General features: G+C 73.3%; 43 protein-coding genes, 3 pseudogenes and 1 riboswitch (1 of these 47 running past the window's edge). Of the genes and pseudogenes, 27 read left to right on the top strand and 19 right to left on the bottom strand.

Features of this window, described 5'->3' with window-relative positions; translation table 11 throughout:
* Positions 1-381, top strand: the 3' portion of a protein-coding gene (locus tag ACIPK4_RS31895; protein WP_402319151.1) for a trypsin-like serine peptidase. The gene continues 666 nt to the left of window position 1, outside the view; only the last 381 of its 1,047 coding nucleotides appear in the window; its start codon lies off the left edge, out of view; it ends in the stop codon at positions 379-381.
* 2 nt (positions 382-383) lie between these two features.
* On the opposite strand, the gene ACIPK4_RS31890 is transcribed toward ACIPK4_RS31895, so the two are convergent.
* Together ACIPK4_RS31890 and ACIPK4_RS31885 are read right to left on the bottom strand one after the other, a co-directional pair.
* Positions 384-1,799, bottom strand: a complete 1,416-nt coding sequence (locus ACIPK4_RS31890; RefSeq protein WP_402319148.1) for an FAD-dependent oxidoreductase — start codon at positions 1,797-1,799, stop codon at positions 384-386.
* A 272-nt stretch (positions 1,800-2,071) separates the two neighbouring features.
* Positions 2,072-3,004, bottom strand: coding sequence for an oxidoreductase (locus ACIPK4_RS31885; RefSeq protein WP_402319145.1), 933 nt, complete (start codon positions 3,002-3,004; stop codon positions 2,072-2,074).
* A 196-nt stretch (positions 3,005-3,200) separates the two neighbouring features.
* Here ACIPK4_RS31885 and cbiE point away from each other — a divergent pair, with 196 nt between their 5' ends.
* The 3 genes from cbiE to ACIPK4_RS31870 are packed head-to-tail and all read left to right on the top strand — an operon-like array spanning position 3,201 to position 6,155.
* A complete protein-coding gene (cbiE, locus tag ACIPK4_RS31880) occupies positions 3,201-4,541 on the top strand; it encodes a precorrin-6y C5,15-methyltransferase (decarboxylating) subunit CbiE (protein ID WP_402319142.1) in 1,341 nt (446 codons plus the stop codon).
* Positions 4,538-5,287 carry a precorrin-4 C(11)-methyltransferase gene (gene cobM / locus ACIPK4_RS31875; protein ID WP_054226372.1) on the top strand — a complete coding sequence of 250 codons (750 nt, stop codon included), beginning with the start codon at positions 4,538-4,540 and terminating at the stop codon, positions 5,285-5,287. The genes cbiE and cobM overlap by 4 nt, the downstream gene beginning before the upstream one ends.
* Positions 5,277-6,155, top strand: coding sequence for a cobalt-precorrin-6A reductase (locus ACIPK4_RS31870; RefSeq protein WP_402319139.1), 879 nt, complete (start codon positions 5,277-5,279; stop codon positions 6,153-6,155). The genes cobM and ACIPK4_RS31870 overlap by 11 nt, the downstream gene beginning before the upstream one ends.
* Before the next feature lie 270 nt (positions 6,156-6,425).
* Here the strand turns inward: ACIPK4_RS31870 and ACIPK4_RS31865 are convergent, their stop codons facing one another.
* Genes ACIPK4_RS31865 through cobG form a run of 3 tightly spaced genes read right to left on the bottom strand, consistent with a single transcriptional unit; the run spans position 6,426 to position 9,882 of the window.
* Positions 6,426-7,925 (bottom strand): precorrin-2 C(20)-methyltransferase, encoded by a 1,500-nt coding sequence (locus ACIPK4_RS31865; protein WP_054226374.1) that lies wholly within the window; start codon positions 7,923-7,925, stop codon positions 6,426-6,428.
* The gene (locus tag ACIPK4_RS31860) at positions 7,922-8,569 is read right to left on the bottom strand and encodes a precorrin-8X methylmutase (RefSeq protein WP_082410948.1); all 648 of its coding nucleotides are present in this window, start codon (positions 8,567-8,569) and stop codon (positions 7,922-7,924) included. Before ACIPK4_RS31860 ends, ACIPK4_RS31865 begins: the two co-directional genes overlap by 4 nt.
* Positions 8,566-9,882 (bottom strand): precorrin-3B synthase, encoded by a 1,317-nt coding sequence (gene cobG, locus ACIPK4_RS31855; RefSeq protein ID WP_402319136.1) that lies wholly within the window; start codon positions 9,880-9,882, stop codon positions 8,566-8,568. Before cobG ends, ACIPK4_RS31860 begins: the two co-directional genes overlap by 4 nt.
* A gap of 346 nt (positions 9,883-10,228) precedes the next feature.
* Positions 10,229-10,366, top strand: a riboswitch (cobalamin riboswitch).
* A gap of 33 nt (positions 10,367-10,399) precedes the next feature.
* Here cobG and cobN point away from each other — a divergent pair.
* Complete coding sequence (gene cobN, locus ACIPK4_RS31850; protein ID WP_402319133.1) at positions 10,400-14,011, top strand: cobaltochelatase subunit CobN; 3,612 nt, start codon at positions 10,400-10,402, stop codon at positions 14,009-14,011.
* Positions 14,012-14,160: 149 nt separating this feature from the next.
* On the opposite strand, the gene ACIPK4_RS31845 is transcribed toward cobN, so the two are convergent.
* Entirely contained in the window at positions 14,161-15,408 is a 1,248-nt protein-coding gene (locus tag ACIPK4_RS31845; RefSeq protein ID WP_402319130.1) for a cytochrome P450, read from the bottom strand.
* The gene (locus tag ACIPK4_RS31840; protein ID WP_402319127.1) at positions 15,401-16,471 is read right to left on the bottom strand and encodes a cytochrome P450; all 1,071 of its coding nucleotides are present in this window, start codon (positions 16,469-16,471) and stop codon (positions 15,401-15,403) included. Before ACIPK4_RS31840 ends, ACIPK4_RS31845 begins: the two co-directional genes overlap by 8 nt.
* Positions 16,472-17,305: 834 nt before the next feature.
* Between ACIPK4_RS31840 and ACIPK4_RS31835 the strand changes: the two genes are divergently transcribed.
* The gene (locus tag ACIPK4_RS31835; RefSeq protein WP_402319124.1) at positions 17,306-17,812 is read left to right on the top strand and encodes a hypothetical protein; all 507 of its coding nucleotides are present in this window, start codon (positions 17,306-17,308) and stop codon (positions 17,810-17,812) included.
* Between the two features lie 240 nt (positions 17,813-18,052).
* Entirely contained in the window at positions 18,053-20,272 is a 2,220-nt protein-coding gene (locus ACIPK4_RS31830) for a germacradienol/geosmin synthase (RefSeq protein WP_402319121.1), read from the top strand.
* 170 nt (positions 20,273-20,442) lie between these two features.
* Here ACIPK4_RS31830 and ACIPK4_RS31825 read toward each other — a convergent pair whose 3' ends face one another.
* From ACIPK4_RS31825 to ACIPK4_RS31800, 6 genes are all read right to left on the bottom strand, one after another.
* Positions 20,443-21,720 (bottom strand): YncE family protein, encoded by a 1,278-nt coding sequence (locus ACIPK4_RS31825; RefSeq protein WP_402319118.1) that lies wholly within the window; start codon positions 21,718-21,720, stop codon positions 20,443-20,445.
* Between the two features lie 161 nt (positions 21,721-21,881).
* On the bottom strand, positions 21,882-23,045 hold the full coding sequence (locus ACIPK4_RS31820; protein WP_402319115.1) for an XdhC family protein: 1,164 nt from the start codon (positions 23,043-23,045) through the stop codon (positions 21,882-21,884).
* Between the two features lie 74 nt (positions 23,046-23,119).
* A complete protein-coding gene (locus ACIPK4_RS31815; protein WP_402319113.1) occupies positions 23,120-24,583 on the bottom strand; it encodes an NCS2 family permease in 1,464 nt (487 codons plus the stop codon).
* 358 nt (positions 24,584-24,941) lie between these two features.
* A complete protein-coding gene (gene pucD, locus ACIPK4_RS31810) occupies positions 24,942-27,341 on the bottom strand; it encodes a xanthine dehydrogenase subunit D (RefSeq protein WP_402319110.1) in 2,400 nt (799 codons plus the stop codon).
* Positions 27,342-27,343: 2 nt separating this feature from the next.
* The gene (locus ACIPK4_RS31805) at positions 27,344-27,949 is read right to left on the bottom strand and encodes a (2Fe-2S)-binding protein (protein ID WP_402319107.1); all 606 of its coding nucleotides are present in this window, start codon (positions 27,947-27,949) and stop codon (positions 27,344-27,346) included.
* Positions 27,950-27,951: 2 nt separating this feature from the next.
* The gene (locus ACIPK4_RS31800; RefSeq protein WP_376202640.1) at positions 27,952-28,845 is read right to left on the bottom strand and encodes an FAD binding domain-containing protein; all 894 of its coding nucleotides are present in this window, start codon (positions 28,843-28,845) and stop codon (positions 27,952-27,954) included.
* Between the two features lie 254 nt (positions 28,846-29,099).
* Between ACIPK4_RS31800 and ACIPK4_RS31795 the strand changes: the two genes are divergently transcribed.
* Positions 29,100-30,782, top strand: a complete 1,683-nt coding sequence (locus ACIPK4_RS31795) for a PucR family transcriptional regulator (RefSeq protein WP_402319104.1) — start codon at positions 29,100-29,102, stop codon at positions 30,780-30,782.
* 170 nt (positions 30,783-30,952) lie between these two features.
* Positions 30,953-31,714, top strand: a complete 762-nt coding sequence (locus tag ACIPK4_RS31790; protein ID WP_376202645.1) for a hypothetical protein — start codon at positions 30,953-30,955, stop codon at positions 31,712-31,714.
* Positions 31,715-31,898: 184 nt separating this feature from the next.
* Here ACIPK4_RS31790 and ACIPK4_RS31785 read toward each other — a convergent pair whose 3' ends face one another.
* Positions 31,899-32,564: a GntR family transcriptional regulator gene (locus ACIPK4_RS31785; protein ID WP_054226387.1), complete on the bottom strand. Its 666-nt coding sequence runs from the start codon at positions 32,562-32,564 to the stop codon at positions 31,899-31,901.
* Positions 32,565-32,704: 140 nt separating this feature from the next.
* Here ACIPK4_RS31785 and ACIPK4_RS31780 point away from each other — a divergent pair, with 140 nt between their 5' ends.
* Both ACIPK4_RS31780 and ACIPK4_RS31775 read left to right on the top strand, forming a co-directional pair.
* The gene (locus ACIPK4_RS31780) at positions 32,705-33,556 is read left to right on the top strand and encodes a (2Fe-2S)-binding protein (RefSeq protein WP_402319100.1); all 852 of its coding nucleotides are present in this window, start codon (positions 32,705-32,707) and stop codon (positions 33,554-33,556) included.
* 205 nt (positions 33,557-33,761) lie between these two features.
* On the top strand, positions 33,762-34,823 hold the full coding sequence (locus ACIPK4_RS31775) for a DUF2637 domain-containing protein (protein WP_402319098.1): 1,062 nt from the start codon (positions 33,762-33,764) through the stop codon (positions 34,821-34,823).
* A gap of 135 nt (positions 34,824-34,958) precedes the next feature.
* Here the strand turns inward: ACIPK4_RS31775 and ACIPK4_RS31770 are convergent.
* The 3 genes and pseudogenes from ACIPK4_RS31770 to ACIPK4_RS31760 all read right to left on the bottom strand — a co-directional run.
* A pseudogene (locus ACIPK4_RS31770) lies at positions 34,959-35,342 on the bottom strand (ATP-binding protein); the annotation flags it as partial.
* 170 nt (positions 35,343-35,512) lie between these two features.
* On the bottom strand, positions 35,513-37,255 hold the full coding sequence (locus tag ACIPK4_RS31765; RefSeq protein ID WP_402319096.1) for a pyruvate dehydrogenase: 1,743 nt from the start codon (positions 37,253-37,255) through the stop codon (positions 35,513-35,515).
* A 61-nt stretch (positions 37,256-37,316) separates the two neighbouring features.
* Positions 37,317-39,209: a protein phosphatase 2C domain-containing protein gene (locus ACIPK4_RS31760; protein ID WP_402319093.1), complete on the bottom strand. Its 1,893-nt coding sequence runs from the start codon at positions 39,207-39,209 to the stop codon at positions 37,317-37,319.
* Between the two features lie 496 nt (positions 39,210-39,705).
* On the opposite strand from ACIPK4_RS31760, the gene ACIPK4_RS31755 reads away from it, so the two are divergent.
* The 3 genes from ACIPK4_RS31755 to ACIPK4_RS31745 all read left to right on the top strand — a co-directional run bounded on the left by ACIPK4_RS31755 (position 39,706) and on the right by ACIPK4_RS31745 (position 41,660).
* Complete coding sequence (locus ACIPK4_RS31755; RefSeq protein WP_054227923.1) at positions 39,706-40,680, top strand: helix-turn-helix domain-containing protein; 975 nt, start codon at positions 39,706-39,708, stop codon at positions 40,678-40,680.
* A 24-nt stretch (positions 40,681-40,704) separates the two neighbouring features.
* On the top strand, positions 40,705-41,187 hold the full coding sequence (locus ACIPK4_RS31750) for a DUF456 domain-containing protein (RefSeq protein WP_402319092.1): 483 nt from the start codon (positions 40,705-40,707) through the stop codon (positions 41,185-41,187).
* Positions 41,188-41,282: 95 nt separating this feature from the next.
* A complete protein-coding gene (locus ACIPK4_RS31745; RefSeq protein ID WP_402319089.1) occupies positions 41,283-41,660 on the top strand; it encodes a PPOX class F420-dependent oxidoreductase in 378 nt (125 codons plus the stop codon).
* Positions 41,661-41,810: 150 nt separating this feature from the next.
* Here ACIPK4_RS31745 and rsgA read toward each other — a convergent pair whose 3' ends face one another.
* Entirely contained in the window at positions 41,811-42,917 is a 1,107-nt protein-coding gene (gene rsgA, locus ACIPK4_RS31740; protein WP_402319086.1) for a ribosome small subunit-dependent GTPase A, read from the bottom strand.
* Positions 42,918-43,222: 305 nt separating this feature from the next.
* Here rsgA and ACIPK4_RS31735 point away from each other — a divergent pair, with 305 nt between their 5' ends.
* On the top strand, positions 43,223-43,618 hold the full coding sequence (locus ACIPK4_RS31735) for a VOC family protein (RefSeq protein ID WP_054227899.1): 396 nt from the start codon (positions 43,223-43,225) through the stop codon (positions 43,616-43,618).
* A gap of 18 nt (positions 43,619-43,636) precedes the next feature.
* A pseudogene (locus ACIPK4_RS31730) lies at positions 43,637-45,705 on the top strand (FUSC family protein).
* Between the two features lie 410 nt (positions 45,706-46,115).
* On the opposite strand, the gene ACIPK4_RS31725 reads toward ACIPK4_RS31730, so the two are convergent.
* Positions 46,116-47,237, bottom strand: coding sequence for a YihY/virulence factor BrkB family protein (locus ACIPK4_RS31725; protein ID WP_376192863.1), 1,122 nt, complete (start codon positions 47,235-47,237; stop codon positions 46,116-46,118).
* A gap of 17 nt (positions 47,238-47,254) precedes the next feature.
* Between ACIPK4_RS31725 and ACIPK4_RS31720 the strand changes: the two genes are divergently transcribed.
* The 11 genes and pseudogenes from ACIPK4_RS31720 to ACIPK4_RS31670 all read left to right on the top strand — a co-directional run.
* On the top strand, positions 47,255-48,910 hold the full coding sequence (locus ACIPK4_RS31720) for an acyl-CoA dehydrogenase family protein (RefSeq protein WP_402319082.1): 1,656 nt from the start codon (positions 47,255-47,257) through the stop codon (positions 48,908-48,910).
* A 353-nt stretch (positions 48,911-49,263) separates the two neighbouring features.
* Positions 49,264-50,529, top strand: a complete 1,266-nt coding sequence (locus ACIPK4_RS31715) for a GAF domain-containing protein (RefSeq protein ID WP_402319394.1) — start codon at positions 49,264-49,266, stop codon at positions 50,527-50,529.
* 5 nt (positions 50,530-50,534) lie between these two features.
* Entirely contained in the window at positions 50,535-51,098 is a 564-nt protein-coding gene (locus tag ACIPK4_RS31710; protein WP_054227896.1) for a GNAT family N-acetyltransferase, read from the top strand.
* 187 nt (positions 51,099-51,285) lie between these two features.
* Positions 51,286-51,369: a putative leader peptide gene (locus ACIPK4_RS31705; RefSeq protein WP_351782709.1), complete on the top strand. Its 84-nt coding sequence runs from the start codon at positions 51,286-51,288 to the stop codon at positions 51,367-51,369.
* A 215-nt stretch (positions 51,370-51,584) separates the two neighbouring features.
* Positions 51,585-53,276, top strand: coding sequence for a nitrite/sulfite reductase (locus ACIPK4_RS31700; protein WP_402319078.1), 1,692 nt, complete (start codon positions 51,585-51,587; stop codon positions 53,274-53,276).
* On the top strand, positions 53,273-53,452 hold the full coding sequence (locus ACIPK4_RS31695) for a hypothetical protein (protein ID WP_054227894.1): 180 nt from the start codon (positions 53,273-53,275) through the stop codon (positions 53,450-53,452). The genes ACIPK4_RS31700 and ACIPK4_RS31695 overlap by 4 nt, the downstream gene beginning before the upstream one ends.
* Positions 53,449-54,156, top strand: a complete 708-nt coding sequence (locus tag ACIPK4_RS31690) for a phosphoadenylyl-sulfate reductase (protein WP_402319075.1) — start codon at positions 53,449-53,451, stop codon at positions 54,154-54,156. The genes ACIPK4_RS31695 and ACIPK4_RS31690 overlap by 4 nt, the downstream gene beginning before the upstream one ends.
* Positions 54,157-54,194: 38 nt before the next feature.
* Positions 54,195-54,740: an adenylyl-sulfate kinase gene (gene cysC / locus ACIPK4_RS31685; RefSeq protein ID WP_054227921.1), complete on the top strand. Its 546-nt coding sequence runs from the start codon at positions 54,195-54,197 to the stop codon at positions 54,738-54,740.
* On the top strand, positions 54,737-55,675 hold the full coding sequence (cysD, locus tag ACIPK4_RS31680; protein ID WP_376192848.1) for a sulfate adenylyltransferase subunit CysD: 939 nt from the start codon (positions 54,737-54,739) through the stop codon (positions 55,673-55,675). The genes cysC and cysD overlap by 4 nt, the downstream gene beginning before the upstream one ends.
* A gap of 1 nt (position 55,676) precedes the next feature.
* Positions 55,677-57,017 (top strand): sulfate adenylyltransferase subunit 1, encoded by a 1,341-nt coding sequence (locus ACIPK4_RS31675; protein ID WP_402319071.1) that lies wholly within the window; start codon positions 55,677-55,679, stop codon positions 57,015-57,017.
* Positions 57,018-57,228: 211 nt separating this feature from the next.
* Positions 57,229-57,416: pseudogene (locus tag ACIPK4_RS31670) on the top strand (sulfate ABC transporter substrate-binding protein); the annotation flags it as partial.

Here is a 57,416-nt window from a genome sequence, read left to right as displayed (position 1 = left end):
TTCCTCCGGGTGCGCCGGCCGGGCCACCCCGGCGAGCGGCTGGAGGACTCCACCGGGGCCCGGACGATCCGGTTCGGACCCGAACTGCCGGCTCCGGCCCGGGTCGTGGGATATCCCAACGACACCGAGCACCCGGTGGAGTGCTTCAACACCGCCCGTGCCGCGGGGCCCGCGCAACTGCGGCTGGATTGCGCGGACGTACCCGACGGCACGAGCGGTGGTCCGGTGCTGACCGACGGACACACCCTGATCGGGGTGGTCGGCGGCCGCGACGGGGGCGGCGACGAGAAGACCTCGTACAGCAGTTACTTCGACGACGCCGTGCGCGCCCTGTACGAGCGTGCCGTGGCCGCCCGCCAGGGTCCGGTCCGGGCGGGCTGAGCCTATGCGCCGGAGTCCGGCGGTGCGTGGTGGTGCGGCGGGTAGGCGGCGGTCTCCGGGACCGTCGGGAGCCGCCACTTGGACAGGACCCGGATCACCGTCCCCGGGCTGAGCAGGGTGGTCGGCGAGGCCGACAGGGACAGCACGCCGAAGAACGGCCGGGAGATCTCCGGGTCGGCGTTGGCGCCCACGATCACCCTGGCCATGTAAGCCTGGAGGACCTTGGCCGTCTGGTCGGGCGGCGGCCCCTCGGTCCCCGGATACCGCATGTCCTCGCTGGTGGCGATCTGCCAGGCCACCTCCGCGGCGCCGGCCGTGCGCCGCTGGATGCGTCGGGCGGCCGCGGCGATCTCACGGGGTGCCAGGCCGCGGATGGCGCCGGCCAGTGCGTCCGCCGCGAGGGCGGCCACCGTCATGCCGTGCCCGTACACGGGGTTGAACCGGCAGGCGGCGTCGCCGAGGACGACGAATCCGGCCGGCCAGCGGTCGAGGCGTTCGTAGTGGCGCCATTCGTTCGCGGTGCTGCGGAAACCCGTCGGCGAGGAGAGCGGTTTGGCGTCACGCAGGACGTCGTGGAGTGCCGGGGTGCGCAGGGTCCGGGTGTATTCCAGGAACTCCTCGTCTCCGGTCGGCGGGGCGTGTTCGCCGTTGCCGATCAGGGTCGCCAGCCAGCGGCCGTCGTCGAGGGGCACCAGCACGCCCCCGCGCGGGCTGTCCGGCCGGCCCTGGACGTACATGCCCTGCCAGCGGCGGGCCGGGTCCGGCGGGATCTCGTAGTAGCGGCTGGAATAGCCGAGGTGGGAGTCGTAGCGGGTGGTCGCCGGGGCCGGGTGGCCGAGTGCGGCGAGCCAGGCCGGGGCGCGGGAGGTCCGCCCCGTGGCGTCGACCACGAAGCGTGCGGACAGGGGGCCGCCCTCGCGCAGCCGCACCCCGGTGACGGAGCGGCCGTCGGCTCCGGCGACGAGCCCGGTCGCCGCCGATCCGGAGCGGATGCGGATGCGCTCGTCGCGCAGCACCTCCCGGCGGACCGTCCAGTCGATGAGCTCCCGGCTGCCGACGAGGATCCGGGAGCCCGGAACGGGGTGGAACCAGTCGGCCGGGCTCAGCCACAGGAAGTCGCGCGGGGACTCCAGGAGCGCCGCGCCGGCCGCCAGCAGCTCCCGGGTGACTCCGGGAAGCAGCCCCTCCATCACTTCCAGGCCCCGCGACCACAGCACGTGCACGTGCCGGGACTGTGGCACACCGGGCCGGAAGGCCGGTCCGGTGTCCTCCAGTTCGTCACGCTCCACCACGGTCACGCGCGCGAACCGCTGGGCGAGTGCCCGCGCCGCCAGCAGCCCCGCCAGGCCTGCGCCGAGGACCACCGCGTGATCGTGGGCTTCGTGGGCTTCTGGGTGGTTGTCCGTGTCGTCGTCCATGGCGCCGAGTCTGCCGCGACGCCCGCCCGCGGATCAGGTGCCGCCCGGGGCGCCCCGAGGCACCCCGGGGGCGGACGGGCTCACGGCGGGGCGCCCGGACGACGACGACGTCCGGACGGCGGCACGCGGAACCCCGCACGGCCGGCCTGGACGGCCTGGACGGCCTGGACGGCTTGGACGGCTTGGACCGCCTGGACGGCCCAGGGGTCAGGGCCCGTGCCCGGGGGCCCGGGGCCCGGGGGCCAGGGGCCGGGGGCCCGCGCCGGTCGCGCTCAGTTCGCGGGGAACCCGTACGGGACGGACGTGAGCTTCTCCGAGGCGGCCCAGAGCCGTTCGCCGGACGCGTCGTCCAGGGTCCACTTCGCCCGCCAGGAGGGGGCGGGCGCCCCGCGCCAGCCGAGCCGCGGCCCGAAGAACGCGTCGGGCCGCACCCCCGGCGCGGTGGCCGCGTACAGGGTGGGCAGCGCCCCGGCGGCCGCGGACTGGGCGAGGACGGCGGCGCCGAGGCCCATCAGCCGCGACATGGGCCGGTGGCCCTCCTGGCGGGAGGCCCCGGCGTGCAGGTTCGTCGAGGCGTAGCCGGGGTGCGCGGCGGCGGCGACGATCCCGGAGCCGGCGGCCCCCAGCCGCCTGGCCAGCTCGTGGGTGAAGAGCAGGTTGGCGGTCTTGGAGCGGCCGTACGCGATCCAGCGTCGGTAGCCGTGCTCGCCGTTGAGGTCGTCGTGGTCGACGTCGCCGAGGGCGTGGAACCCGCTGGAGACGGTGACGACGCGGGCCCCGGGGGCGGCGGCCAGCAGCTGCGGCAGGAGCAGCCCGGTCAGGGCGAAGTGGCCGAGGTGGTTGACGCCGAACTGGGTCTCGAACCCGTCGGCGGTCCGCCCGTACGGCAGCGCCATCACGCCGGCGTTGTTCACCAGCAGGTCCAGGGAGTCGTGGCGCCGCCCGTACGCCTGCGCGAACTCCCGTACGGAGCCCAGGTCAGCCAGGTCCAGCGGGGCGAACTCCGCCTCGGCGTCGGGGACTTCAGCGCGCAGTCGCACCACCGCGGCCCGGCCGCGTGCCGCGCTGCGGCAGGCCAGCACCACCTGTGCGCCGTGCCGGGCGAGCTCCCGGGCGGCCGCGTAGCCGATACCGCTGTTGGCACCCGTGACGACTGCGGTGCGGCCGCTCTGGTCGGGGATGTTCTGGGCGTTCCAGCCGGGCATCTGAGCTCCCTCGTGACGGTGGGACGGCGTTGGGCGGCGGTGGGACGGCGTTGGGCGGCGGTGGGACGGCGGTGGAACCAAGGGGTTACCGAGGGTAGACCTCCCCCTTCGCGGGGGTGGAGCCGGGGGCCGGTGCACCGGCCAGTAGGCTGCGGGTCCGTCCGCCCGCTCCCCACCCGTCCCGAGGTACCGCTCAGTGAGCTCCGCACCGCCCTCCACCCCCGTGTCGGTCGTCGGCCTCGGCGCCGACGGCTGGGCCGGACTCACCTCCGCCGCGCGGTCCGCACTGACCGGGGCCGAGGTGCTGATCGGCGGGCCGCGGCAGCTGGACCTGCTGCCGACGGCCGAGTGCGCCGGCGAGCGGGTGGCCTGGCCGAGCCCCCTGCGTCCCGCCGTGCCGAAGCTGATGGCGGAGCACGCGGGCCGCCGGATCGCCGTGCTGGCCAGTGGCGACCCCATGTTCTACGGGATCGGGCGGGCCCTGGCGCAGGAGCTCGGGCCGGACGCCCTGCGGGTCCACCCGCACCCCTCGTCGGTGTCGTACGCCTGCGCCCGCCTGGGCTGGCCGGTGGAGGACACCGAGGTGGTCACGGTGGTCGGCCGTCCGGTGGCCCGGCTCGCGGCCGCGCTGTACGAGGGACGGCGGGTGCTGGTGCTCAGCGCCGGGGCGGCGTCACCGGGCGAGATCGCCGCCCTGCTGCGCGAGCGGGGCTTCGGCCCGAGCCGGATGCGGGTGCTGGAGCAGCTCGGCTCAGAGCGCGAGGACACGTACGAGGGGCGGGCCGACGGCTGGGACCGCGCGCTGGGCGATCCGCTGAACGTGGTGGCCGTCGACTGCCGCCGGGACCCGCGCACCGCCGTCCCGCGGCTCGGTGCGACCCCCGGGCTGCCCGACGGCGCGTACGAGCACGACGGCCAGCTCACCAAGCGGCACGTGCGGGCCGCGACCCTGTGCGCCCTCGCCCCGGCCCCCGGCGAACTGCTGTGGGACATCGGCGGCGGCTCCGGTTCCATCGGCATCGAGTGGATGCGCACGCACCCCTCCTGCCGGGCGGTGGCCGTGGAGCGGGTCCCGGAGCGGGCGGCGCGGATCACCCGCAACGCGGCGGCGCTCGGCGTGCCGGGGCTGCGCGTGGTCACCGGCGCCGCGCCCGCGGCCCTCGACGGGCTCCCCGCCCCCGACGCGGTGTTCATCGGCGGCGGACTGACCGCGCCGGGCCTGCTGGATGCGGCCTGGGCGGCGCTGGCGCCGGGCGGGCGGCTGGTGGTCAACACCGTGACCCTGGAGTCGGAGGCGGTCCTCGCAGAGCGCTACCGGCGCCACGGCGGCGACCTCGTCAAACTCGCCGTCGCGCACGCGGTGCCCGTCGGCGGGTTCACGGGCTGGCGGCAGGCGATGCCGGTCACCCAGTGGTCCGTGACGAAGCCCCCGCCGCGGCCCGAGGACGTCGGCGGAGCGACCGCAGGCGCCACGGAGAACACAGAGAACGCAGAGAACGCGGCGACCACAGAGAACGCAAAGGACCAGACGACATGACCGTGTACTTCATCGGTGCGGGCCCCGGCGCCGCCGACCTGATCACGGTGCGCGGTGCCCGGACGCTGGCCGCCGCCCCCGTGTGCCTGTACGCGGGGAGCCTGGTGCCGCGCGAACTGCTGGCCGAGTGCCCGCCGGACGCCCGGCTGGTCGACACCTCGCAGCTGAACCTCGACGAGATCATCGCCGAGTGCGTACGGGCCCACGCGGCGGGCGAGGACGTGGCGCGGCTCCACTCGGGCGACCCGTCGATCTTCAGCGCGGTCGCGGAGCAGATGCGGCGGCTCGACGCGGCGGGCATCCCGTACGAGGTGGTGCCCGGCGTCCCGGCGTTCGCCGCGGCGGCGGCCGCGCTCAAGCGGGAGCTGACGGTCCCCACCGTCGGCCAGACCGTGATCCTGACCCGGATCGCCCAGCAGGCCACGCCGATGCCGCCCGGCGAGGACCTGGCCACGCTGGGCCGCAGCGGCGCGCTGCTGGTGCTGCACCTGGCGACGCGCTACGTGGACCGGGTCGTCGGCGAACTGCTGCCGCACTACGGGGCCGAGTGCCCGGTGGCGGTGGTGGCGATGGCCAGCCGCCCCGACGAGCTGATCCTGCGCGGCACGCTGGCCGACATCGCGGACCAGGTGAAGGCGGCCGGGCTGGTGCGGACCGCGGTGATCGTGGTGGGCCGCACACTGGGCGCCGAGCAGTTCCGGGACAGTCACCTGTACTCCCCCGAGCGCGACCGGCATGTCTGCTGAACCGGTGCGCGGCCACGTCCTGATCCTGGGCGGCACGACGGAGGCCCGGCAGCTGGCCGCCGCGCTGGCCGCGGGGGGCACGGAGGACGGCGCCGGCCCGGGTACCGCTGCCGGCTCCGTGCCGGACACCGGCTCGGGCTCCGGCTCGGGCTCGGGCTCCGGCTCCGGCTCCGGCTCCGGCTCGGGTACGGCGGCGCGCGCCGCCCTGCGGGTGACCACCTCGCTCGCCGGGCGGGTGGCGGCACCCGTGCTGCCGCCGGGCGAGGTGCGGATCGGCGGATTCGGCGGCCCCGAGGGCCTGGCCGCCTGGATCACCGCCCACCGGGTCTCGCACCTGGTCGACGCCACCCACCCCTTCGCCGAGCGGATGAGCTTCAACGCGGCCGGAGCGGCGGCGCTTTCGGGCGTACCGCTGATCGCGCTGCGCCGTCCCGGCTGGAGCCCCGGCCCGGGGGACGACTGGCACTTCGCCGACTCGCTCGCCGAGGCGGCGCTGCGGCTGCCGGAGCTCGGCGGCCGGGCGTTCCTGACCACGGGGCGGATGGGCCTGCACACCTTCGCGCAGCTGGCGGACACCTGGTTCCTGGTGCGCTCGGTGGACCCGCCGGAGGCACCCGTGCCACCGCGCCTCGAAGTACTGCTCGCCCGCGGCCCGTTCAGTCTGGAGGGCGAGCGGGAGCTGCTCGCACGGCACCGGATCGACGTCCTGTTCACCAAGGACAGCGGCGGCTCGGCCACCGCGCCCAAGCTCACCGCGGCCCGCGAGGCCGGCATTCCGGTGCTGGTCGTCCGCCGGCCGCCGGTCCCGGAGGGCGTCCCGGAAACCGGGTCGGTTCCGGCCGTCCTCCGCTGGCTCAGCGAAGCCTGACGTCACCCCCCTCCCCCGGCCGAGGGAGGATCTTCTCCCGCTTTCCGTGACATGGCGGGGTACGGGACCCGGGGCGGCGTCACCGGAGACGGGCGGCGCGCCGCCGGCGTCACGGTGACCGCCGTTCCGGCCGGCCCGGAGGTGACGCGGCACGTCCAGACGCTCGTCGACACGTCCCTGTGCCGCCGATCCGCACCTGCCCCGGTCAGCCCGAAGGCCCGGTGCGGCGGCGGGCCGGACCGGGCCTTCGGGGCCTGCGAGCAGGCGTCGTCACGGGTAGCGGCGCGGGGTCCAGGTGACGCGGGAGCCGTCCGGGCGCTCGGTGACCCGGGTCTGCGAGGAGCCGATCAGCAGGATCGTGCGCATGTCCACCTCGGACGGCTCCAGTTCGCCGAGCGGGAGGATGCGGACCGACTGCCCGGGACCGCCGACATCGCGGGCGACGACCACCGGAGTCTCGGCCGAACGCAGCTCCAGCAGCAGCTCCTTGGCCTGGGCGACCTGCCAGGTCCGGCTGCGCGAGCCCGGGTTGTACAGGGCGAGGACCAGGTCCGCCGCGGCGGCGGCGCGCAGCCGCTCCGCGATGACCTCCCAGGGCTTGAGCCGGTCGGACAGGGAGACGGTGGCGTAGTCGTGGCCGAGCGGGGCCCCGGCCGCGGCGGCGGCCGCGTTGGCTGCGGTCACCCCCGGCAGGACCCGTACGGGCACGTCCTTGTACTCCGGCTGCCCCGCGACCTCCAGGACGGCGGTGGCCATGGCGAAGACGCCCGGGTCCCCGCCGGAGACCACGGCCACCCGCTTGCCGCGGCGGGCGAGGTCGAGCGCGAACTCGGCGCGCTCCGACTCGACCTTGTTGTCCGAGCCGTGCCGGACCTGGCCCGGCTTCGCGGGGACCCGGTCCAGGTAGGTGGTGTAGCCGACGAGCACCTCGGCGTCGGCCAGGGCCCGCCGCGTCTGCGGGGTCAGCCAGAGCGGGCCGGCCGGGCCGGTGCCCACGACGACGACCTCGCCGGGGCCCGGCGGCACGCTGCCCGGGTTGCCGATGCGGCTGGGCACGACGGCCACCGCGAAGTACGGCACGCTGTCGGGGTCGGTGTCGGCGAGGACGCCGGTCCGCTCCCCCTGCATGGTGGCGCGCTCCACGTAGCGGGCCTCCGCGAGGCGCCCGCTGCCCTCCATCGCCCGGCGCACGGCCGGGAAGGTGCGGCCGAGCTTCATCACGACCGCGGAGTCGGTGGCGGCGAGCCGGGCGGTGAGTTCCTCCTCCGGCAGGGTGCCGGGCAGGATCGTCAGCACCTCCTCGCCCTCGACGAGCGGGGTGCCGAGGCGGGCGGCGGCGGCGCTGACCGAGGTCACGCCCGGGATCACCTCGGCCTCGTACCGGTCGGCGAGCCGCTTGTGCATGTGCATGTACGAGCCGTAGAAGAGCGGGTCGCCCTCGGCGAGCACGGCGACGGTCCGGCCGGCGTCCAGGTGCGCGGCGAGCCGGGCGGCGGACTCCTCGTAGAACTCCTCCATCGCCCCCTGGTAGCCGCCGGGGTGGTCGGTGGTCTCGGTGGTGACCGGGTAGACCAGCGGCTCCTCGATGTGGTCCGCGCGCAGGTGCCCGGCTGCGATCGAGCGGGCGATCGACCGGCCGTGGCGGGCGCTGTGGTACGCGACGACCTGCGCCTGCGCGATCACCTCGACGGCCCGCAGCGTCATCAGGGAGGGGTCGCCGGGGCCGAGCCCGACGCCGTACAGCTTTCCGGTACCGGCTGCGGTGCTCATTCTTCCTCGCTCGCGATCGCGTTGACGGCGGCGGCGGCGATGGCACTGCCACCGCGCCGGCCGCGCACGATCAGGTGGTCGAGCCCGGAGGCGTGGGCGGCGAGCGCGTCCTTGGACTCGGCGGCGCCGATGAAGCCGACCGGGACACCGATGACGGCGGCGGGCCGCGGGGCACCCTCCTCGATCATCTCCAGCAGCCGGAACAGGGCGGTCGGCGCGTTGCCGACGGCGATCACGGAACCCTCCAGCAGGCCGCGGTCGCGCCAGACCTCGAGGGCGGCGGCGCTGCGGGTGGTGCCCATCTTCGCGGCGAGGGCCGGTACGGCCGGATCGGAGAGGGTGCAGATCACCTCGTTGTCGGCGGGCAGCCGCTTGCGGGTGACGCCGCTGGCGACCATCTGCACGTCGCAGAGGATCGGCGCGCCCGCGGTCAGCGCGGCACGCGCGCGGAGCACGACGTCCGGGGTGTAGCCGAGGTCCTGGGGCAGGTCGGTCATTCCGCAGGCGTGAATCATGCGCACCGCGACCTGGGCGACGGAGGCGGGCAGCCCGGAGAGGTCCGCCTCGGCGCGGATCGTGGCAAAGGACTGGCGGTAGATCGCCGCGCCGTCCTTCTCGTACTCGAACACTGTGTACTCGCTCATTTCTTCGCTGCGTCGTGGGAGGTGGTGCGGCGTGCGTCCGCGAGGGCCGCGGGAAGTTCGGAGGTGCTCAGGCCGCGGCGCGTGGTGCCGCCGTCCGCGGTGAGGTCGTACCCGGCGGAGGTCGCGACCACGTCCACCCATGCGGTGCCGCGGGGGTGTCCGCAGCGGCGTTCGCAGCCGGACCAGTGCACGGGCAGCTGGTGCTGCGGGCCGGTGGCCCGTACTGCGACGACGGTGTGCGCGTCGGCGCGGACGTCCGCGCGGGACTTCGCGCAACCGGGGCGGCCCGTACAGGCGGTGACGGACCGCCAGGGGTCGTCGGGGGCGGTGATCAGCCCGGCCTCCGCGAGGCCGGCGAGTTCCTGCACGGCGGTGCGGGCGGGCAGGCCGGGGACGATGACACCGCGCCAGGGCGTGAGGCGGACCCGGCCGGTGAGGCCGGCCAGGCGGCGCCACTGCGCGGTGGTCAGCCGGCCGAGCGGGGCCGACACGCTGAGCGCGGTGCTGCCGTCGGGGCCCTCGACCAGGCCGGGCCCGGGCGCCGGCCCGTGCGGGGCGGCGGCATCCCGTACGGGGGTGGCCGCGATCCCGGCGGCGCCCAGCCGGTCCGCCAACGCGGCGGACTCCAGGGCGTGTTCGGCGGGCAGTTCGGCGACCCGCCAGGCGCGGGTGCCCGCTTCGAGGGCCGCGTCGAGGAAGTACGCGGCGGCTTCGAGGGCGGCCCGGGGCGCGTCGGCGGCGGCCACGAGCAGCGCGTCGGCCGGGTCGGCCGTCCACAGCAGGGCCCGGCCCCCGTCACGGGCGGCCAGGCTGACATCGGCGGCGAGCGAGGTCACGTCGCCGCGGCCGTCGTCGAGGGCGAACAGGAACCGTCCGGAGAGCCCCGCCGCGGGCGCGCTCGCGCAGAGCAGCCGGTCCAGCTCCGCGACCCAGGGGGCCACGTCGGGCAGCCCGCGCCCGTCCAGGCCGGTCAGCGGCGAGGCGACGATGTTGCGGACCCGCTCGTGGGTGGGCGCGGGCAGCAGACCGGCACGGACGAGCACGTCCTGCAGCTCGCCGCCGCAGCCCGCACCGAGCCCGCGCAGTTGGGCGTTGCCGCGCGAGGTGAGGTCGACGTGTCCGTCGCCGAGCCGGTCGGCGGCATCCGCCAGCAGCAGGGCCGCGTCCTCGTCGAGCAGCCCGCCGGGGATCCGCACGCGCGCGAGGAACCCGTCGTCCGCCGCGTGGAGCCGCAGCGCACCGGGACAGGCGTCACCGCGGTCACGTATGACGGGTTCGTCCCGCGATGCGGCGGAAGGGGGCTGGGGCGGCATGGCGGCGAGCATACCCACGATTCCCCCGCCCCGGCCTGTGGCCGTCACCACCCCGCCGACCTGCCGGGACGGCACGGCGCCGGCAAGGCGTGCACGAACTGCCGATACGGCCCCGGCACACGGCGCCGGCATCCGGCGCCCGGCGCAACGCGCCGCCGGGCAGCGGCCCGCGCCGGCGCGGGCACTGCCGCGGTGCGGGGCGCCGGGCGTCGGCGGTGCGGAGTGCCGGGCGCCCGGCGGCGCGTGGTGCCGACGGCGGCGCGGAGTGCCGGCATCCGGCGGTCCGGCGCGAGGGGCCGGTGTGTCCCGGGCCGGGCACCCCCACTCCCGGCCTGGGGGAACGGCCCCTAAGATGACCAGCGGCGGAGCCACGTGGCCCCGCCGGGAGGAAGCCCGGTGCGAATCCGGCGCGGTCCCGCCACTGTGAATCCTGCGGAGCAACCCGTCGGGTGAGTCAGGAACTCCCGCTGTTCTCACTGCCCGGGGCGCGGAAACCCCGAGGAAGGCCTGCCGCCGCATGATCCTGCTGCTGTCGACGTCCGACACCGATCTGCTCAGCGCCCGCGCCGCCGCGGACGGCCCCGTGCCGTACCGGTTCGCGAACCCCTCCCGCCTTCCCCTCGACGACCTCCCCGCCCTGCTCGACGGCGTCGACCTGGTCGTCGTACGCCTCCTCGGCGGACTGCGCGCCTGGCAGGACGGGCTCGACCTGCTCCTGTCTCCCGAGCAGACCCGTCCGGTGGTGGTCCTCACCGGCGAACAGGCCCCGGACGCCCAGCTGATGGAGGCCTCCACGGTCCCGATCGGCATCGCCGCCGAGGCGCACGCCTACCTCGCCCACGGCGGCCCCGCCAACCTGGACCAGCTGGCCCGGTTCCTCTCCGACACCGTGCTGCTCACCGGCCACGGCTTCGAGCCGCCCGCCGCCGCGCCGACCTGGGGTCCGCTGGAGCGCACCCCCGTACGCCCGTACGGTCCGCGGATCGCCGTGCTGTACTACCGCGCCCACCAGATGAGCGGCAACACCGCGTTCGTGCACGCCCTGTGCGACGCGATCGTGGAGACCGGCGGCACGCCCGTACCGCTGTACGTGTCCTCCCTGCGCACTCCGGAGCCGGAGCTGCTCGCCGAGCTGGAGTCGGCGGACGCGATCGTCACCACGGTCCTCGCGGCCGGTGGCACCAAGCCCGCCACCGCCTCGGCGGGCGGCGACGACGAGTCCTGGGACGCGGGCGCGCTGGCCGCGCTCGGCGTGCCGATCCTCCAGGCCCTGTGCCTGACCGGTTCGCGCAGCGCCTGGGAGGAGAACGACGAGGGCCTCTCCCCGCTCGACGCCGCGACGCAGGTCGCCGTCCCCGAGTTCGACGGCCGTCTGATCACCGTCCCGTTCTCCTTCAAGGAGCTCGACGAGGACGGCCTGCCCGCGTACGTGGCCGACCCCGAGCGGGCCGCCCGCGTCGCCGGCATCGCCGTCCGGCACGCCCGGCTGCGGCACATCGAGCGCCGCGACAAGAAGATCGCGCTCGTCCTGTCCGCGTACCCCACCAAGCACTCCCGCATCGGCAACGCGGTCGGCCTCGACACCCCGGCCAGCGCCGTGGAGCTGCTGCGCACCCTCATCGCGGGCGGCTACGACTTCGGCCCCGTCGAGGACATCCCGGGCCTGGTCTCCGGTGACGGCGACGAGCTGATCCGCGCCCTGATCGAGGCCGGCGGCCACGACCAGGACTGGCTGACCGAGGAGCAGCTGGCCCGCAACCCGGTCCGCATCCCGGCCGCCGACTACAAGCGGTGGTACGCGCAGCTCCCGGCCGAGCTGCGCGAGAGCGTCGAGGAGCACTGGGGCGAGGCCCCGGGCAACATGTTCGTGGACCGCTCGGCGAACCCGGAGGGCGACATCGTCCTCGCGGCGCTGCGCCGCGGCAACCTGCTCATCCTGATCCAGCCGCCGCGCGGCTTCGGCGAGAACCCGATCGCGATCTACCACGACCCGGACCTGCCGCCCTCGCACCACTACCTGGCCGCGTACCGCTGGATCCAGGCGAGCGCGCAGGACGGCGGCTTCGGCGCCGACGCGATGATCCACCTGGGCAAGCACGGCAACCTGGAGTGGCTGCCCGGCAAGAACGCCGGCCTGTCGGCGGCCTGCGCGCCCGACGCCGCCCTCGGCGACCTCCCCCTGATCTACCCGTTCCTGGTCAACGACCCGGGCGAGGGCACCCAGGCCAAGCGCCGCGTGCACGCCACCCTGGTCGACCACCTGGTGCCCCCGATGGCGCGCGCGGAGTCGTACGGCGACATCGCCCGCCTGGAGCAGCACCTCGACGAGTACGCGCAGATCTCCGCGATGGACCCGGCGAAGCTGCCGGCGATCCGCGCCCAGATCTGGACGCTGATCCAGGCGGCGAAGCTGGACCACGACCTGGGTCTGGAGGAGCGCCCGGACGACGACGGCTTCGACGACTTCCTGCTGCACGTCGACGGCTGGCTGTGCGAGGTCAAGGACGCGCAGATCCGCGACGGCCTGCACGTCCTGGGCGGCGCCCCGACCGGCGCCGCCCGGGTCAACCTGGTCCTGGCGATCCTGCGCGCCCGGCAGATCTGGGGCGGTACGACGGCCCTGCCCGGCCTGCGCGAGGCGCTCGGCCTCGACGAGTCAGCGGCGACCCGTACGACCGCCGACGAGGCGGAGGAGACGGCCCGCGCCCTCGTGCAGGCGATGGAGGATGCGAACTGGGCGCCGGAGGCGGTGGCTTCGGTCGCCGCCGCACACTCGGCGGACGTGGCGGCCGTCCTGGAGTTCGCGGCCCGCGAGGTGGTCCCGCGGCTGGCCGGCACGACCGACGAGATCGCCCACGTGGTGAGCGCCCTCGACGGCGCCTTCGTGCCGGCGGGCCCGTCCGGGTCGCCACTGCGCGGCCTGGTGAACGTGCTGCCGACCGGCCGGAACTTCTACTCGGTGGACCCGAAGGCCGTCCCCTCCCGCCTCGCGTGGGAGACCGGGCAGGCGCTCGCCGACTCCCTGCTGAACCGGTACCGAACGGACAACGGCGAGTGGCCCGCCTCGGTCGGCCTGTCCCTGTGGGGCACCAGCGCGATGCGCACCTCGGGCGACGACGTCGCCGAGGCGCTGGCGCTGCTCGGCGTCCGCCCCGTCTGGGACGAGGCCTCGCGCCGCGTCACCGGCCTGGAGCCGATCCCGCTGGAGGAGCTGGGCCGCCCGCGCATCGACGTCACGCTGCGCATCTCGGGCTTCTTCCGGGACGCCTTCCCCCACGTCATCGGCCTGCTCGACGACGCGGTCCGGCTGGCGGCCTCCCTGGACGAGCCCGCCGACCAGAACTTCATCCGGGCCCACGCCCAGGCGGACCTGGCCGAGCACGGTGACGAGCGCCGCGCGACGACCCGTATCTTCGGCTCGCGCCCGGGCACGTACGGCGCCGGCATCCTCCAGCTGATCGACTCCCGCGACTGGCGTACGGACGCCGACCTGGCGGAGGTCTACACGGTCTGGGGCGGTTACGCGTACGGCCGCGGCCTGGAGGGCCGGGCGGCGCGCGCCGAGATGGAGACGGCGTACAAGCGGATCACGGTGGCCGCGAAGAACACGGACACCCGCGAGCACGACATCGCCGACTCGGACGACTACTTCCAGTACCACGGCGGCATGGTGGCGACGGTCCGTGCGCTGCGGGGCACGGCCCCGGAGGCGTACATCGGTGACTCCACCCGCCCCGAGACCGTCAAGACCCGCACCCTGGTGGAGGAGACGTCCCGCGTCTTCCGTGCCCGTGTGGTGAACCCGAAGTGGATCGAGGCGATGCGCCGCCACGGCTACAAGGGCGCCTTCGAGCTGGCGGCGACGGTGGACTACCTCTTCGGCTACGACGCGACGACGGGCGTGGTCGCGGACTGGATGTACGACAAGCTGACCGAGACGTACGTACTGGACCCGGAGAACCGCGCGTTCCTGGAGGAGGCCAACCCCTGGGCCCTGCACGGCATCGCGGAGCGGCTGCTGGAGGCCGAGTCGCGCGGCATGTGGGAGAAGCCGGACCCGCAGGTCCTCGAAGCGCTGCGCCAGGTGTACCTGGACACGGAGGGCAACCTGGAGGGCGAAGCGGAGTAGCCCGCTCCGCGCCTGTCGTCCCTGACGGGGGAGCCGCCCTCCTCGCCCTCCCCTGCCGGGGCGCGGAAGGCGGCTTCCCGGCTCTCGGGGGGCTCGGCCCTCAGCCCGTGAGCCCCTTAGCCCCGCGAGCCCCTCAGCCCATGAGCCTCTCAGCGCAGCCGTACGGGCAGGCTGAGCAGGCCGCGGTGGCGGGGGTTTGACTGCCACCTCGCCCCGTGCGTCTCGTGCAGCCGCAGGCGGGGGAAGCGCTCGATGATCCCGGTGAGGGCGATCTCGCCCTGGAGACGGGCGAGCGGCGCCCCGAGGCAGTGGTGGATGCCGTGGCCGAAGGCGAGGTGGCGGCCCGCGTCGGCCCGGCCTATGTCGAACCGGTCGGGGTCGGCGAAGACGGCCGGGTCTCGGTCGGCGCCGAGCAGCGAGATCTGGACGAAGTCGCCCTCGCGGACGGTCACTCCGCCCACGGTGATGGGTTCGGTGGCGTAGCGCAGGGATGCGAGGCCGGACGGGGACTCGTAGCGCAGGACCTCCTCGACCGCGCCGTGTATCCGGGTCGGGTCGGCGCGCAGCGCGGCCAGCTGGTCCGGGTGGGTGAGCAGGGCGTGGATGCCGTTCGCGACGAGGTTGACCGTGGTCTGGTGGCCCGCGACGACGAGGAGGAAGGACATCGAGGTGATCTCGTCCTCGGTCAGGGCGTCGCCGTCGCCGTCCCCGTCGCCGTCCTCGTCGTCACCGGCGGTGAGCAGGGCGGACAGCAGCCCTTCGCCGTCCGGGTTCTCGCGTTTGAGGGCGATGAGGGCCCGCAGGTAGGACGCCATGCTCTCCGCGGTGAAGACGGAGACCTCGCCGTCGCCCTGGCCGCCGTCGAGGGTGTTGCCCCGTACCTGGAGGATCTCGTGGTCCGCGTCGGTGGCGCCGAACAGCTCGAAGGCGACGGCGACCGGCAGCGGGAGGGCGAATTCGGAGATCAGCTCCGCCTCGTCCCTGCCGTCGAGGGCGTCGAGCAGTCCGGTGACGAACTGCTCGACCATGGGGCGCAGGCTCGCGGTGCGGCGGGCGGTGAAGGCCTTCTGGACGAGCCTGCGCAGCCGGGTGTGGTCGGGCGGGTCGGCGTTGAGCATGTGCGAGAACATCGCCGCTCCGGGCCCCTCGGTGAGCCCGACGTGGCGGCCGAACCGCTGGGCCGCCCGGTTCTTCGACAGGCGGGGGTCGGCCAGCAGGGCCTTGGCCTGCGCGTGCCCGGTGACGACCCAGCCCTCGACGGCGGCGGGGCCGGGGTAGCGGACGTAGCGGATGCCGCCGTCGCGCCGCCAGTCGCCGTAGATCTCGTGGGCGTGGTCCTGCCAGTCGGCGTCCGGTACTTCCACGTGCTTCGGGTGGGGGGCCCTGCGCTCACGCATGCCGCACCCGGTTCCTGGGGCCGATGTGGACGGTCTTCACCCCGAGCAGACCGACAAGGGGCACTTCGGCGGTGCGCTGGCCGGGGGCGACGACGAGTCCGGTGCGGCGGATGTGGTCGAGCAGGAGTTCCGCCAGCGGCATGACCATGTGGCGCCCCCAGCAGCGCTCGCTCGCGTGGCCGAACGGCATGTACCCGGGGGTGGCGTCGGGGTCGAGGGTGTCCCAGCGGGCGGGCCGGAACTCCAGCGGGGCGTCCCACAGGGCGGGGTCGCGGTGGGTGAGCAGGGGCAGCACCAGTACGTCGTCGCCCGGCCCGATGCGGGTGTCGAGGGCGGGGTACTCGGGGCTGCGGTTGCGCAGCAGGTTCCAGGAGGGCGGCAGCAGCCGCATCGCCTCGTGGAGGATGTTGCGGTGGGAGTCGCCGTCGTCGAACGGGGCGCCGAGCCACAGGGCGTTGGCGACGAGGGTGGAGACGGTGAAGCAGACGGGGGCGGCGGCGCGCCGGTACATGCCCATGGCGTACCGGCGGTCGTGGTAGCCCTCGGCCCCGGCGAACAGGCCGGCGATGTGCGTCAGGTGCGGGCCGGGGCGGGGACGGCGCGGGAGGGCGGCTCCGGCGACGATGGTGGACCAGGTCAGCTTGGGGTCGATCTCCAGCGTCCGGGACATCAGGATGCGCAGCCGGTGCGGATCGTCACGCAGGATCAGATCGCGCAGGAAATTGTGGCCGGTGAGGGGCCACGGTCCTGACAGATCCGTGCCCGCCGGTATCGGCCTTTCCAGGGCCTTGCGCACGTCTTTTCCAATGGTGCGCATCACCGATGAGGCTTCGGCCTTGGAAATGGACCGGCCGTGCAGGGGCTTGAATGTCGGCCGCTCGGTCTCGGTGGCCTTTCGCGCGGCGAGAATCCTGTCGGAGAGTTCCGCGCCCGCAATTCCGATGGTGTCGGGCTCCAGCCGGACGAGGTCCTTGCCGAGGTGGTCGTCGATGAGCGCCTGGAGTCGCGGGGCGAATACGGTGGCACGGCGAGTGCGCGAATCCGTGGGGTGCGGGGCTGGCATATGAGGGCTCCCGGGAAGGCGGAAGGCCCGCACCCGGCAGGGCCGGGGAGTCGGCGCCGGGTCTGCCGGGTACGGGCCGGGTGCTGGATTTCCGGCTTAGTACCAGAAGTACCAGGCGCTCTGCTTCAGGCTCGGCTCGCTCTTCTTCACGAACGAGAGATCCCGGCAGATCGGGGTGCTGCGCAGGACGGCAAGAAACTTGTTCATCTGTTACCCCTCTTTCGCGTGCTTGCGCACATCAACGGGTCGACCGGCCAGGGCGGTTGATATGCCCGGGAGGTGCATCCGCCCTATTGCGTGGCCGGTGCACAGAGTAGACACGCACGGGGCGGAAGTCGTCAATGGCCCCGCTTTCAGTCGAACTTATCCGGCCATCGGTGGCCGGATCCACGCGCTTCCTCATTTCGGCTCAATACCCTTCGGAAGCCCATCTGCACGCCCTTCGAATGGATTCGAACGCCGTGTGACGGAATGCATCCCGGGTCCGCCCCGGAATTGCCCCCTCGCCCGCAGAATGCCGGGTGACGGCCCCACACCGACGGGGCCGCGCGAGCACGGCGCGGTCATGTGGCGTTCGATCGCCGGCGTGGCCACGACCCGCCCGCCGGCCTCCTCGACGGCCCACAGCGCAGCTCGCGCGGCCCCCACGCCTCCAGCGCCGCCCCGGCACCCGCCTGACCGGTGAGCGCCCGATCGCCGGCTCCGGAGGTTTTGCACGCCGGCACGGGCAGCGCCTACCGTGCCGGGGGCCGTGTACGCGCGCCCGAACCGAACCCGCGGAGGGGCGGCTTCGTCTCTCCATGGAACGCCGGCAATCCCCACGGGCGGTAACGAATGAGATCACTCGAACTGGTCCGGATCGAAGCGGGACTCCACGACTGGGCGGCCATGGAATGCGGTTGCTCCTGGCCGGGCAGGCGAAATTCCGCCGAGCACCTTCCCGCCGGGTTCATCGCCATGCTGGAGAGCGGGGCTCCCCTGTCCGTCGACGACTGGGCGGAAAACCATGCCTACATCCAGTCGAACCTGATGGAGCCGGCCGTGGCCGCGACCTCCCTCGTCGTCGCCGCCCTCGCCGGCCGGCCGCCCGTCGCCTCCCGGCACGAGCTCCTGTCGGCGCTGTCCATCCTGACCTCCGGCGAGCAGGAGGAGATCGCCGACGCCTGCCTGGACGTCGTACGGGGAGCCACCTGGATCCTTTACGAGGAGGTGGCGGCGGGAGAACAGGTGGGCACCTCCGGGCTGGCCTACGAGTTGCTCATGTTCATGGACGAGCAGGCCGAGCGCCTGGCGGCATACCACCGCGTCTACGGAGCGGCGCTGCCCCCGCACCTGAGGTAGCTGCGTCCACCCGGCGTCGTACGGGGGTCCCCCGCTCGGTGAGCGGGGGATCCCCGGCGTTCACACACCTGTGCCTTCTAGCCCAAGGCGGGGCTGCTCGCCGCCCGATCGCGCCCGCGTCACCTGAAGAAGTGAACTGTCCCTTGTGGCGGCAGCGGCAGGGGTAGGTGGGGTGTTGATCTCATGCGGGGGGACGCAGGCAAGGGCCCCCTGCCCTCGGACGGAAAGGTTCCGCCTGCCGTGACGCAGCCGTTTCAACTGCCGGATTTCTACGTGCCGTATCCGGCGCGACTGAACCCCCACCTGGAGGCGGCGAGAACGCACACCAGGCAGTGGGCCCGTGCCTTCGGGATGCTGGAGGGGTCCGGCGTCTGGGACGAGGCGGACCTCGACGCGCACGACTACGCCCTGCTGTGCTCGTACACCCATCCCGACTGCGACGGTGACGCGCTCGACCTGGTCACCGACTGGTACGTGTGGGTGTTCTTCTTCGACGACCACTTCCTCGAGGTCTACAAGCGCACGCGGGACCGCGAGGGCGCGAAGAAGTACCTCCAGGGGCTGGCCGCGTTCATGCCGATGGACCTCGCGGACGGGTTCCCCGAGCCGGCGAACCCGGTCGAGGCGGGCCTCAAGGACCTGTGGTCGCGGACCGTGCCCCGGATGTCGATGGACTGGAGGGAACGGTTCTCCGAATCGACGCGGAACCTCCTCGACGAGTCGATGTGGGAGCTCCACAACATCGGCATCGGCCGCGTGGCCAACCCGCTCGAGTACATCGAGATGCGCCGCAAGGTCGGCGGCGCCCCCTGGTCCGCCGGACTGATCGAGTACGTGTCCGCCGAGGTGCCGGCCCGGGTCGCGCACACGCGCCCGCTCGAAGTGCTGCGCGACGCCTTCGCCGACGCCGTGCACATCCGCAACGACATCTTCTCCTACCAGCGCGAGGTGGAGCAGGAGGGCGAACTCTCCAACGCGATCCTGGTCCTGGAGACCTTCCTCGGCTGCACCACCCAGGAGGCCGCCGACCTGTCGAACGACCTGCTGACCTCGCGGCTCCAGCAGTTCGAGTACACGGCCCTCGCCGAGGTCCCCGAGCTCGCCGCCCGGCACGGCCTCGACCTGTTCGAGCAGGCGTCGGTCCTCGCGTACGCGAAGGGCCTGCAGGACTGGCAGTCCGGCGGCCACGAATGGCACATGGTCTCCAGCCGCTACATGAACGAGGGGGCCAAGGGGGCGCAGACCCCGTTCGCCCTGCCGTTCCCGCCCGCCGGGCCGGGCACCGCAGCCCTCGACCTGCGCTCGGTGTTCACCCCGCGCTCCGTGGAACTGCGCCGGCGCAGCTTCACGCACGTACCGTTCCAGCGGGTGGGCCCGTCGCTGCTGCCCGACTTCCACATGCCGTTCCCGCTCACCCTCAGTCCGCACCTGGACCGGGCCCGCCGCGAACTGCTGACCTGGTGCCGGGACATGGGGCTGCTCGATCCGCAGCCCGGCGATCCCGGATCCGACATCTGGGACGAGGACAAGCTGGTCGGCATGGACTTCGCCCTGTGCGCGGCGGGCATCGACCCCGACGCCACGCCGGAGGCGCTGAGCCTGAGCGCGCAGTGGCTGGCCTGGGGCACGTACGCGGACGACTACTACCCCAAGGTCTTCGGCAGTACGAAGTCCCCCGACGGGGCCCGGGCCGCGACCGACCGGCTGGTCTCCATGCTCACGGACGACCCGGCGCAGGCCCCCGAGCCGGTCACCGTCATGGAGCGGAGCCTGCGGGAGCTGTGGACCCGCACCGCCACCGGGATGAGCGCCGCGATGCGCGCGGAGTTCCGCGGGCACCTCTCCGGGATGCTGGACAGCTGGGTCTGGGAGATCACCAATACCGCCGCGAACCGGATCCCCGACCCGGTCGACTACGCCGAGATGCGCCGGCTCACCTTCGGCTCGTCGCTGACGATGTTCCTGGCCCGGCTCGGCCACGAGGACGACGGAGTCCCGCCCGAGGTCCTCCGGGACGGGGTGATCCGCTCACTGGAGAACGCCGCGGCGGACGTCGGGTGCATCACCAACGACCTGTTCTCGTACCAGAAGGAGATCGAGGTCGAGGGCGAGGTGCACAACCACGTCCTGGTCACCCAGAACTTCTTCGGCATCGACTACCCGCAGGCCTTCGCGATCGTCGCCGACCTGATGGTGCAGCGCATCGGGGAGTTCGTGCACATCCGCGACCACCAGCTGCCGTTGCTCTACGAGGACCACGGCCTGGACTCCGGCGCGCGGGCCTCGCTCGACGCGTACGCGCGCGAGCTGGGGGACTGGATGGCCGCCGTCCTCAACTGGCACCGCAGCGTGCGCCGTTACCGCGACGAGGACCTGCACCCGAAGGCGGCCGGGCCGGCTCCCCGGGCCGGGCACCCCTCCTTCGGCATGTCGGCGGCCCGGATCTCCCTGCCCGCCTGACCCCGCCCGGTCGGGGCCGCGCGAGGCCGCGCGGGGCCGCCCGGGCCAGGGTGGGTGGAACACCGGCCCGGGCCCGCGGCGGCCACGACGCCCGGGCACGGCCTGCGGCCCGGCGGGACGGCCTGCGGCCCCGCGGCACGGCCTGCGGCCCGGCGTGACGGCGGCGGCTGCTACTGCGGGCCGGTCCAGCCGACGGGGACGTGGCCGATCCGCACGCGCTGCGGGTGGTCGCCGACGGGGACGGAGACCCGCTTGGCGCCGGTCGCGAAGTCGATGGCGGTGACCTGGTCCGCGCCGCTTTCGGAGATCACGCAGGCGGTGCCGTCCCCGTCGACGGTGGCCCAGTACGGCTTGTTCGCGGACACCAGCGGCCCCTCGGTGAGGGAGGCGCGGTCCATGACGGTGACGTAGTCGTCCATGGTGCCCGCGACGCAGAGCTTGGTCCCGTCCGGGCTCATGGACAGGCCGTGGTGGCGGGAGTCGTTGACCCAGGTGGTGCGGTCCGCGTTGGTCGCGGGGTTGCGGGGCAGCTCCTTGATCCGGGTGATCCGGTCGGTGGCCACGTCGTACTCGACGACGCCGTTGAAGAAGGACAGCTGGAAGTAGAGCTTGGACTCGTCGGGGCTGAAGGACATGGGCCGGACGGCGTCGGACAGGTCGGAGCGGCCGAAGGCGTCGAGCCGCTCGCGCATGTCGATGACGCGGACCGTGCGGAAGGTCTGCGCGTCGACGACGGTGATCTTCCGGTCGCCCTTCGTCCAGTCCAGCCACGGCGCGTCGAGGGCGGAGGTCACGTCCCCGATGGCGCTGTTCCACAGGAAGCGGCCGTCGCGGCTGAAGGTGTTCTCGTGCGGCTTGTCGCCGGTGGAGAACGAGCCCACCTGCCGTCCGGTGGCGATGTCGAGGACGTGCACGGTGTTGGCGGTGGAGGCGGAGACGGCGACCCGGGCGCCGTCCGGCGAGACCGCCATGTGGTCGGAGCGGTAGCCCGAGACGGGGAAGCGCCAGTTGATCCGGCCCGTCCGCACGTCGATCGAGACGACGTCCGCGAAGCTGGGGCGGGACGCGACCACGGCCGTGCCGTCAGGGGTGGTGTACATGTCGTCGACGAACTGGTCGTGCCCCTCGCCCGCCGTGCCCCGGACGCCGAGGAAGAAGGCGAGCTTGACCGGGTTGAGGTAGATCTCCCGGAGCCGCTCCTCCTTGTCGGGGATCATGTTGATCCGCCCGACCTTGGCGAGGTCGCCGGTGGAGGCGAGCACGTCGGCGGTCCCCTCCCAGTTGTTGCCGACGAACAGCACCTCGCGCACGCCGGACCCGCCCGGAGCCGCCGGGGCGGCGGCCGATGCGGGGCCCGCCGCGAGTGAGGCCGCGGCCAGCACACAGCCGGCGAGGAGCGTGCGTACGGGGGTACGGGCGGTGCGGGCGGTGCGTGCGGTCCGGGACATCCGCTCAACTCCGTTGCAGAAAGGCGCTGTTACCGGCCGGCAAAATAGGCGGAACAGCGAAAGGGCGCAACCCTCACGGGGGTTGCGCCCTGGTCTGCCCGACGGCTCCTCGACTACGGCTCCGGTGCCCCTCCGGCGCCGCCGTGGGAGTCCGCCGTCCTTCAGGCGACGGAGCCGATCCTGCCGATCACCGTGTTCGAGGTGTCCGGGTGGATCGGTATGTGCGCCCCGGTGAGGGCCGCCCCCGATCCGCCGCGGCGGTTCGCGACGATCTCGGCGGCGATGGACAGCGCGGTCTCCTCCGGGGAGCGGGCGCCGAGGTCCAGGCCGATCGGGGAGCGCAGCCGGGCCAGCTCCAGCTCGGTCACGCCGACGTCGCGGAGCCGCTTGTTGCGGTCTTCGTGGGTGCGCCGGGAGCCCATGGCGCCGACGTAGGCGACGGGCAGCCTGAGGGCGAGTTCCAGGAGCGGGACGTCGAACTTGGCGTCGTGGGTGAGCACGCACAGGACGGTCCGGCCGTCGACGAGGCCCTCCGCGGACTGGGCCTCCAGGTAGCGGTGCGGCCATTCGACGACGATCGCGTCCGCCTCGGGGAAACGGTTCTTCGTCGCGAACACGGGCCGCGCGTCGCACAGGGTCACGTGGTAGCCCAGGAACTTGCCGATCCGCACGAGCGCGGAGGCGAAGTCGATGGCACCGAAGACGATCATCCGCGGCGGCGGGACGCTGGACTCGACGAGCACCTTGAGCGGCTCTCCGCAGAGCCTGCCGTCGGCGCCGATCTCCAGCACGCCCGTCCGGCCGGCGTCGAGCATGGCGCGGGCCTCTTCGGCGACGGTGCGGTCCAGCTCGGGGTGTCCCCCGAAGCCGCCCTCGTGGCCGCCCTCGCCCCGGACGAGCACGGCGCGGCCCGTGAGCTCGGCCGGACCCTCCGCGATCCGGGCGAGCGCCGCGGCCCCGCCGCGGGCGGCGGCGGCCAGCGCGGCCGCGAACACCTCCCGCACAGGGGATCCCACCGGGACCGGTGTGACGAGGATGTCGATGATCCCGCCGCAGGTCAGACCCACGGCGAAGGCATCGTCGTCGCTGTAGCCGAAGCGCTCCCGGACGGTCTCGCCGTCCTCCAGTGCCTGCCGGCACAGCTCGTACACCGCGCCCTCCACGCATCCGCCGGAGACCGATCCGATGGCCGTGCCCTCGCTGTCGACGGCGAGTGCGGCACCGGGCTGGCGGGGCGCGCTCCCGCCGACCGCCACGACGGTGGCGACGGCGAAGTCACGTCCCTGCTCGACCCACCGGTTCAGTTCTTCGGCGATGTCCAGCATTGCGGCCTCCTCGGAGGGGTTCGGTTACCAGTATCGGATGCGTGGAGAGCGGGGGCCGGATCACCGGCCTTGCCTTACTTCACCCCGAGCCACGCCTCGATCGGGTGCTCCGCGAAGAAGATCACGAAGATCACCGTCAGTGCCCACATGAAGGCACCGATCTCGCGGGCCTTGCCCTGCGCGGTCTTGATGGCCACGTAGGAGATGACACCCGCGGCGACACCCGCGGTGATCGAGTAGGTGAAGGGCATGAGCGCCACGGTCAGGAAGACCGGGATGGCGGTCGCGCTGTCGGCCCAGTCCACGTGGCGGGCGTTCTGCATCATCATCGCGCCGATGACGACCAGGGCCGCGGAGGCGACCTCACCCGGGACGATCTGCGTGATGGGGGTGAAGAAGAGGCAGGCGGCGAAGAACAGGCCGGTGACGACGGAGGCGAGGCCCGTGCGGGCGCCCTCCCCGACGCCGGTGGCGGACTCGACGAAGACCGTCTGGCCGGAGCCGCCGGTCAGGCCGCCGATGGCACCGCCGGCGCCGTCGATGAACAGCGCCTTGGACAGGCCCGGCATGCGGCCCTTGTCGTCGGCGAGCTTGGCCTCGGTGCCGACGCCGATGATGGTGGCCATCGCGTCGAAGAAGCCGGCGAGCACCAGGGTGAAGACGATCATGCCGATGGTCATGGCGCCGACGTCGCCCCAGCCGCCGAAGGAGACCTTGCCGAAGAGCGAGAAGTCGGGCATCGAGACCGCGGAGCCGTCCAGGGCGGGCGGACCGTTGCGCCAGGCCTTCGGGTCCACGTCGGCGACGGCGTTCACGATGGCGGCGACGACCGTGCCGCCGATGATGCCGATCAGGATGGCGCCGGGGACCTTGCGGGCCTGCAGCATGAAGATGGCGAGCAGGGTGATGCAGAAGATCAGGACGGGCCAGCCGGCGAGCTGCCCGACGGGGCCGAGCTGGACCGGAGGAGCGAATTCACCGCCGTTGCCGACGAAACCGGCCTTCACGAGGCCGATCAGGGCGACGAACAGGCCGATGCCCATGGTGATCGCGTGCTTGAGCGCGAGCGGGATCGCATTCATGATCATCTCGCGGAGGCCGGTGACGACCAGGAGACAGATCACGACGCCGTACATCACGCACATGCCCATGGCCTGCGGCCAGGTCATCTGCGGGGCGACCTGCGAGGAGAGCACACCCGATACCGACAGGCCCGCGGCCAGCGCGAGCGGGACCTTGCCGACGAAGCCCATGAGGAGCGTCGTCAGCGCCGCGGCGAACGCGGTGGCGGTGATGAGGGCCTTCTGGCTCATGGTGTCCCCGGCGACGTCCTTGCCGGAGAGGATCAGCGGGTTGAGCAGGAGGATGTACGCCATGGCCATGAAGGTCGTGACGCCGCCACGAATCTCATTTCCGACGCTGGACCCTCTATGGGTGATGTGAAAGTACCGGTCGAGCCAAGAACGCCCGGCGGGGGTGCGAGAGCCGTCGCCGGCCTCTTCCGCGGTGGTCTTGGGCTCCACAGACGACTGGGTCATGGTGCCTAACTCCCAAGGTTCAAAGGGGCACCCGCATGAAGATTGGAGACGCGGGATTTGGGAAACTCCGTTTGGCTGCACGACCCGGGGTGACGGCCCGAGGCGACGCTGAGGTGCACTGCGTGTACTGCGGGTACTGCGGGGGTTCTGCGGTACTGGTGGCGGCTCCGGGGTGCCGGGGCCGACGGGTGTTGCGGTGGGGGTGATACCGGTGGAACGGACCGCGAGCGGTGCGGCTCTCCGTACTCCGGACTTCTGGCTCCGGGCGGTGCGGCTGGAAGTGTGACGTTCCCGGTGTCACACCGCCCGGAGAGTCTGTGGGGGTCCGGGGGCCTCGCGGCCCCCGGACCACGCCGTCCTAGAGGGTGCCGGTGAGGGCTTCCGGACGGATCGGCGTCTTGTTGAGCTCCAGACCGGTCGCCGCCCGGATCGCCGCGAGGACGGCGGGTGTGGACGAGAGGGTCGGGGCCTCGCCCAGACCGCGCAGGCCGTACGGCGCGTTCGGGTCGGCGAGCTCCAGGACGTCGACCGGGATGGTCGGGGTGTCCAGGATGGTGGGGATCAGGTAGTCCGTGAAGGAGGGGTTGCGCACCTTCGCGGTCTTCGGGTCCACGATGATCTCCTCCATGACCGCCACGCCGAGACCCTGGGTGGTACCACCCTGGATCTGGCCGACCACGGAGAGCATGTTCAGGGCCTTGCCGACGTCCTGGGCGGTCGCCAGCTCGACGACCTTGACCAGGCCGAGCTCGGTGTCCACCTCGACGACCGCGCGGTGCGCGGCGAAGGTGTACTGGACGTGGCCGTCGCCCTGGCCGGTGACCAGGTCGAACGCGACGGTCGGCCGGTGGCGGAACTCCAGCTCCAGGTCGATGGCCTCGTCCTCGAGGATGTCGGCGATGTCCGCGAGGACCTCACCGGCGTCGGTGACGACCTTGCCGCCCTCCAGGAGGAGCTCGGCGTGCGCCCAGGCCGGGTGGTAGGAGCCGTTCTTGCGGCGGCCCATCTCCAGCAGCGCCTCGCGGACGTGCTCACAGGTGTTCTTCACCGCGCCGCCGGTCATGTACGTCTGCCGCGAGGCGGACGTCGAACCGGCGGAGCCGACCTGCGTGTCGGCCGGGTGGATGGTCACCTGCGTGACGCCCAGCTCGGTGCGGGCGATCTGCGCGTGGACGGTGACGCCGCCCTGGCCGACCTCCGCCATGGCCGTGTGGACCATCGCGACGGGCTCGCCGTTGATGACCTCCAGGCGGACGCGGGCGGTGGAGTAGTCGTCGAAGCCCTCGGAGAAGCCGACGTTCTTGATGCCGACCGCGTAGCCGACGCCGCGGACGACGCCCTCGCCGTGCGTGGTGTTCGAGAGGCCGCCCGGCAGCGCGCGGACGTCCGCGCCCTCGCCCGCGGTCTCCCACTGGCGCTCCGGCGGCAGCGGGCGGGCCTTGACCCGGCGCAGCAGCTCGGCGACCGGCGCCGGGGAGTCCACGACCTGGCCGGTGGGCATGATCGTGCCCATCTCCATGGCGTTCAGCTGGCGGAACTCGACCGGGTCCATGCCCAGCTTCGCCGCCAGCTTGTCCATCTGGGCCTCGTACGCGAAGCAGGCCTGGACGGCGCCGAAGCCGCGCATCGCGCCACAGGGCGGGTTGTTCGTGTAGAGCGCGATCGCCTCGATGTCGACGTCGTCGATGACGTACGGGCCGACGGAGAGGGAGGAGGCGTTGCCCACGACCGCCGGGGAGGCCGACGCGTACGCGCCGCCGTCCAGGACGATCTTGCACTTCATGTGCGTGAGCTTGCCGTCCTTGGTGGCGCCGTGCTCGTAGTACAGCTTCGCCGGGTGGCGGTGCACGTGGCCGAAGAAGGACTCGAACCGGTTGTAGACGATCTTGACCGGCTTGTTCGTGGCCAGGGCCAGGAGGCAGGCGTGGATCTGCATCGAGATGTCCTCGCGGCCGCCGAAGGCACCGCCGACGCCCGAGAGCGTCATGCGGACCTTCTCCTCGGGCAGGCCGAGGACGGGGGCGATCTGCTTCAGGTCCGAGTGCAGCCACTGGGTGGCGACGTAGAGGTCGACGCCGCCGTCCTCGGAGGGCACGGCGAGGCCGGACTCCGGGCCGAGGAAGGCCTGGTCCTGCATGCCGAAGGTGTACTCGCCCTCGACGATGACGTCGGCGCGCTTGCGGGCCTCCTCCACGTTGCCGCGGATGATCGGCTGGCGGTGCACGATGTTCGGGTGCGGGACGTGACCGGAGTGGTGGTCGTCGCGGCCCTCGTGGATCAGCGGCGCGTCCGCGGCCAGGGCCGAGGCCTCGTCCGTGACGAGCGGCAGCTCCCGGTAGTCGATCTTGATTTTGGCGGCCGCGCGACGGGCGGTCTCCGGGTGGTCGGCGGCCACGAGGGCGACCGGCTCACCGTGGTGGCGTACGCGGCCGTTGGCGAGGACCGGGGTGTCCTGGATCTCCAGGCCGTAGTTCTTCATCTCGGCCGGCAGGTCGTCGTACGTCAGGACCGAGTAGACGCCCGGCATGGCCAGGGCCTCGGAGATGTCGATGGACGCGATCTCGGCGTGGGCGACGGTGCTGCGCAGGGTCTGGCCCCACAGCATGTCCTCGTGCCACATGTCGGAGGAGTACGCGAACTCACCGGTGACCTTGAGGGTGCCGTCCGGGCGGAGCGTGGACTCGCCGATACCACCCTTGGTGTGCTTCTGGGTGACGTTCGTCGGCGTACCGGAGGGCGCGGTGCGGGTGTTGGCCATGATCAGACAGCCTCTCCCTGACGGGCGGCCGCGAGGCGGACCGCGTCGAGGATCTTCTCGTAGCCCGTGCAGCGGCAGAGGTTGCCGGACAGGGCCTCACGGATGTCCTGGTCGGACGGGTCGGCGTTGTGCTCCAGGAGGGCGTCCGCCTGGACCAGCAGACCCGGGGTGCAGAAGCCGCACTGGACGGCGCCGGCGTCGATGAACGCCTGCTGGATGTTGGAGAGCTCCACGCCCTCACCGGTCTGGGAGTCGGTGCCCTTGGCGGACCACTGCTTGGCCTCGTCGGTGGACACCCCGTTGCCGCCGCAGCCGCCGCCGGTGCCGCAGGCACCGCCGTGGCCGTGCGCCTCGCGCTGCTTGGCGAAGTCGGCCAGACCCTCGACGGTCACGACGTCGCGGCCCTCGACCTGGCCGGCCGCGACCAGACAGGAACAGACCGGCACGCCGTCGAGGCGGACGGTGCAGGAACCGCACTCGCCCTGCTCGCACGCGTTCTTGGAGCCGGGCAGGCCCAGGCGCTCACGCAGCACGTACAGGAGGGACTCGCCCTCCCACACGTCGTCGGCTTCCTGCTGACGACCGTTGACAGTGAAATTGACGCGCATGGTTACGCAGCCCCTTCAAGCGAGCGGCCGTTGGTGCCGCGGTACTGCTCCCACGTCCAGACGAGCTGGCGGCGAGCCATGATGCCGACCGCGTGACGGCGGTACTTCGCCGTGCCGCGAACGTCGTCGATCGGGTTGGCCGCGCCCGTGGCGAGCTCACCGAACTGCTTGGCGATCGACGGGGTGATGACCTTGCGGGACTCCCAGAAACCGCCCTCTTCGAGCGCGGCGTTCAGGAACTCCTCGGCGGCCTTCGCCCGGATCGGGGTCGGGGCGGCCGAACCGATGCCCGTACGCACCGTGCGGGTCTCGGGGTGCAGCGCGAGGCCGAAGGCGCAGACGGCGATGACCATCGCGTTGCGCGTACCGACCTTGGAGTACTGCTGCGGGCCCGTGGCGTTCTTGATGTGGACCGTCTTGATGAGCTCGTCGGCGGCCAGCGCGTTGCGCTTGACGCCGGTGTAGAACTCGTCGATCGGGATCAGGCGCGAGCCGCGTACGGACTCGACCTCGACCTCGGCGCCGGCGGCGAGGAGGGCGGGGTGGGAGTCACCGGCGGGCGAGGCGCAACCGAGGTTGCCGCCGACACCGCCGCGGTTGCGGATCTGCGGGGACGCGACCGTGTGCGAGGCGAGCGCGAGACCCGGCAGCGTGCCGCGCAGGTTCTCCATGATCTGGGTGTACGGGACGGAGGCGCCGAGCTTGGTGACCTCCTCGCCTACCTCCCACTCCCGCAGCAGACCGATGCGGTTGAGGTCGAGGAGGTACTCCGGACGGCGGTGGTCGAAGTTGATCTCGACCATGATGTCGGTGCCACCCGCAATCGGCACAGCTGTGGGGTACTCGGCCTTAGCGGCGAGTGCCTCCTCCCAGCTGGCGGGGCGAAGGAAGTCCATGTGCGGCTCTCTTCTTCTTCATCGTGTCGTTCACTTCAAGCCAGGAGGCCCTGGGGCCCTCGACTGGTCGTTCACGTGCTGTTAACGCGGTGTGGAGTCAGTACACAAGCCGTGCGTCCTTTGGGTGCAGTCACCGAAACCATGAAGGAGTTGGCTGGCGGCCTCCCTCGTCTTGTAGATTCGTATGAAAGGCAGGATGCAACGACCTGCCCGATTTCCAACGGCAACATTCGAGACAGATCGGCGGCGACACCATGCGGCTGCGCGCACTGCTGGAAACCGAGGCGCTGGGGCTGCGGCTGCTGGGCGGCGAGGACGAACTCGACCGGACGGTCCGCGGCGTCATGACGACCGACCTGAGGGATCCAAGCCGATACCTCACCGGGGGCGAACTCGTCCTCACCGGCCTGGCGTGGCGAAGAAATTCGGCCGACTCCGAGCCGTTCGTACGAATCCTCGCGAGCGCGGGCGTCGCCGGCCTCGCGGCCGGCGAGGCGGAGCTGGGGGACATCCCCGACGATCTCGTTTCAGCCTGTCGGCGCAACCGGCTGCCGCTGTTCGCCGTGAACGAGGACGTTGCATTCGCCACGATCACCGAGTACGTGGTGCGGCAGGTCTCGGGCGAGCGTGCGGGGGACCTGGCGGCCGTCGTGGACCGCCACCGCCGCCTGATGACCTCGGGCCCCGCGGGCGGTGGACCCGATGTGGTGCTGGATCTGCTCACCACGGACCTCGATCTGCGCGCCTGGGTGCTCTCCCCCACGGGCCGGCAGATCGCCGGCGCGGGAGAACCCCTGGCACCAGGCGTCTGCGCGGTGCTGGCCGGAGAGCATCTGGCGGCGGTCCGCACCGGGCGCAGGGGCCCGCACCGGATCTCCATCCAGGGTATTACGTACTCCCTGTTCCCGATCAGGGGAGCGGGCCGCGGCCCGGGCGGTCCAGGCGCCCGTGACGTGCGGGAAACCGTGCTCTCGGACTGGCTGCTGGCCGTCGAGGCGGACGCCGGCGACTGGCCCGCCGAGCGGCTCGACCTGCTCCAGGGCGTGACCCAGCTGATCGCCGTCGAGCGGGACCGCCGCGACGCGGCCCGCACGGTGCGCCGCCGCCTGGCGCAGGAGGTGCTGGAGCTCGTCCAGACGGGTGCCGCGCCCGCCGAGATCGCCGCCCGCCTGCGGGTCGCGGCCCCGGTGCTGCTGCCCGGGCTGGGCACCGCCCCGCACTGGCAGGTCGTCGTGGCGCGGGTCGACTGGGACGGCGGGGACATCCCCGGCGGCCCGGTGGCCCAGTCGCTGCTGGAGGAGATCCTCGTCGACCCGTCCGTCTCGGGGCCCGAGCCCTCGGACCGGATCGCGGTGGCCCATGCGGGTGACGAGGCCATCGCGCTCGTACCGCTGCCCGCGCTGCCCGGGGAGCCCGGCGAGGAGAAGGGCGGCCCGGACAGCGCGCTGCACGCCGACGAGCTGCTCTCCGCCGTACGGGAGCCCCTGCAGGCCGGCCTCGACGGCGACGGCCGGCTCACCCTGGGCGTCAGCGCGGCCGTGCACTCCGCGGAGGGGCTGCGCGGGGCACTGGAGGAGGCCCGGCACGCCCGCCGGGTCGCCGCGGCCCGCCCGGGCCGGGTATGCGCGGCCGGTCACCACGAGCTGGCCTCGCACGTCCTGCTGCTGCCGTTCGTCCCGGACGACGTGCGCCGCGCCTTCACGGCGCGCCTGCTGGACCCGCTGCGGGACTACGACCGCCGTCACCGCGCGGAGCTGATCCCGACGCTGGAGGCGTTCCTCGACTGCGACGGCTCGTGGACGCGCTGCGCGACGCGGCTGCACCTGCACGTCAACACGCTGAGGTACCGGGTCGGGCGAATCGAGCAGTTGACGGGGCGTGACCTCTCGCGGCTGGAGGACAAGCTCGACTTCTTCCTCGCACTGCGGATGAGCTGAGCAGATCCGGCCAGGGGCGGTGGAGGCGGCCTGACACGGCGTCCGGACTTTGTGAAAGAGTTCACCCGACCCCTTGGCCGCGGCCGTCGATCCGTGCTCTCATTTCGGCCCAAGGGCTCGACGACGTGCTGCTCGGTTGCTTTGGGGAGGGCAATGTGGCGGATACCGCCATGTCCGGTGCCGGAACTGCCGGGGGAGACGACCCCCTCCAGCGGGCGATATGGCGGCTGCGCTCGCGCGGCTGTTGGACTGACGCGGCGGCCCTGCTGACGCCGCACCTGCCCGACGCCGGCGCGGCCGTGCAGCGGACGGCGCTGCTCGTCGAGCGATGCCTGTTCACCGGGCAGGGCTGGGCCGAGGCGGAGGACGCGCTGCGGGTCGCGGAGGCGGCCGCCCAGGACGACGACGAGCGGGGCGCGGCGGCCTGCGAGCGCGGGCAGCTGGCGTACGCGGCGACCGTGCTCGGGGTCCGCGACCGCTCCGACGAGGCCCGTTCCGCGCTGGGCCGGGCGGCGGCGCTGCTGTCCCCCGGGTCCCGGACGCGGCCGCTGCTGGACTTCCGCCGGGGGCTGGTCGCGGAACACCTCGCGGACGCGCCCCAGTCGGCGCGGCCCGCGTACCACCGGGCCCACGCGGGGGCCCTGGCGCACGGGGACACGCTCCTGCTGTCGTTCACCTGGCGGCACCTGGCGGCGCTGGCGCTGCGGGACGGGGAGGTGGCGGAGGCCCGGAAGGGCTTCACGGAGTCCCTGCGCATCCGGGAGGACCTGGGCTTCCTGATCGGTACGGCCCCGGCGCTGGCGGCCCTGGCCGAAGCCGAACCGGAACCGGAGGCGGCCCGGCTGCGCGCGGAGGCCCGCCGTCTGTTCCACCTGCTGGGCGGCATCCCCACCTGGCTGGCGGACCAGCTCCACCCGACCCCGACCGGCTGACACCCCCGCCTGCCCCCGGCCACAAGCCCGGCAGGGCACGGCCGGAGGCTCGGCCCGGTCCGGCCGGGGGCCCAGCGGGCCGGCCGGAGAGGACCGCCGGAGCCCGGTCAGGGGTCCGGCGGGCACGGCCACAAGCCCCCAGCAGGGGGCAGTGGGGTCCGGCGGGGGCCGGTCAGGGGCCCCGTCAGGGCGTTGTGAAGTGGCCGCGGATCAGGGGTTCCAGGGCCGGGAGGTCGCCCGCGATCAGGGCCTCCAGCAGAGCCGAGTGCTCCGCCGCGTCCGCGACGAGGGCCTCCCGGCGGGTCCGCGGGACGCCCGGCAGCGGCCACTGCGACCGGCGGTGCAGGTCCTCGGCCACGGAGACCAGCTGCTCGTTGCCGCCCAGGGAGAGCACCTCCCGGTGGAACGCCCGGTCCGCATCCGCATAGGCCGGCAGGTCACCGGCCGCGGCGGCCTCGGCCGCGGCGGCCGCCACCGGGCGTAGCTCCGCCCAGGCCTCCGCCGGGACCGTGCGGGCCAGCCGCAGCATCACCGGGACCTCCAGCAGCGCCCGTACCTCAGCGAGCTCGGCCACCGCGCGCGGCGTACGGGAGAGCACCCGGAAGCCCCGGTTCGGCAGGCACTCCACCGCCCCCTCCAGCGCCAGCTGCTGCATCGCCTCGCGCACGGGCGTCGCGGAGACCCCGAAGCGCTCCCCCAGGGCGGGCCCGGAGTAGATCTCCCCCGGCACCAGCTCCCCGTCGACGAGCGCCGCGCGCAGCGCGTCGAGCACCTGGCCGCGCACCGAATGGCGCAGCACCTTCTGCGTGGGGATCAGCGCCGTCACCCTGACGTGGGCCGCTTCGTGCACTCGGTCCTCCTCGGGGTCTCGACCTGGGCTCTCCCGAGAATAGGTGAACAGGGCCCGACGGTGCTGGTACAGGCCACTGGAGATCAGTTAAGGTAAGGCTTACCTCTCTTCTTCCGACTGTGTGGATCGGTGGTTCCGCCATGCCCGACAGCCCTGCCCACGCCCCGCTCCCGACCGGCTCTCCGGTGGCGGACGCGTACGCACGGCTGGCCGGGATGTACGGCAGCCTCCAGGTCGTCGAGCGCGCCGCGCACGAGAGCGCCCCTCGCGGTGTGGGGTGGATCGGCGCGGACGAGCTCGCGGCCGGCGGGGCCGAGCTCGACGGCTACCTCGCCTGGGACGAGGCCCAGGTCCTGCGGGACTACGGCCGCCAGGCCCGCCCCGACGTCGTGGCCACCTTCGGGCTGCACCGGTACGCCTGGCCCGCCTGCCTGCTGATCACGGCTCCCTGGTTCCTCGCGCGGCGGGTGCCCGACCTGCCCGCGGGGGAGGTGGCGTTCCACCGGACCGGGGGCCGCATGAGCGTGCGCGTCCAGTCCTTCGCCTGCCTGCCGGACGACCCGGCGGCCGCCCTCCCCGGGGCCCGCGTCGTGCCCGACGAGGAGGCGCTGCGCGCAGAGGTGCGGGCTGCGGTGGCCCGGCACCTCGAACCCCTGCTGGAGGGCTTCGGCCCGCGCATGCGGCGCGGGCGCCGCGCCCTGTGGGGCATGGTGACCGACGAGATCGTCTCGGGCGTCTGGCACCTCGGCAAGCTCGTGGACGAGGAGCACCGGGCCATGGCCGAGCTGGACGCGCTGCTCCCCGGCAGGACCGCCCCGTACACCGCGGGCGCGGCGTTCCGCACCCTCTCCGGCCCGGGCGGCGAGCGGCTGGCCACCCGGGACCGGGCCAGCTGCTGCCTCTTCTACACGATCCGGCCGGAGGACACCTGCACCACGTGCCCCCGCACCTGCGACGCGGACCGCATCGTCCGCCTCACGGCTGCCGCCTGACATCTGAACCCACTCGTACGACTGACCGTAATCGAACACAACTCTGGCCGTACGAGCGGTAGTTCGAGCTACAACACCCTATTCGGCGGGCCCCGCCCCCCGATGGCGTCCACTTGCCCCGAAACCCGCGTGCCGAGCCGATCTCCTGCGCCACCATGGCTCCCGCGAAGGCCGCACACGCGAGGCAGAGGCAAGGGACATCCGCATGAGACTGACCGACATATCGCTGGACTGGCTGCTGCCCGGCAGCCTGCTGATCCTGGGCGTGCTTGCGGCGGTCGCGGTGCTGGCGCGGGGCAAGCGGGAGGGCGAGAAGGCAGCGGCCGAGGACACCTGGGAGCGCAGCGAGGAGCGGCGGCGGCGCAAGGAAGCCGTCTACGGAACCGCCTCCTACGTGCTGCTGTTCTGCTGCGCGGCGGTGGCCGCCGCGCTCTCCTTCCACGGACTGGTCGGCTTCGGCCGGCAGAACCTCAACCTCTCCGGGGGCTGGGAGTACCTGGTCCCGTTCGGCCTCGACGGCGCCGCCATGTTCTGCTCGGTGCTCGCCGTCCGCGAGGCGAGCCACGGCGACGCGGCCCTCGGCTCCCGCATGCTGGTCTGGCTGTTCGCGGGCGCGGCCGCCTGGTTCAACTGGGTGCACGCGCCGCGCGGCGCCGGACATGACGGGGCCCCGCAGTTCTTCTCCGGGATGTCCCTCTCGGCGGCCGTCCTCTTCGACCGGGCCCTGAAGCAGACCCGTCGGGCGGCGCTGCGCGAACAGGGCCTGATCCCGAGGCCGTTGCCGCAGATCCGGATGGTCCGCTGGCTGCGGGCCCCCCGCGAGACCTTCGGCGCCTGGTCGCTCATGCTGCTGGAGGGGGTCCGCACCCTCGACGAAGCGGTCGAGGAGGTGCGCGAGGACAAGCGCGAGCGGGAGCAGGACCGCCACCGCCGGCGCGACCAGAACAGGCTCGACCGGGCCCGGATCAAGGCCCTGGGCCGGCAGAACCGGGCGTTCGGACGCTCTCGCGCCCGCCAGGTCGACGTGCCGGGGCTGGCCCCCGGGTCGGGCTCCGCGCCGGTCGGCGCGGAGCCGGCCATAGCGGAAACGGGACAACTGCCCGCCCCGCGCCGCCGGCCCTCCCTGCAGGCCGTGCACGGAACCGAGATGACTGAGGCGACCGGGCCCCGGACGGTGGACCTCACCGCCGAGGACGATACCCAGACCCTCCCCCGCCTCGACTCCCTGGAGCGCAAACTCAAGGACCTGGAACAGCAGTTCGGCTGACGGCTGCCACCCCGGAGGGCCCGCCCGTCAGGCGGGCCCTCCGTCGTACGCGCCCCCGTAGGTGCCGTCGTACGCGGTCTCGTACCCCGTCTCGTACGCGGCCCCGTAGGCCCGGCCGCCGAGGCCGCCCGGGGCCCCGGCCAGCTCGAACCACACCACCTTGCCGCCGGCCTGCACCGGCGACTCCACGCCCCAGGCGTCGGCGAGGGCCTGGACCAGCATCAGCCCCCGGCCGTGCGTACCGTCGTCGGCGGTCGGTACGTACGGCCGGGGCCGGCGCGAGACGTGGTCCCGGACCTCCACCCTCAGCCGGTCCGCGGCGAGCCGCGCGGACACCTCGGCGCCCTGGTCGGTGTGGACGAGGGCGTTCGTGACGAGCTCGGTGATCAACAGCTCCGCCACCTCGGCGGTGTCGGCCGGACACCGATGATGCATCAACTCCCGTAACGCGCGGCGGACTTCGCCCACCGCCTTGAGATCGGCCCGGCGCACGCTCCGGGTGATCTCCACCGTGTCCATCGCTCCCCCGTCCTCGACGGACGGTTCACGCGGTACGGGCCGCCCTCTCCTCCACTGCTTCCCGGTCTTCGCCCCCACCCGCACGGCGATGTACCTCCCCCGTATCCCGACGGATCTCGAACTGGTCTACGGGATGCATGCCCGCCGGGGCAGTCCGCACTCCTGCCGGGTTACGGGCGGGGCACGTTGCGCAGGTTGGATCGAGCCATCTGGATCATCCGGCCCACCCCACCGTCCAGCACGATCTTGCTGGCCGATAGTGCGAAACCGGTCACCATCTCGGCGCTGATCCTGGGTGGAATCGACAAGGCGTTGGGGTCGGTCACCACGTCCACCAAAGCGGGCCCCTCGTGCCGGAAGGCGTCCCTCAGAGCCGCTGTGAGCTGCTTGGGCTTCTCCACCCGGACGCCGTACGCGCCCGCCGCGCGGGCGATCGCCGCGAAATCCGGGTTGTGGTTGGTCGTTCCGTACGAAGGAAGGCCGGAAACCAGCATTTCCAACTCGACCATTCCGAGCGATGAGTTGTTGAAGAGGACCACTTTGACGGGCAGGTCGTACTGCACCAGGGTGAGGAAATCTCCCATCAGCATCGAGAAACCACCGTCACCCGACATCGACACCACTTGACGGCCGCGGTCCGTGAACTGTGCGCCGATGGCCTGCGGGAGGGCATTGGCCATGGAACCGTGGCTGAAGGAGCCGATGATGCGCCGCTTGCCGTTCGGGGAAAGATAGCGTGCCGCCCATACGTTGCACATGCCCGTGTCGACGGTGAAGACGGCGTCCTCGTCGGCGAGTTCGTCGAGGACGGAAGCCACGTACTCCGGGTGGATCGGGGTGTGCTTCTCCACCTTCCGCGTGTACGCCTTGACCACGCCTTCGAGGGCGTCCGCGTGCTTCTTGAGCATCCGGTCCAGGAAGCGGCGGTCCGTCTTGGCCTTCACCCGGGTGTTCAGTGCGCGCAGGGTCTCCCGCACGTCGCCCCAGACGGCGAGGTCCAACTGGGATCGGCGGCCCAGGTGTTCGGGGCGGATGTCCACCTGGACGATCTTCACGTCGTCGGGCAGGAAGGCGTTGTACGGGAAGTCCGTGCCGAGCAGGATCAGCAGATCGCACTCGTGGGTGGCCTCGTAGGCGGCTCCGTAGCCGAGCAGGCCGCTCATGCCGACGTCGTACGGGTTGTCGTACTGGATCCACTCCTTGCCGCGCAGGGCGTGCCCGACGGGTGCCTTGACGCGGCCCGCGAACTCCATGACCTCGGCGTGCGCCCCGGCGGTGCCGCTGCCGCAGAACAGCGTGACCCTGTCGGCCTCGTCGATCAGCCGGACCAGCTTCTCGATCTCCCCGTCTCCGGGGCGTACGGTCGGCCGCGCGGTCACGAGCGCGTGCTGGATGCTCTTCTCCGGGGCCGGGAGGGACGCGATGTCGCCGGGAAGCGAGATCACGCCGACGCCGCTGCGGCCGATGGCGTGCTGGATGGCGGTCTGGAGCACCCGGGGCATCTGCTGCGGGTTGGAGATCAGCTCGCTGTAGTGGCTGCACTCGGTGAACAGCCGGTCCGGGTGGGTCTCCTGGAAGTAGCCGAGGCCGATCTCGCCGGACGGGATGTGGGAGGCGAGGGCGAGGACGGGGGCCATCGAGCGGTGCGCGTCGTAGAGGCCGTTGATCAGGTGCAGGTTGCCGGGACCGCAGGAGCCCGCGCAGGCGGCGAGCCGGCCCGTGATCTGGGCCTCCGCGCCGGCGGCGAAAGCGGCCGTCTCCTCGTGCCGCACCTGGATCCACTCGATGTCGCCGGTCCTTCGGATGGCGTCGACGACCGGGTTCAGGCTGTCTCCGACGACTCCGTACATCCGGCGCACGCCCGCGCGCACGAGGATGTCGACGAACTGCTCGGCCACGTTCTGCTTGCCCATGGAAAGGCGCCCTTTCGTTGCCTGCCGGGTACGCCCGTCCATCCATACACACTCTGCGCGGTCACGCCTCCCAGACGGCGGCGGCCGTCCGGTCGTCGGCGTAGCCCTTGAGGCGGAGCTGGGTGTCCGCGAGGAAGGCCGCGAGGCCGGGGGGCTCCGCGTCGGCCCAGCGGGCGGCGAGCTCGGCCGGCAGCAGGGCCTCCTCCCGCATGGGGGCCGCCAGGCCGCCCGAGCAGAGCAGCAGGGTGTCCCGGGGGCGGGCCACGGCGGCCCGGAACCGGAACCCGTCGCCGGGGGATTCCGCCGGCTCCGGCTCCGGCTCGGGCTCCAGGTCCTGCCAGGCACCGGCCCGCAGCCGGAACAGCCCGCCGGCGCCCGCGCCGAAGCAGATCCGGGTCTTGCACTCGGGATCGATGGGGAGCAGCAGGACGCGCAGCCCGGCGGTGTACGCGTCCTCCGGCAGGCCCAGCTCGGCGGCGTGCGCGCGCAGGCGCCCGTAGCCCCGGTCGGTGAGCCGCTGCAGCCCCGAGCGCAGGGCGTCACGCCGGCCCGCGCGGATGTCGTCGGCCAGCCGCTCCCTGCTCCGGCCGACGGCCGAAGCGATCCATCGGCACAGCTCGGCGGCGGCTTCGGCGGCGCCGGGGGCGGAGCGGTCGCCGCCGGCGAGGGCGACGAGGACGAGGGCGTCGTCGCCGGTGCCGAAGCGGGTGGTCAGCAGGAAGTCCCGGCGGGTCTCGCCGCGGAAGCGGGCGGAGTCCCCGCGCACGGAGGTCGCCCGCAGGGTGTACGCCCCGTGCCGGGCCCCCTCCAGGACGGTGTCGGGCACGAGCTCGTCGAGGGCTCCGGGATCGGCCACGGGCAGGGCCCCCGGCTCGGCGGCATAGGTCGGCGCCCGGTCCCCGAGATACCCCACGACGGGCCGCTCCCCGGCCACCGGCCCGGTCTCCACCCCGGACGCGGCTCCCGCACCGGACGCGGGCCCCGTCCCCGCCCGGGACGCGGCAGCACTCTCGGGGCCGGCCTCGGCCGGGACCTCCCCGGCCACGGGCAGGGTCCCGCCGGGCGCAGCGGCCCAGGGGCCGCCGCCGGGGTCGGGCCACGTGCCCGGGCCGGTTACGGGAACGGCGGCTCCGGGACCCGCCCCCGCCCCGGGCGCGGTGGCGCCGCCGGGGGCGGAGACGGCCAAGTCCTCGGCACGGGGTCCCGTGGGCTCCCCGGACGCGGCGGCAGCCTCGGGGCGGGCCTCGGCCGGGACATCCCCCGCCACGCCCGACGGCCAGGTCCCGCCGGGCGCAGCGGCCCAGGGGCCGCCACCGGGGTCGGGCCACGTGCCGGGGCCCGTTCCGGGAACGGCGGCTCCGGGACCCGCCCCCGCCCCGGGCGGAGTGGCGCCACCGGGGTCCGGCCACGTGCCCGGGCCGGTTCCGGGAACGGCGGCTCCGGGACCCGCCTCCCCGCCGGGCGCAGTGGCGCCGCCGGGGGCGGAGACGGCCAAGTCCTCGCTACGGGGTCCCGTCCGCTCCCCGGCCGGCGGCCAGGTACCCGCGGGCGCGGCCGCCCAGGGCTCGGGCCACGTGCTGGCGCCCGGCGGGGTGGTGTCGGGCGGGAGGTCGGGAGCGGCCTCGGGGAGGGCCGGTGGCACGGTCACGCTGCCGAGGCCGTACCCGGTCGTACCGGGCTCCCGGGGGTCCCGTGGCGGCGGTGGTTCCGGGGCGGGCTCAGGGCGCGGCCCCGGCAGCACGGCGTGCGGGGGCGCAGGCGGGGGCTGCGCGGGTTCCGCCGGCGGGCGTGGGGACGGGACCGGCCCCGGGAGGGCCGTCACCGAGGACGCCGAGTGGAACCGGCTCTCCAGGGTGTCCCCCGGATCCGGATCGGCATCCGGGTCCGGGACCGGTTCCGTCTCCGGGTCCCCGTACAGCTTCTGCCACCAGTCGTCCGCGCCCCGCTGACTCATGCGCTCATTCTCGGCCCCGCGCAGCGACGGAAAACGCCGAACGCGCGAAAAGGGCCCCACCGGGCCGCCGCCCGGTGGAGCCCCTTTTCGCATCTCTCGTACGGCCTGACGGATGTCGTACGCCCGCACGACCGTCCGGGTGACGGCGGCGCCGAACGCACCGGCGATCTCCGCGCCCGCGTCACCTGCGCCCCCGGCCCCGGGGTGGTCGACGACCGCCGACCACCTGCCGCCCGTCTCGGCCACCCCGCGCGCGCCGGCAGGGGCCTGCGGGTACTGCGCGATACCGGGCGCACCGGACTCCCCGGGTGAATTCCGTCCCCCCTGCTGCATTGCACGGCAAAGTTGCCCGCAAGTGCCTTCTGACCGGCGGATGTCGGCGCTGCGGTGGCATCACCTTGGCAGAGAGCCGGGGGGTGCGGCGATGATGTCCGAGGCGGGTTTGCGCCGTGGCCGCTTTCCGCCAGGAACGGCGTCAAGAGGGTGGGTGGACGGGTTGCTGAGTGCGATAGGCCTGGACGAAGGCCAGGAGTCGGCGTACCGCGCGCTGGTGTCGCTGGGGGCTGCGGAGGTGCCCGATCTCGCGCACCGGCTGGCGCTGCCGGTGCCGCAGACCGAGCGGGCACTGCGGCACCTGGAACGGCACGGGCTGGCGGCGCAGTCCTCGGCCCGCCCGGGCCGGTGGGTGGCGGCGCCGCCGGGGGTGGCGCTGGGGGCACTGCTCACCCAGCAGCGGCACGAGCTGGAGCAGGCGGAGCTGGCGGCGGCCCGGCTGGCGCAGGAGTACCGGGCGGAGGCGGCCGAACCGTCCGTGCACGACCTGGTGGAGGTGGTGACGGGCGCGAGCGCGGTGGCTCACCGCTTCCACCAGCTCCAGGTGGGCGCGGTGGAGGAGGTGTGCGCCCTGGTCAGCAGCCGGCCCCAGGTGGTGACGGCGATGGACAACGAGGCGGAGGAGCAGGCCGCCGCGCGGGGCGTCGAGTACCGGGTGGTGATCGAGAGGGACGTACTGACCCTGCCGACCGGGATCAGGGAGGCGTCGACGGCGCTCGCGCGGGGCGAGGGCGTCCGGGTGACCCGGCAGGTCCCGACGAGGCTGGTGATCGCGGACCGGTCCCTGGCGCTGGTGCCGCTGACGGGGCCGGGGGCGGAGCCGGCGGCGCTGGTGGTGCACGCGTCGGGGCTCCTGGAGTCGCTGACCGGGTTGTTCGAGGCGGTGTGGCGGGAGGCGCTGCCCCTGCGGCTGGGGGCGGCGGGAGCGGAGGAGTCCGAGGGCGTGCCCGACACGACGGACCTGGAGGTCCTGACGCTGCTGCTGGCGGGTATGACGGACGCGAGCGTGGCCAAGCACCTGGATCTGGGGCTGCGGACGGTGCAGCGGCGGGTCAAGGGGCTGATGGAGCTGTCGGGGGTGACGACGCGGCTCCAGCTGGGCTGGCACGCCTACGAACGGGGCTGGGTGGCCCGCTAGGCCCCGGTCGGTCAGGCTGAGCGCATGGATCTGCCTCAGCTGCTCCTGGTGGGGCTGGTGCTCCTGCTCGGGGTGGTCGGGGTGCTGGTCCCGGGGGTGCCGGGGACCTGGCTGGTCTGGGCGGGCGTGCTGTGGTGGGCACTGCACGAGCGGTCGGCGCTCGCGTGGTCCCTGCTGGTCTCGGCGACCGCGCTGCTGCTGGTGGTCCAGGTGGTCAAGTGGCAGTTGCCGCCGCGGCGGCTGCGCGGGGTGGGCGTCACGCGCCGGATGGTGGTGTACGCGGGCGCGGGCGCGCTGCTCGGCTTCGTGGTGGTGCCGGTGGCGGGGGCGGTTGCGGGGTTCGTGGGCGGCATCTATCTGAGCGAGCGGCTGCGGCTGGGCACCCACGGCGAGGCCTGGGCCTCGGTGCGGGCGGTGATGCGGGCGGTGGGCACGAGCGTCCTGGTGGAACTGCTGGCCTGCCTGATGGTGACGGGCGCCTGGCTCGGCGCGGTCCTGGTCGGCTGACCGGACGTCACGGGCGCAGGCGTAGTGCCGAAGACCGAGGCCCGGTCGGCCGAGCGCCCGATGCGCGGTGGGCTCCGAGGCGCGAGGCTGGGGGCATGACGGAGTTCAAGGGGTTCAGCGAGGCGGAGTCGGCGTATCTCGGGTCGCAGCGCCTGGGGCGGCTGGCGACGGTGGACGCGGCGGGGCAGCCGCAGGCGAACCCGGTGGGCTTCTTCCCGCAGGGGGACGGCACGATCCTGGTCGGCGGACGGGCGATGGGGACGACGAAGAAGTGGCGCAACCTCCAGGGCAATCCGCGGCTGTCCCTGGTGGTGGACGATCTGGTGAGCACCCGGCCGTGGAAGGTCCGGGGCGTCGAGATCCGCGGTCGCGCCACGCTGGAGGTGGGCCCGCACGCGCTCGGGCCGCACTTCAGCCCGGAGGTGATCCGGATCCACCCGGAGCGGGTGTTCGCCTGGGGCCTGGACGAGTGACGCCCGGCCCCTGGCGGAGCCGGGGCCGGACGTCGGATGAGGGGCGTCGAATAACAGGCGTCCGGCCTCGGCGTCGGCGTCAGTGCCTGTGCCGTTGCCGGTGACGGCCGTCGGCGGTTGACCGTCGGGGTTGGCCGTCAGGCCGTGGGGTCAGTAGCGGCCGGTGCGCTTGGCCGCGTAATTGGCCCGGCCCTCCGCCGACTTCATGCGCCAGTCCCGGCGGATCTCGGAGCGCAGCCTCGCGTCCGTCTTGGCGACGATCCGCTGGTTCTCCCGCAGCAGTTTGCGGTAGCTCGCCAGGCGCCGCTCCGGCAGTGCGCCGGTCTCGACCGCCTCGGTCACCGCGCACCCCGGCTCGGCCTCGTGCGCGCAGTCGTGGAACCGGCAGTCGGCCGCGTACTCCTCGATCTCCGAGAAGACCTGGCCCACCCCGGCCTCGGCGTCCCACAGGCCGACGCCGCGCAGTCCCGGCGTGTCGATGAGGACGCCCCCGGCGGGCAGGGCCAGCAGGTTGCGGGTGGTGGTCGTGTGACGGCCCTTGCCGTCCACGTCGCGCGTGGCCTGGACGTCCATCACGTCGGAGCCGAGGAGTGCGTTCGCGAGCGTGGACTTGCCCGCGCCCGAGATGCCGAGCAGCACGCTCGTACCGCCGGCGACGACCGCCGCCAGGACGTCCGTGCCCTCCCCGGTGAGGGAGGAGACCGTGAGCACCTCGACGCCGGGCGCCGTGGTCTCCACGTCCTGGACCAGGTGGGAGAGCGTCACCGGGTCCGGTACGAGGTCCGCCTTGGTCAGGACGACCAGCGGCTGTGCGCCGGACTCCCAGGCGAGGGCCAGGAAGCGCTCGATGCGGCCCAGGTCGAGCTCGACGGCCAGAGAGACCGCGATGATCGCGTGGTCGACGTTGGCGGCGAGGATCTGGCCCTCGGAGCGCTGCGAGGAGGTGGAGCGGACGAAGGCGGTCCGGCGCGGCAGGTACGTCTTGACGTACCGGGGGTTGCCGGCGGCCTCGACCACGGCCCAGTCACCGGTGCAGATGACGCGGAGCGGATCGTGGGGGGTGACGAAGGCGGTGTCGGCGCGCACGATGCCGTCCGCGGTCATGACGTCGCACTGGCCGCGGTCCACCCGGACCACGCGGCCGGGAACCAGGCCCTGCTCGCCGTACGGGGCGAACTCGGCCTCCCACGCCTCGTCCCAGCCGAGGGGGGTGAGGGCGTGCGAGTACGAAGAAGACGGAGAGGTGGAGAAAGACAAGGGGAAACCCTTCACAGGGTGGCCCCGGCAGCGCGCGCTCGGTGGCGCGCGGAGAGTGTGAGGTCAGCCGGAGACCACGGAAGTGACATTGATGGTCTTCTGGGTGCGGAACGCGCCCTGCGTGACGACAGTCATCAATGAACTCACCTCCGGGTCGTGTACGTGCCGAAAACGGTTCTCCGCCGGACCGGCGGGAACACGATCACCGTAGCAAGTGCGGTCCGGGGCACGCCAATTCTTTTTCCGCGGCCTGCACGGCCGATTCGCTGACGGCCGGCGGGCCCGGCGGCTCCTAGCGTGGGCGCATGACTCCCCGCATCGATCTGATCGGCCTGGTCGTGTCCGACATGGCCGCCTCGCTCGCCTTCTACCGCCGCCTGGGCCTGGACATCCCGGCCGGTTCGGACGACCAGCCGCACGTGGAGGCCCTCCTGCCCGGCGGGCTGCGCATCGCCTGGGACACCGAGGACGTCGTCCGCTCCTTCGACCCGTCCTGGACCCGCCCGACCGGTGACGGACGGCGGGAGCTCGCGTTCCTGTGCGACTCCCCCGACGAGGTGGACGCGGTGTACGCCGAGTTGACGGACGCCGGCTACGAGGGCCATCTGCGGCCCTGGGACGCCTTCTGGGGACAGCGCTACGCCGTGGTGCGCGACCCGGACGGCTGCGCCGTCTCGCTGTTCGCCCCGGCCGGGGCGTAGAGGGGCGGTCTCGTCGCGATGAGCTGGCTGCGGGCGCTGAAGGACACCGCCCTGACGGGCCTGCGGGTCGAACGCGCCCGCCTGGAGCCCCTCACCGCCCTGCGTGCCGCGGCCGGACTCGCCGTCGTGATCGCCGCCGGACTGGCGTTCCTGGGGCCCGGGGCGGCCGCCAGCTCCGCGTTCGGGGCCTTCATGGCCGCCGTCGCCACCTTCCAGGAGAGCTGGCGGCCGCGGCCCGTGCGGGCCGTGGCCGCCGGGCTGACGCTGGCCGTCTCCACCTTCGTCGGCTACCTCGTCGGGTCCTCCGAGACCGGCCTGTTCCTCGTCCTGCTCGCCGTCTGGGCCTTCGCCGCCGGGCTGATGTGGGCGGCCGGCCCCACCGCCGGGATGATCGCCTCCGGCAATGTCGCGATCATGCTCGTCACCGTCACCCTGCCGACCTCCGTCGCGCAGGCCGCCGGGCACGCCGCGGTGATCGCCGCCGGCGCAGTGGTGCAGGCCCTGCTGATCGTCCTGTTCCCGGTCCGCCACTGGGGCGCCCAGCGCGACGCCCTGGCCGACGCGCTCGCCGCCGAGGCCGACTACGCCCGGCGACTGCGCCAGGACCCCGTCGCGCACTTCGACCCGCAGCCCCTGATGCGGGCCCGGGCCGCCGCGACCGTGACCCGCCGCCAGGCACTGCGGCGCCCCGCCGAGCTGCACGGGGCGCGCGGGCTCGCCGAACGCATCCGCCCGGTGCTGGCGTCGCTCGCCGACCCCGCGGTCGGAGCACCCGCCGAGGGGCCGGCGCGCGACCGGGTGCGGGAACTCCTCGCGGCGGCCGGGGCCGTGCTGGACGCCGCCGCCCGGGCGATCCGGCACGGGGAGCCCGTGCGCCTGCCCGCCCCGGCCCTCGCGGTGCTCAAGTCCCCCGACACGGCCGACCTGCTCGAAGGGGCGGCGCTGCGGGCCGCGCACCGGCTCGCCGCACTGCTGGACGACGTACTGGAGACGGCCGAGCCGGGCTCCGGACGGACGGCCGGGCCGGGCGCATCGATGCTGCGGCCCACCCTGACGGCGCTGGTGCCGGTGGTGCTGAAGGCCGTCCGGGCCGAACTGCGCCGCGGCTCGCCGATCCTGCGGCACGCTGTCCGCGTCACCGCCGTGACCTGCGCGGGCTACGTCATCGGCGTCGCCCTGCCGCTGGGGCACGCGTACTGGGCCCCGATGGCCTCCGTCATGGTGATGCGGCCCGACTTCACCCAGACCTGGTCCCGGGCCGTCGCCCGCTTCGGCGGCACCCTGGCCGGCGTGGCCGTGGCGACCGGTGTCGTCCGGCTCGTCAAGCCGGGCATGTACCTCTCGGGCTTCCTGGCCGTGCTCAGCGCGGGCCTGATGTACGTGCTGATGCGCACCGGTTACGCCGTGGCGCAGGCCTTCGTCTCCGCCTACGTCGTCTTCCTGCTCGGCATGGGCGGCGTCCGCTGGGACCAGACCGTGCGGGACCGGGTTGCCCTGACGTTGGTCGGCGGAGTGCTCGCGATGCTCGGCTACGCCCTCTACCCGGCCTGGGAGACCCCGCGGCTGCGCACCCGGCTCGCCGACTGGATCGAGGCGCTCGGCGGGTACGGGGCCGCCGTGCTCGGGCAGTACGCCGACCCCGCCGGGGCCCGGCACGACGAGGTGCGCCGGGCGCTGCTGGCCACCCGGGACGCCCGGCTCGCCTGGCAGGAGGCGGTGGAGCGGGCCGCCGAGGAGCCGGTGCGCCACCGCGGGATCTCCCGCTCGGCCGCCGACGACGCGGGCCACGCCCTGGCCGCGCTCGGCCAGGCGGTGATGCTTCTGGAGGCCCACCTCCCGGACCGCGCCCACGCCCCGGTGCCGGGTGCGGCGGAGCTGGCGCAGGAGCTGCGCACCGCGACGCGGGAGGGCCGAAGGCGGTGCGTGAGCGGTGGGTGCCCCGCTGGGACGGGGTGCGGGCGCTGCTGGCGGGCCGGGACGCCCCGGCGCCGGGGGTGCTGCGCGGGGCGGCCGAGCAGATGCTGAACTCGCTGGAGCAGGTCTCCCGGGCGCTGCTCCCGGCCTCCCTCCCGGAGCACCGCCCCTGACCCGTGCCGGATCATGCCGATCCGCTGCCGGGCCGGACCGGACCGGACAGTTCGGACCGGGGCCGGTCCGGGGCCGCGGGGCCGGTCCGGGGCCGGTTCGGTGTCGACTGCGTCGCCGCAGCCGCCGAAACGGCGAAGCGCGAACGCGTCGCCATCCCGGCGTTGCGGACCGTCGCGCCCACCCGGTTCGGGCCGGGCCGGTGTCGTCCGCGTCGCCGCAGCCGCCCGAAACGGCGAAGCGCGAACGCGTCGCCATCCCGGCGTTGCGGACCATCGCGCCCACCCGGGCCAGGTCGCGCCCACCCGGTTCGGGCCGGCCTGGTCCGGTCCGGTTCGGGCGAGCCTGATCCGGTTCGGTCCGGTTCGGTCCGGTCCGGCCTGGTCCGGGCCGGGTCGCGCGGGTCGGCGGTTCAGTGCTTGCGCAGGCGGGAGGAGTAGTCCTCCGGCGGCAGGAAGTTCGACCACCGTTCCGGGAACTCGGACGGCATCCCGGCGTCCCCCTCCTCGTCGTCCTCCGATTCGCCCTCGGCGAGCGCCCGCCAGGCGGCGGCGCGTGCGATCAGCTGCGCGGCCTCCGCCTCGCGGGCCCGCTCGTTGGCCTCGCGGGCCGCGGCGGTGGCGACGGACGGCCAGACGCGGTCGATGGCGGCGTTCACGGCCGCGCCGACGAGGACGGCGAAGGCCGAGACCCCGATCCACAGCAGGACGGCGACGGGGGCGGCCAGCGATCCGTAGATGGTCGGGCCCTCGACGGTGTTCGTGAGGTAGATCCGCAGCAGGAACGAGCCCAGCACCCACATGGCGAGGGCGACGAGCGCACCCGGCACGTCTTCGATCCACGGGGATCGCACGGGTACGGACACGTGGTACAGCGTGGTCAGGAAGGCGATGGACAGCAGGGTGACCGTCGGCCAGTAGAGCACCGCGATCACCTCGGTGCTCCAGGGCAGCCAGCGCACGACGGCGTCCGGCCCTGCGACCATCAGCGGCAGCACGATCGCGCCGATCACGAGGGCCACCACGTACAGCAGGAAGGCCAGCAGCCGGGTCTTGACGATGCCGCGCTGGCCGTCGAGCCCGTACATCACGGTGATGGTGTCGATGAAGACGTTGACCGCCCGCGAGCCCGACCAGAGGGCGAAGGCGAAGCCGAGGGAGATCAGGTCGGGGCGGCCGCGGTTGGTGACGTCGTCGAGCATGGGTTTCGCGATGTCGTTGACGCCCCGGTCGGAGAGCACGGTGCCGACCGCGCGCAGGATGTTCTCCTCGATGGAGGCCACGAAGGTGCCACCCGTCCACCCGTCGACGTACCCGAGCACGCCCAGCAGGCCGAGGAACAGCGGTGGCAGCGACAGCAGCGTGAAGAACGCCGCCTCGGCCGCCAGGCCGAGGATCCGGTACTCGATGCACGAATTGACGGTGTCCTTCAGCAGCAGCCACGCCATCTTGCGCTTGGAGACGTTGCGGTAGAGGGCGCGGGCCCGATGGAGCCGCCCGGGGACCCGCTCGGGTGTTTCTTTTGCTGGCTGCACGTCCTTACGGTATCCGCATGGCAGCCACCACCCACACCGTCACCAATCAGGCCCCGCCCCTGGTGGGCTACGACGTCTACGGCACCGATCGGGTCCTGAGCGAGGGGGTGGAACGGCACCTGTCGGCGTCGTCGCCCGAGCTCCTCGACGAGGTGCGGGGGGAGCTCTCCGAGCTCGGGCGGTCCGCGGGCTCGGCGCAGGCCCAGAGCTGGGGCGTGGAGGCGAACGAGAACCCCCCGAGACTGCGTACGCACGATCGGTACGGGCACCGGATTGACGAAGTGGGGTTCCACCCGGCGTGGCACCGGCTGCTCGGGCACGCGGTGGGCGCCGGGCTCACCGATGCGTGGGGGCGGCCGGCCGGACACCTGCGCCGCGCGGCCGGGTTCTTCGTGTGGTCGCAGGCCGAGGCGGGGCACGGCTGCCCCGTGTCGATGACCCACGCGGCGGTGCCGGCGCTGCGGGCGGACCCGGAGCTGGCCGCGGAGTGGGAGCCGCGGCTGACCTCGCACGTGTACGAGCGGGAGTTGCGGCCGGCCGCCCAGAAGGCCGGGGTGCTGTTCGGCATGGGGATGACGGAGAAGCAGGGCGGCAGCGACGTACGGGCGAACACGACGGCGGCGAAGCCGCTGGACGCGGCGGGCGAGTACCTGCTGACGGGGCACAAGTGGTTCTGTTCGGCGCCGATGTCGGACGGGTTCCTGGTGCTGGCGCAGGCGCCGTCGGCCGGGAGGGACCGGCTGACCTGCTTCCTGGTGCCGCGGGTGCTGCCGGACGGCACGCGCAACGTGTTCGCGATCCAGCGGCTGAAGGACAAGCTGGGCAACCGGTCGAACGCGTCGGCCGAGGTGGAGTTCGACGGGACGTGGGCGCGGCGGGTCGGCGAGGAGGGGCGGGGGGTGCGGACCATCATCGACATGGTCGCGGCGACCCGGCTGGACTGCGTGCTGGGCTCGGCGGCGCTGATGCGGCAGGCGCTGACGCAGGCCGTGCACCACGCGGAGCACCGCTCTGTTTTCGGAGCGCGGCTCATCGAGCAGCCCCTGATGCGCAACGTGCTGGCCGACCTCGCCCTGGAGTCGGAGGCCGCCACCACGCTGGCGCTGCGCCTGGCGGCCGCCTACGACGCCGGGACGGAGCAGGAGCGGGCCTTCCTGCGCATCGCGGTGCCCGCCGCGAAGTACTGGGTGACCAAACGCTGTACGCCGATGGTGGCGGAGGCCCTGGAGTGTCTGGGCGGCAATGGCTACGTCGAGGAGTCCGGGCTGCCGCGGCTGCTGCGCGAGTCGCCGCTGAACTCGATCTGGGAGGGCTCGGGCAACGTCCAGGCCCTGGACGTCCTGCGGGCGCTCCAGAGGGAACCGCAGGCGCTGAACGCCTTCCTCCAGGAGGTGGGGCGGGCACGGGGCGCCGATCACCGGCTGGATTCGGCCATCAAGGGGCTGCTGACGGAGCTCGCGGACCTGGAGGGCATCGAGGCGCGGGGGCGCCGGGTGGTGGAGCGGATGGCGCTGGTGCTCCAGGGGTCGCTGCTGGTGCGCTGGGCGCCGCCGGAGGTGGCGGACGCGTTCTGCGCCTCGCGCCTGGGCGGCGACGGGGGTGCCGCCTTCGGGACGCTGCCGCACACCCTGGGGCTGGCGGCGCTGGTCGAACGGGCGCGGATCGCGGACTAGGTTCCGAAAGCCCGTCCCCAAACAGGTCCGGAGAGGTCCGAGCCGGGATCCGGGCCCGTTGACCGGGAGCAGGGGCGGCGCCGCGCCGACTCGGCGCCACCCCCATCCGAAAGCCCCGAGGAGGAGCTGTCACGCCGCGAGGCGACGTCCGGACAGTTTCCGTCGGGTGACCGGGACTTGGCGAGAGTTGCATACCGTTGCAACCCTCTGAGTCGGAACCGTCCGCCGCGCGCACCCGGGGAAGGGCGCCTGCGGTCGGCGCGGTCGGTTCCCTCGTACGTCCTGTTCCGCACGGGGAGGTTCCGGTGGCCCACACCGCAGGCAGCACGGTCGATGTGGCACGCATCTCGGCCATGGACGCGCGGGACGCCGCGCGACTGCTCAAGGGGGTGCGGGCCGCCGCGCTGGCCGGGGACCGGCCGCCCGCGGAGCCGCGGCCGGAGATCGCCGAGTCCTGGCGCCGGATGCTGGCGTGCGGGGTGCATCCGGACCGGGACGCGCGCTCGCGGATGCTGTCGGCGGCCGAGACGGAGGAGCGGCGGCAGGTGTCGCCGCTGCGGGAGGTCCTGCCGGTGCTGCGCGAGGGGCTGCTCCCGGCGCTGGACACGTCGCTGCACATCATGGTCGTCGCGGACGCGGAGGGGCGGCTGCTGTGGCGGGAGGGGGCCGCGTCGATCCTGCGCAAGGCGGACCGGCTGGGCTTCTCGGTCGGCGCCGACTGGGCCGAGGCGGTGGTCGGCACGAACGGGGTGGGCACCGCCCTGGTGGCCCGGCAGCCCGTTCAGGTGTTCTCGGCGGAGCACTTCGTCTCCAGCCACCACGAGTGGACCTGCGCGGGGGCGCCGGTACGGGATCCGCGGGACGGGCAGCTGCTGGGCGTGGTGGACGTCAGCGGGCCGCTGGCCACCATGCACCCGGCCACCCTGGCCTGGGTGAGTGCGGTGGCCCGCCTCGCGGAGCGGGAGTTGCGGGTGCGCCACCTGGAGTCGCTGGAGCGGCTGCGGGCGGTCGCGGCGCCGCTGCTGGCCCGCCTGCCCGGGCAGGCCCTGGCGCTGGACCCGCACGGCTGGACGGCGGCGGTGACGGGGCTGGCCCCGGCGGACCGGGTCCCGCTGCCGAAGGGGTTCGGGCCCGGCAGGGTGTGGGTGCCGCAGCTCGGGGACTGCGTGGTGGAGCCGCTGCCGGGCGGCTGGCTGCTGCGCGTGGCGCAGACGCCGGGCGCGGCGACGGCGGCGAGCCGGGTCGTCCTGGACCTGAGCCGGCCGCGCGCCTGGTCGGCGACCGTGTACGGGGCCGCCGGGAGCTGGTCCCAGGAGCTGAGCCCGCGCCACGCGGAGCTGCTGTTCCTGCTGGCGGAGGGGCCGCGGGGCCGGTCGGCGGCGGAGCTCGCGGCGGAGCTGTTCGGGGACCCGACGCGGACGGTGACGGTCCGGGCGGAGCTGTCCCGGGTCCGGCGGCACCTGGGCGGGGTGCTCACGCACCGCCCGTACCGCTTCGCCGACGACGTGGAGGTGGAGCTGATCCGTCCGCAGGACCCGGCGGCGCTGCTGCCGCACTCCACGGCCCCGGCGGTGATCAAGGCCCGCCTGGGCCGTTCGGGGCCGGCCGTGATTCCCTGACCTGCATGAGCACCATCACCCTCACCACCTGGTCCCTGGAAATGACCTCGCCGCAGGACCTGGTCCGGGCCGCCGTCCCAGGACCTGAGATCCATGTCCAGCGGGCGGAGGTCCCCTCGCCCGAGTTCAGCCGCTTCCTCTACGCCTCGGTGGGCGGTGACATCCACTGGACGGACCGGCTGTCGCTGACCCGGGCGCAGTGGGTGGAGCAGCTGGACCGTCCCGGCGTGGAGACGTGGGTGGCGTACGACCGCGGGACGCCGGCGGGGTACGTCGAGCTGGACCCGCAGGACGACGGCGTGGTGGAGATCATGTACTTCGGGCTGCTCCCGGACTTCCGCGGGCGCCGCATCGGGGGCCACCTGCTGACGCTGGGCGTCGAGGCGGCCTGGTCGCTGGCGGACCGCTGGCCGCAGCGCCCGGCGACGACGCGGGTGTGGCTGCACACCTGCAGCCAGGACGGCCCGACGGCGATGGACAACTACCTCCGCCGCGGGTTCAAGGTCTTCCGGACGGAGACGGAGGACAAGGCGGCCACCGAAACCCCGGGCCCCTGGCCGGGCGCGTAACGGCACGTGCGGCATCCGGCCCGCGCGCCGCCGCGGCTGCGCGGCCGGGCGGGTGGGGCGCACGCGGCCGGATCCCGCGCCTCCCCGCTGCGTGACCGGCGTCACGTCGTCTCAGATTGCGGGACCACATCGTCCGGATTGTGGACAGTAGTGGACTCCTCCAATCGGCACATGACACGCTTCCGCCATGAATGGAGCTGGAATTGCCTTGGTGAGTCGGCGGCACGTCGACCTCGGCCGCATGTCCAGCGCCATCTGTTCGGCGCGCTGACGGAACCAGCCACCGCCGCACAGCGCCCCGCACAGCGTCGTAGCGCAGGCGCCCAGCCCGCAGTCCCCTGAAGGCAGAACACCGCCCTGACCACCGGCACAACCGGAACCGGGCGGCTCTCGGCCGCACCTGCTTCAGCGCAGGGCCGATGCCAGGGGCACTCGCCGCCCCTCCCCCTGCCCTTGCACCGAGCCGCCGAAGAAGGACGTACCGCCATGGCCGCCACCCCCGAAACGCCCGCCGCCGCGCGCCGAAAGACCGGCCGCCACCGCGGTGAGGGTCAGTGGGCCGTTGGACACCACACCCCCCTCAACGGCAACGAGCAGTTCAAGAAGGACGACGACGGTCTCAACGTGCGGACACGCATCGAGACGATCTACTCCAAGACCGGCTTCGACTCGATCGACCCCAACGACCTGCGCGGACGCATGCGCTGGTGGGGTCTGTACACGCAGCGCAAGCCCGGGATCGACGGCGGCAAGACCGCGATCCTGGAGCCGGAGGAGCTGGACGACAAGTTCTTCATGCTGCGCGTGCGCATCGACGGCGGCCGGCTGACCACCGAGCAGCTCCGCGTCATCGGCGAGATCTCGCAGGAGTTCGCGCGCGGCACCGCCGACCTCACCGACCGGCAGAACGTGCAGTACCACTGGATCCGGATCGAGGACGTCCCGGAGATCTGGCGCCGCCTGGAGGCCGTCGGCCTGTCGACCACCGAGGCCTGCGGTGACACGCCCCGCGTCATCCTCGGTTCGCCCGTCGCCGGCATCGCCGAGGACGAGATCATCGACGGCACGCCCGCCATCGAGGAGATCCAGCGCCGCATCGTCGGCAACAAGGAGTTCTCGAACCTGCCGCGCAAGTTCAAGTCGGCGGTCTCCGGCTCGCCGCTGCTCGACGTGGCGCACGAGATCAACGACGTCGCCTTCGTCGGCGTGAACCACCCCGAGCACGGCCCCGGCTTCGACGTGTGGGTCGGCGGCGGCCTCTCGACCAACCCCAAGCTGGGCGTCCGCCTGGGCACCTGGGTCTCGCTCGACGAGGTCCCGGACGTCTACGAGGGCGTCATCTCGATCTTCCGCGACTACGGCTACCGGCGCCTGCGCAACCGCGCCCGGCTGAAGTTCCTCGTCGCCGACTGGGGCCCGGCCAAGTTCCGCCAGGTCCTGGAGGACGAGTACCTCAGCCGCAAGCTGACCGACGGCCCGGCGCCCGAGCAGCCCAGCGGCCAGTGGCGCGACCACGTCGGCGTGCACCGGCAGCAGGACGGCAAGTTCTACGTCGGCTTCGCGCCCCGCGTCGGCCGCGTGGACGGCGCCACCCTGACCAAGATCGCGGACGTCGCCGAGCAGCACGGCTCCGGTCGCCTGCGCACCACCGCCGAGCAGAAGATGATCGTCCTCGACGTCGAGGCGGACCGCGTCGACTCCGTCGTCGCCGCGCTGGAGGCGCTGGACCTGCGGGTCAAGCCGTCCCCGTTCCGACGCGGCACGATGGCCTGCACCGGCATCGAGTTCTGCAAGCTGGCCATCGTCGAGACGAAGGCGCGCGGCGCGTCGCTGATCGACGAGCTGGAGCGCCGCCTGCCGGAGTTCGCCGAGCCGCTGACCATCAACATCAACGGCTGCCCGAACGCCTGCGCCCGCATCCAGGTGGCGGACATCGGTCTCAAGGGCCAGCTGGTCCTGGACGACGACGGCAACCAGGTGGAGGGCTACCAGGTCCACCTGGGCGGCGCGCTCGGCCTGGAGGCCGGCTTCGGCCGCAAGGTCCGCGGTCTCAAGGTCACCGCGGCCGGTCTGCCCGACTACGTCGAGCGGGTCGTCACGCGCTTCCAGGAGCAGCGCGAGGACGGCGAGCGCTTCGCCGCGTGGGTGACCCGCGCGAAGGACGAGGACCTCTCGTGAGCGAGCGCGCGGCCCCGTTCCACTGCCCGTACTGCGGCGACGAGGACCTGTTCCCGAACGAGACGGGTCACGGCGCCTGGGAGTGCAGGGCCTGCAACCGGGCCTTCCAGCTGAAGTACCTCGGGCTGCTGGCCCGGGGCGTTCGGTCCGACACCGCCGGAGGGGAAGAGATATGACGAGCAGTCATACAGGGCGGACGCGCGATCTCAAGGCGCTGGCCGAGCAGGCGGGCCGGGACCTGGAGGACGCCTCCGCGCTGGAGATCCTCACGTGGGCTGCGGAGACCTTCGGCCCGAAGTTCGCCGTGACCTCCTCCATGGAGGACGCGGTGGTCGCCCACCTGGCCTCCCGCGCCTTCCCCGGCGTGGACGTGGTCTTCCTGGACACGGGCTACCACTTCGAGGAGACGATCGGCACCCGCGACGCGGTCCAGGCCGTGATGGACGTCAACGTCATCACGCTGACCCCGCGCCGGACGGTGGCCGAGCAGGACGCGGAGTACGGCCCGAAGCTGCACGACCGCGACCCCGACCTGTGCTGCGCCCTGCGCAAGGTCAAGCCGCTGGAAGAGGGCCTGACCGCGTACGAGGCGTGGGCGACGGGCCTGCGCCGCGACGAGTCCCCCACCCGGGCCGGCACCCCCGTGGTCGGCTGGGACGAGAAGCGGCAGAAGGTCAAGATCTCCCCGATCGCCCGCTGGACGCAGGACGACGTGGACGCGTACGTCGCGGAACACGGTGTCCTGACCAACCCGCTGCTGATGGACGGCTACGCCTCGGTCGGCTGCGCCCCCTGCACCCGCCGCGTGGCGGAGGGCGAGGACGCACGGGCCGGCCGCTGGGCCGGACGGGCCAAGACCGAGTGCGGACTGCACGGCTGATGACGGACACGGACAGCAGAGAACCGACGGAGAAGCAGATGAGCGTGAGCGACCAGGGCGCCACCGTGTGGCTGACCGGGCTGCCCAGCGCGGGCAAGACCACCATCGCCTACGCGCTGGCCGAGCGGCTGCGCGGCGAGGGCCACCGCGTGGAGGTCCTCGACGGCGACGAGATCCGCGAGTTCCTCTCCGCCGGCCTGGGTTTCACCCGGGAGGACCGCCACACCAACGTGCAGCGGATCGGGTTCGTCGCCGAACTGCTGGCGAGCAACGGCGTCAAGGCGCTCGTGCCGGTGATCGCGCCGTTCGCGGACAGCCGCGAGGCCGTCCGCAAGCGGCACGCCGCCGAGGGCACCTCGTACCTGGAGGTCCACGTGGCCACCCCGGTCGAGGTCTGCTCCGAGCGTGACGTGAAGGGCCTGTACGCCAAGCAGGCGGCGGGCGAGATCTCCGGTCTGACCGGCGTCGACGACCCGTACGAGGCTCCGGAGTCCCCGGACCTCCGCATCGAGTCGCACACGCAGACCGTGCAGGAGTCGGCATCGGCCCTGCACGCGCTGCTCACCGAGAGGGGTCTGGCATGACGGCCACCGTCGCCCACCTGCACGAAGAGACCGACGCGCCCTACGCGCTGTCACACCTCGACGCCCTCGAGTCGGAGGCCGTGCACATCTTCCGCGAGGTGGCGGGCGAGTTCGAGAAGCCGGTGATCCTCTTCTCCGGCGGCAAGGACTCGATCGTGATGCTGCACCTGGCGCTGAAGGCGTTCGCGCCGGCGCCGGTGCCGTTCACGCTGCTGCACGTCGACACCGGGCACAACTTCCCCGAGGTCCTCGCCTACCGCGACCGGGCCGTGGCGAAGCACAACCTGCGCCTGCACGTGGCCTCCGTCCAGGAGTACATCGACGCCGGGAAGCTCCGCGAGCGCCCCGACGGCGTCCGCAACCCGCTGCAGACCGTCCCCCTCACCGAGGCGATCCAGCAGCTGAAGTTCGACGCCGTCTTCGGCGGCGGCCGCCGCGACGAGGAGAAGGCCCGTGCCAAGGAGCGCGTCTTCTCCCTGCGCGACGAGTTCTCCCAGTGGGACCCGCGCCGCCAGCGCCCCGAGCTGTGGCAGCTCTACAACGGCCGCCACGCCCCGGGCGAGCACGTGCGCGTGTTCCCGCTGTCCAACTGGACCGAGCTGGACGTGTGGCAGTACATCGCCCGCGAGGAGATCGAGCTGCCGGAGATCTACTTCGCCCACGAGCGCGAGGTGTTCCAGCGCAACGGCATGTGGCTGACGGCGGGCGAGTGGGGCGGTCCCAAGGAGGGCGAGACCACCGAGACCCGCCTGATCCGCTACCGCACCGTCGGTGACATGTCCTGCACCGGTGCCGTCGACTCCGACGCCACCACGCTGGACGCCGTGATCACCGAGATCGCCGCCTCCCGGCTCACCGAGCGGGGCGCGACCCGCGCCGACGACAAGCTGTCCGAGGCCGCGATGGAAGACCGCAAGCGCGAAGGGTACTTCTAACATGACCAGCACCACCGAGCAGTTCGCCGATCTGGCGGCGACCACCCTGCTGCGCTTCGCGACCGCCGGCTCCGTCGACGACGGCAAGTCCACCCTGGTCGGGCGCCTGCTCCACGACTCCAAGTCGGTGCTGACCGACCAGCTGGAGGCGGTCGAGCGGGTTTCCGCGAGCCGCGGTCAGGACGCCCCCGACCTGGCCCTGCTGACCGACGGCCTGCGGGCCGAGCGGGAGCAGGGCATCACCATCGACGTCGCGTACCGCTACTTCGCCACCGCCCGGCGCCGGTTCATCCTCGCCGACACCCCGGGGCACGTGCAGTACACGCGGAACATGGTCACCGGCGCCTCCACCGCCGACCTGGCCGTGGTCCTCGTCGACGCCCGCAACGGCGTGATCGAGCAGACCCGCAGGCACGCCGCCGTCGCGGCCCTGCTGCGTGTCCCGCACGTGGTCCTGGCCGTCAACAAGATGGACCTGGTGGGCTACGAGGAGCAGGTCTTCGCCAAGATCGCCGAGGAGTTCACCGCGTACGCCTCGGACCTGGGCGTCCCGGAGATCACCGCGATCCCGATCTCGGCGCTCGCCGGCGACAACGTGGTCGAGCCGTCCGCCCACATGGACTGGTACGGCGGCCCGACGGTGCTGGAGCACCTGGAGACCGTCCCGGTCAGCCACGACCTCACGGCCTGCCCGGCGCGTTTCCCGGTGCAGTACGTGATCCGCCCGCAGACCGCCGAGCACCCCGACTACCGCGGCTACGCCGGCCAGATCGCCTCCGGCGTGCTGCGCGTCGGCGAGGCCGTCACCGTCCTTCCGTCGGGCCGCACCTCGGTCATCGCCGGGATCGACGCACTCGGCGAGAGCGTGGACATCGCCTGGGCGCCCCAGTCGGTGACGGTCCGGCTGGCGGACGACATCGACATCTCCCGCGGTGACCTGATCGCGCCGTCCGCGAACCCGCCGGCCACCACCCAGGACGTCGTCGCCACGGTCTGCCACGTCGCCGACCAGCCCCTCTCGGTCGGTGCGCGGGTGCTGCTCAAGCACACGACGCGGACGGTCAAGGCGATCGTCAAGGAGATCCCCTCGCGGCTGACCCTCGACGACCTGTCCCAGCACCCTGACCCCGGGCAGCTGGTGGCCAACGACATCGGCCGCGTCGTCGTACGGACCGCCGAGCCGCTCGCGCTCGACGCGTACGCCGACTCGCGCCGCACCGGGTCCTTCCTGCTGATTGACCCGGCCGACGGCACCACCCTGGCGGCGGGCATGGCCGGGGAGTCCTTCGCCTCCCAGGCGCGGACCACCGTGCAGGCCGATGACGAGGGATGGGACTTCTGACCCGTGCTCTCCGACATCTACTCCACCTTCGCCAAGGAGGGCGGCCGCGTAGGCAGCGGCCGCCTCGGCAGCGGCCAGGGAGGGGTGGCGCGATGTGCGCGATGACGTACGTGCACTGCCCGCACGCCCTCACCCCCCACGAGCCGTACCCGTCCCCGCTGCACAGACGAAGACCCGCGTCATGAGTTGACGCTGCGAGAGGAAGCCCTCCGTGCCTGCCCCCAGCACCACCACCAGTAAGACCGTGCGCCGCGGTATCGCCGCCGCTGCCGCCCTGCCGCTCCTGATCGGCGCGCTCGCCTCGTGCGGCTACGGCTCCCAGGCCGAGAAGGGTGACGCGAAGACGTCCGCCTCCCCCGCCGCGGACACCAAGAAGCTCTCCGCCTCCGAGGTCCGCAT

Source organism: Streptomyces sp. NPDC086989 (assembly GCF_044745505.1).
GTDB lineage: Bacteria > Actinomycetota > Actinomycetes > Streptomycetales > Streptomycetaceae > Streptomyces.
The sequence above is the reverse complement of the archived record's forward strand: the minus strand, read 5'-3'. Positions and strand labels throughout refer to the sequence as shown.

Bases quoted from the DNA above. Each gene is read 5' to 3' on its own strand.
- ACIPK4_RS31890 (WP_402319148.1), bottom strand. From the start codon at position 1,799: ATGGACGACGACACGGACAACCACCCAGAAGCCCACGAAGCCCACGAT.
- ACIPK4_RS31885 (WP_402319145.1), bottom strand. From the start codon at position 3,004: ATGCCCGGCTGGAACGCCCAGAACATCCCCGACCAGAGCGGCCGCACC.
- cobM (WP_054226372.1), top strand. From the start codon at position 4,538: ATGACCGTGTACTTCATCGGTGCGGGCCCCGGCGCCGCCGACCTGATC.
- ACIPK4_RS31870 (WP_402319139.1), top strand. From the start codon at position 5,277: ATGTCTGCTGAACCGGTGCGCGGCCACGTCCTGATCCTGGGCGGCACG.
- ACIPK4_RS31865 (WP_054226374.1), bottom strand. From the start codon at position 7,925: ATGAGCACCGCAGCCGGTACCGGAAAGCTGTACGGCGTCGGGCTCGGC.
- ACIPK4_RS31860 (WP_082410948.1), bottom strand. From the start codon at position 8,569: ATGAGCGAGTACACAGTGTTCGAGTACGAGAAGGACGGCGCGGCGATC.
- cobG (WP_402319136.1), bottom strand. From the start codon at position 9,882: ATGCCGCCCCAGCCCCCTTCCGCCGCATCGCGGGACGAACCCGTCATA.
- cobN (WP_402319133.1), top strand. From the start codon at position 10,400: ATGATCCTGCTGCTGTCGACGTCCGACACCGATCTGCTCAGCGCCCGC.
- ACIPK4_RS31845 (WP_402319130.1), bottom strand. From the start codon at position 15,408: ATGCGTGAGCGCAGGGCCCCCCACCCGAAGCACGTGGAAGTACCGGAC.
- ACIPK4_RS31840 (WP_402319127.1), bottom strand. From the start codon at position 16,471: ATGCCAGCCCCGCACCCCACGGATTCGCGCACTCGCCGTGCCACCGTA.
- ACIPK4_RS31835 (WP_402319124.1), top strand. From the start codon at position 17,306: ATGAGATCACTCGAACTGGTCCGGATCGAAGCGGGACTCCACGACTGG.
- ACIPK4_RS31825 (WP_402319118.1), bottom strand. From the start codon at position 21,720: ATGTCCCGGACCGCACGCACCGCCCGCACCGCCCGTACCCCCGTACGC.
- ACIPK4_RS31820 (WP_402319115.1), bottom strand. From the start codon at position 23,045: ATGCTGGACATCGCCGAAGAACTGAACCGGTGGGTCGAGCAGGGACGT.
- ACIPK4_RS31815 (WP_402319113.1), bottom strand. From the start codon at position 24,583: ATGACCCAGTCGTCTGTGGAGCCCAAGACCACCGCGGAAGAGGCCGGC.
- pucD (WP_402319110.1), bottom strand. From the start codon at position 27,341: ATGGCCAACACCCGCACCGCGCCCTCCGGTACGCCGACGAACGTCACC.
- ACIPK4_RS31805 (WP_402319107.1), bottom strand. From the start codon at position 27,949: ATGCGCGTCAATTTCACTGTCAACGGTCGTCAGCAGGAAGCCGACGAC.
- ACIPK4_RS31800 (WP_376202640.1), bottom strand. From the start codon at position 28,845: ATGGACTTCCTTCGCCCCGCCAGCTGGGAGGAGGCACTCGCCGCTAAG.
- ACIPK4_RS31795 (WP_402319104.1), top strand. From the start codon at position 29,100: ATGCGGCTGCGCGCACTGCTGGAAACCGAGGCGCTGGGGCTGCGGCTG.
- ACIPK4_RS31790 (WP_376202645.1), top strand. From the start codon at position 30,953: ATGTCCGGTGCCGGAACTGCCGGGGGAGACGACCCCCTCCAGCGGGCG.
- ACIPK4_RS31780 (WP_402319100.1), top strand. From the start codon at position 32,705: ATGCCCGACAGCCCTGCCCACGCCCCGCTCCCGACCGGCTCTCCGGTG.
- ACIPK4_RS31775 (WP_402319098.1), top strand. From the start codon at position 33,762: ATGAGACTGACCGACATATCGCTGGACTGGCTGCTGCCCGGCAGCCTG.
- ACIPK4_RS31765 (WP_402319096.1), bottom strand. From the start codon at position 37,255: ATGGGCAAGCAGAACGTGGCCGAGCAGTTCGTCGACATCCTCGTGCGC.
- ACIPK4_RS31760 (WP_402319093.1), bottom strand. From the start codon at position 39,209: ATGAGTCAGCGGGGCGCGGACGACTGGTGGCAGAAGCTGTACGGGGAC.
- ACIPK4_RS31750 (WP_402319092.1), top strand. From the start codon at position 40,705: ATGGATCTGCCTCAGCTGCTCCTGGTGGGGCTGGTGCTCCTGCTCGGG.
- ACIPK4_RS31745 (WP_402319089.1), top strand. From the start codon at position 41,283: ATGACGGAGTTCAAGGGGTTCAGCGAGGCGGAGTCGGCGTATCTCGGG.
- ACIPK4_RS31735 (WP_054227899.1), top strand. From the start codon at position 43,223: ATGACTCCCCGCATCGATCTGATCGGCCTGGTCGTGTCCGACATGGCC.
- ACIPK4_RS31720 (WP_402319082.1), top strand. From the start codon at position 47,255: ATGGCAGCCACCACCCACACCGTCACCAATCAGGCCCCGCCCCTGGTG.
- ACIPK4_RS31715 (WP_402319394.1), top strand. From the start codon at position 49,264: ATGGACGCGCGGGACGCCGCGCGACTGCTCAAGGGGGTGCGGGCCGCC.
- ACIPK4_RS31710 (WP_054227896.1), top strand. From the start codon at position 50,535: ATGAGCACCATCACCCTCACCACCTGGTCCCTGGAAATGACCTCGCCG.
- ACIPK4_RS31705 (WP_351782709.1), top strand. From the start codon at position 51,286: ATGAATGGAGCTGGAATTGCCTTGGTGAGTCGGCGGCACGTCGACCTC.
- ACIPK4_RS31700 (WP_402319078.1), top strand. From the start codon at position 51,585: ATGGCCGCCACCCCCGAAACGCCCGCCGCCGCGCGCCGAAAGACCGGC.
- ACIPK4_RS31690 (WP_402319075.1), top strand. From the start codon at position 53,449: ATGACGAGCAGTCATACAGGGCGGACGCGCGATCTCAAGGCGCTGGCC.
- cysC (WP_054227921.1), top strand. From the start codon at position 54,195: ATGAGCGTGAGCGACCAGGGCGCCACCGTGTGGCTGACCGGGCTGCCC.
- cysD (WP_376192848.1), top strand. From the start codon at position 54,737: ATGACGGCCACCGTCGCCCACCTGCACGAAGAGACCGACGCGCCCTAC.
- ACIPK4_RS31675 (WP_402319071.1), top strand. From the start codon at position 55,677: ATGACCAGCACCACCGAGCAGTTCGCCGATCTGGCGGCGACCACCCTG.